59 protein-coding genes and 1 pseudogene (1 of these 60 running past the window's edge) are annotated in these 57,671 nt (G+C 35.7%); 36 read left to right on the forward strand and 24 right to left on the reverse strand.

All coding sequences use genetic code 11. The features are described 5' to 3' along the window. The first annotated feature begins 144 nt into the window (after positions 1-144). The 6 genes from AB9L17_RS06760 to AB9L17_RS06785 all read left to right on the forward strand — a co-directional run bounded on the left by AB9L17_RS06760 (position 145) and on the right by AB9L17_RS06785 (position 10,742). Positions 145-1,560 carry an amino acid permease gene (locus tag AB9L17_RS06760; protein WP_068982965.1) on the forward strand — a complete coding sequence of 472 codons (1,416 nt, stop codon included), beginning with the start codon at positions 145-147 and terminating at the stop codon, positions 1,558-1,560. Between the two features lie 137 nt (positions 1,561-1,697). Then, the gene (locus AB9L17_RS06765; protein WP_375200242.1) at positions 1,698-3,344 is read left to right on the forward strand and encodes a sigma-54 interaction domain-containing protein; all 1,647 of its coding nucleotides are present in this window, start codon (positions 1,698-1,700) and stop codon (positions 3,342-3,344) included. A gap of 413 nt (positions 3,345-3,757) precedes the next feature. Continuing rightward, entirely contained in the window at positions 3,758-5,089 is a 1,332-nt protein-coding gene (locus AB9L17_RS06770; RefSeq protein ID WP_375200243.1) for an aspartate aminotransferase family protein, read from the forward strand. A gap of 41 nt (positions 5,090-5,130) precedes the next feature. Then, positions 5,131-6,528: an aldehyde dehydrogenase family protein gene (locus AB9L17_RS06775; protein WP_375200244.1), complete on the forward strand. Its 1,398-nt coding sequence runs from the start codon at positions 5,131-5,133 to the stop codon at positions 6,526-6,528. Between the two features lie 168 nt (positions 6,529-6,696). Then, entirely contained in the window at positions 6,697-8,739 is a 2,043-nt protein-coding gene (locus AB9L17_RS06780; RefSeq protein WP_375200245.1) for a hydantoinase/oxoprolinase family protein, read from the forward strand. Between the two features lie 23 nt (positions 8,740-8,762). After that, on the forward strand, positions 8,763-10,742 hold the full coding sequence (locus AB9L17_RS06785; protein WP_375200246.1) for a hydantoinase B/oxoprolinase family protein: 1,980 nt from the start codon (positions 8,763-8,765) through the stop codon (positions 10,740-10,742). A 95-nt stretch (positions 10,743-10,837) separates the two neighbouring features. Here the strand turns inward: AB9L17_RS06785 and AB9L17_RS06790 are convergent, their stop codons facing one another. The 4 genes from AB9L17_RS06790 to guaD form a co-directional block, all read right to left on the reverse strand. Further along, positions 10,838-11,197 (reverse strand): hypothetical protein, encoded by a 360-nt coding sequence (locus AB9L17_RS06790; RefSeq protein ID WP_375200247.1) that lies wholly within the window; start codon positions 11,195-11,197, stop codon positions 10,838-10,840. Between the two features lie 409 nt (positions 11,198-11,606). After that, on the reverse strand, positions 11,607-12,248 hold the full coding sequence (locus AB9L17_RS06795; RefSeq protein ID WP_375200248.1) for a response regulator transcription factor: 642 nt from the start codon (positions 12,246-12,248) through the stop codon (positions 11,607-11,609). Between the two features lie 166 nt (positions 12,249-12,414). Next, positions 12,415-13,767, reverse strand: coding sequence for a uracil-xanthine permease family protein (locus tag AB9L17_RS06800; protein WP_375200249.1), 1,353 nt, complete (start codon positions 13,765-13,767; stop codon positions 12,415-12,417). Positions 13,768-13,807: 40 nt separating this feature from the next. After that, positions 13,808-15,175 carry a guanine deaminase gene (gene guaD / locus AB9L17_RS06805; RefSeq protein ID WP_375200250.1) on the reverse strand — a complete coding sequence of 456 codons (1,368 nt, stop codon included), beginning with the start codon at positions 15,173-15,175 and terminating at the stop codon, positions 13,808-13,810. A gap of 420 nt (positions 15,176-15,595) precedes the next feature. Here guaD and AB9L17_RS06810 point away from each other — a divergent pair, with 420 nt between their 5' ends. Beyond that, the gene (locus tag AB9L17_RS06810; RefSeq protein ID WP_375200251.1) at positions 15,596-15,820 is read left to right on the forward strand and encodes a hypothetical protein; all 225 of its coding nucleotides are present in this window, start codon (positions 15,596-15,598) and stop codon (positions 15,818-15,820) included. 103 nt (positions 15,821-15,923) lie between these two features. On the opposite strand, the gene AB9L17_RS06815 is transcribed toward AB9L17_RS06810, so the two are convergent. Beyond that, positions 15,924-16,814: a LysR family transcriptional regulator gene (locus tag AB9L17_RS06815; RefSeq protein WP_375200252.1), complete on the reverse strand. Its 891-nt coding sequence runs from the start codon at positions 16,812-16,814 to the stop codon at positions 15,924-15,926. Positions 16,815-16,931: 117 nt separating this feature from the next. Here AB9L17_RS06815 and AB9L17_RS06820 point away from each other — a divergent pair, with 117 nt between their 5' ends. The 3 genes and pseudogenes from AB9L17_RS06820 to AB9L17_RS06830 all read left to right on the forward strand — a co-directional run bounded on the left by AB9L17_RS06820 (position 16,932) and on the right by AB9L17_RS06830 (position 19,286). After that, complete coding sequence (locus AB9L17_RS06820) at positions 16,932-18,134, forward strand: YbfB/YjiJ family MFS transporter (protein WP_375200253.1); 1,203 nt, start codon at positions 16,932-16,934, stop codon at positions 18,132-18,134. Between the two features lie 206 nt (positions 18,135-18,340). Next, a pseudogene (locus AB9L17_RS06825) lies at positions 18,341-18,751 on the forward strand (class I SAM-dependent methyltransferase); the annotation flags it as partial. Between the two features lie 13 nt (positions 18,752-18,764). Then, entirely contained in the window at positions 18,765-19,286 is a 522-nt protein-coding gene (locus AB9L17_RS06830; protein WP_375200254.1) for a DUF6886 family protein, read from the forward strand. A 49-nt stretch (positions 19,287-19,335) separates the two neighbouring features. Here AB9L17_RS06830 and AB9L17_RS06835 read toward each other — a convergent pair whose 3' ends face one another. Next, positions 19,336-19,962, reverse strand: coding sequence for an NUDIX hydrolase (locus AB9L17_RS06835; protein WP_223553031.1), 627 nt, complete (start codon positions 19,960-19,962; stop codon positions 19,336-19,338). A gap of 228 nt (positions 19,963-20,190) precedes the next feature. Between AB9L17_RS06835 and AB9L17_RS06840 the strand changes: the two genes are divergently transcribed. Beyond that, on the forward strand, positions 20,191-20,649 hold the full coding sequence (locus AB9L17_RS06840) for a DUF523 domain-containing protein (protein WP_068982952.1): 459 nt from the start codon (positions 20,191-20,193) through the stop codon (positions 20,647-20,649). A 233-nt stretch (positions 20,650-20,882) separates the two neighbouring features. Here AB9L17_RS06840 and AB9L17_RS06845 read toward each other — a convergent pair whose 3' ends face one another. The 7 genes from AB9L17_RS06845 to AB9L17_RS06875 all read right to left on the reverse strand — a co-directional run bounded on the left by AB9L17_RS06845 (position 20,883) and on the right by AB9L17_RS06875 (position 26,449). After that, positions 20,883-21,284, reverse strand: a complete 402-nt coding sequence (locus AB9L17_RS06845; RefSeq protein WP_223553032.1) for a hypothetical protein — start codon at positions 21,282-21,284, stop codon at positions 20,883-20,885. Continuing rightward, positions 21,277-22,083 carry a hypothetical protein gene (locus tag AB9L17_RS06850; protein ID WP_068982950.1) on the reverse strand — a complete coding sequence of 269 codons (807 nt, stop codon included), beginning with the start codon at positions 22,081-22,083 and terminating at the stop codon, positions 21,277-21,279. Before AB9L17_RS06850 ends, AB9L17_RS06845 begins: the two co-directional genes overlap by 8 nt. 209 nt (positions 22,084-22,292) lie before the next feature. Next, positions 22,293-23,000, reverse strand: coding sequence for an ABC transporter permease (locus AB9L17_RS06855; protein WP_375200255.1), 708 nt, complete (start codon positions 22,998-23,000; stop codon positions 22,293-22,295). Positions 23,001-23,021: 21 nt separating this feature from the next. Next, positions 23,022-23,903: an ABC transporter ATP-binding protein gene (locus AB9L17_RS06860; RefSeq protein WP_375200256.1), complete on the reverse strand. Its 882-nt coding sequence runs from the start codon at positions 23,901-23,903 to the stop codon at positions 23,022-23,024. 204 nt (positions 23,904-24,107) lie between these two features. Next, positions 24,108-25,124, reverse strand: coding sequence for an ABC transporter permease (locus AB9L17_RS06865; protein ID WP_068982947.1), 1,017 nt, complete (start codon positions 25,122-25,124; stop codon positions 24,108-24,110). Continuing rightward, on the reverse strand, positions 25,121-25,849 hold the full coding sequence (locus AB9L17_RS06870) for an ABC transporter ATP-binding protein (RefSeq protein WP_375200257.1): 729 nt from the start codon (positions 25,847-25,849) through the stop codon (positions 25,121-25,123). Before AB9L17_RS06870 ends, AB9L17_RS06865 begins: the two co-directional genes overlap by 4 nt. A gap of 111 nt (positions 25,850-25,960) precedes the next feature. Then, the gene (locus AB9L17_RS06875) at positions 25,961-26,449 is read right to left on the reverse strand and encodes an HXXEE domain-containing protein (protein ID WP_068982945.1); all 489 of its coding nucleotides are present in this window, start codon (positions 26,447-26,449) and stop codon (positions 25,961-25,963) included. Positions 26,450-26,564: 115 nt separating this feature from the next. On the opposite strand from AB9L17_RS06875, the gene AB9L17_RS06880 reads away from it, so the two are divergent. Continuing rightward, positions 26,565-27,164, forward strand: coding sequence for a TetR/AcrR family transcriptional regulator (locus AB9L17_RS06880; protein ID WP_068982944.1), 600 nt, complete (start codon positions 26,565-26,567; stop codon positions 27,162-27,164). Positions 27,165-27,236: 72 nt separating this feature from the next. On the opposite strand, the gene AB9L17_RS06885 is transcribed toward AB9L17_RS06880, so the two are convergent. The 4 genes from AB9L17_RS06885 to AB9L17_RS06900 all read right to left on the reverse strand — a co-directional run bounded on the left by AB9L17_RS06885 (position 27,237) and on the right by AB9L17_RS06900 (position 30,954). Further along, positions 27,237-28,034 carry an ABC transporter permease gene (locus tag AB9L17_RS06885; RefSeq protein WP_223553036.1) on the reverse strand — a complete coding sequence of 266 codons (798 nt, stop codon included), beginning with the start codon at positions 28,032-28,034 and terminating at the stop codon, positions 27,237-27,239. Beyond that, the gene (locus AB9L17_RS06890) at positions 28,031-28,918 is read right to left on the reverse strand and encodes an ABC transporter ATP-binding protein (RefSeq protein WP_217492391.1); all 888 of its coding nucleotides are present in this window, start codon (positions 28,916-28,918) and stop codon (positions 28,031-28,033) included. The genes AB9L17_RS06885 and AB9L17_RS06890 overlap by 4 nt, the downstream gene beginning before the upstream one ends. An 11-nt stretch (positions 28,919-28,929) precedes the next feature. Next, positions 28,930-29,577 carry a TetR/AcrR family transcriptional regulator gene (locus tag AB9L17_RS06895; RefSeq protein ID WP_068982941.1) on the reverse strand — a complete coding sequence of 216 codons (648 nt, stop codon included), beginning with the start codon at positions 29,575-29,577 and terminating at the stop codon, positions 28,930-28,932. 474 nt (positions 29,578-30,051) lie between these two features. Beyond that, positions 30,052-30,954, reverse strand: a complete 903-nt coding sequence (locus AB9L17_RS06900) for a hypothetical protein (protein ID WP_375200258.1) — start codon at positions 30,952-30,954, stop codon at positions 30,052-30,054. 220 nt (positions 30,955-31,174) lie between these two features. Here AB9L17_RS06900 and AB9L17_RS06905 point away from each other — a divergent pair, with 220 nt between their 5' ends. From AB9L17_RS06905 to AB9L17_RS06920, 4 genes are all read left to right on the forward strand, one after another. Beyond that, on the forward strand, positions 31,175-31,747 hold the full coding sequence (locus tag AB9L17_RS06905; RefSeq protein WP_375200259.1) for a class I SAM-dependent methyltransferase: 573 nt from the start codon (positions 31,175-31,177) through the stop codon (positions 31,745-31,747). Continuing rightward, positions 31,747-32,334 (forward strand): DedA family protein, encoded by a 588-nt coding sequence (locus tag AB9L17_RS06910; RefSeq protein WP_068982938.1) that lies wholly within the window; start codon positions 31,747-31,749, stop codon positions 32,332-32,334. Before AB9L17_RS06905 ends, AB9L17_RS06910 begins: the two co-directional genes overlap by 1 nt. A gap of 147 nt (positions 32,335-32,481) precedes the next feature. Further along, entirely contained in the window at positions 32,482-33,183 is a 702-nt protein-coding gene (locus tag AB9L17_RS06915) for a response regulator transcription factor (protein WP_375200260.1), read from the forward strand. Next, positions 33,167-34,687, forward strand: coding sequence for a sensor histidine kinase (locus tag AB9L17_RS06920; RefSeq protein ID WP_375200261.1), 1,521 nt, complete (start codon positions 33,167-33,169; stop codon positions 34,685-34,687). The genes AB9L17_RS06915 and AB9L17_RS06920 overlap by 17 nt, the downstream gene beginning before the upstream one ends. Here the strand turns inward: AB9L17_RS06920 and AB9L17_RS06925 are convergent. The 4 genes from AB9L17_RS06925 to AB9L17_RS06940 all read right to left on the reverse strand — a co-directional run bounded on the left by AB9L17_RS06925 (position 34,671) and on the right by AB9L17_RS06940 (position 37,749). Beyond that, positions 34,671-34,976 (reverse strand): hypothetical protein, encoded by a 306-nt coding sequence (locus AB9L17_RS06925; RefSeq protein ID WP_375200262.1) that lies wholly within the window; start codon positions 34,974-34,976, stop codon positions 34,671-34,673. The genes AB9L17_RS06920 and AB9L17_RS06925 overlap by 17 nt on opposite strands. Positions 34,977-35,334: 358 nt before the next feature. After that, the gene (locus AB9L17_RS06930; protein WP_068982934.1) at positions 35,335-36,069 is read right to left on the reverse strand and encodes an ABC transporter permease; all 735 of its coding nucleotides are present in this window, start codon (positions 36,067-36,069) and stop codon (positions 35,335-35,337) included. Between the two features lie 13 nt (positions 36,070-36,082). Further along, the gene (locus AB9L17_RS06935) at positions 36,083-36,841 is read right to left on the reverse strand and encodes an ABC transporter permease (RefSeq protein ID WP_375200263.1); all 759 of its coding nucleotides are present in this window, start codon (positions 36,839-36,841) and stop codon (positions 36,083-36,085) included. Continuing rightward, complete coding sequence (locus tag AB9L17_RS06940) at positions 36,838-37,749, reverse strand: ABC transporter ATP-binding protein (RefSeq protein ID WP_375200264.1); 912 nt, start codon at positions 37,747-37,749, stop codon at positions 36,838-36,840. Before AB9L17_RS06940 ends, AB9L17_RS06935 begins: the two co-directional genes overlap by 4 nt. 276 nt (positions 37,750-38,025) lie before the next feature. On the opposite strand from AB9L17_RS06940, the gene AB9L17_RS06945 reads away from it, so the two are divergent. Together AB9L17_RS06945 and AB9L17_RS06950 are read left to right on the forward strand one after the other, a co-directional pair. Beyond that, a complete protein-coding gene (locus tag AB9L17_RS06945; protein ID WP_263297390.1) occupies positions 38,026-38,718 on the forward strand; it encodes a response regulator transcription factor in 693 nt (230 codons plus the stop codon). Next, a complete protein-coding gene (locus tag AB9L17_RS06950) occupies positions 38,715-40,160 on the forward strand; it encodes a sensor histidine kinase (RefSeq protein WP_375200265.1) in 1,446 nt (481 codons plus the stop codon). Before AB9L17_RS06945 ends, AB9L17_RS06950 begins: the two co-directional genes overlap by 4 nt. Before the next feature lie 121 nt (positions 40,161-40,281). On the opposite strand, the gene AB9L17_RS06955 is transcribed toward AB9L17_RS06950, so the two are convergent. Both AB9L17_RS06955 and AB9L17_RS06960 read right to left on the reverse strand, forming a co-directional pair. Next, positions 40,282-41,142, reverse strand: coding sequence for a YitT family protein (locus AB9L17_RS06955; RefSeq protein WP_068982931.1), 861 nt, complete (start codon positions 41,140-41,142; stop codon positions 40,282-40,284). A 33-nt stretch (positions 41,143-41,175) separates the two neighbouring features. Continuing rightward, positions 41,176-41,709 (reverse strand): transcriptional regulator, encoded by a 534-nt coding sequence (locus AB9L17_RS06960; protein ID WP_068982930.1) that lies wholly within the window; start codon positions 41,707-41,709, stop codon positions 41,176-41,178. 182 nt (positions 41,710-41,891) lie between these two features. Here AB9L17_RS06960 and AB9L17_RS06965 point away from each other — a divergent pair, with 182 nt between their 5' ends. From AB9L17_RS06965 to AB9L17_RS06975, 3 genes are read left to right on the forward strand one after another with little or no spacing between them, the layout of a single operon-like run. Then, positions 41,892-42,143: a PLD nuclease N-terminal domain-containing protein gene (locus AB9L17_RS06965; RefSeq protein ID WP_375200266.1), complete on the forward strand. Its 252-nt coding sequence runs from the start codon at positions 41,892-41,894 to the stop codon at positions 42,141-42,143. Continuing rightward, positions 42,127-43,029, forward strand: a complete 903-nt coding sequence (locus AB9L17_RS06970) for an ABC transporter ATP-binding protein (RefSeq protein WP_223553053.1) — start codon at positions 42,127-42,129, stop codon at positions 43,027-43,029. The genes AB9L17_RS06965 and AB9L17_RS06970 overlap by 17 nt, the downstream gene beginning before the upstream one ends. A gap of 4 nt (positions 43,030-43,033) precedes the next feature. After that, a complete protein-coding gene (locus tag AB9L17_RS06975) occupies positions 43,034-43,813 on the forward strand; it encodes an ABC transporter permease (RefSeq protein ID WP_375200267.1) in 780 nt (259 codons plus the stop codon). Between the two features lie 226 nt (positions 43,814-44,039). Here AB9L17_RS06975 and AB9L17_RS06980 read toward each other — a convergent pair whose 3' ends face one another. Further along, positions 44,040-45,437, reverse strand: a complete 1,398-nt coding sequence (locus AB9L17_RS06980) for a hypothetical protein (protein ID WP_375200268.1) — start codon at positions 45,435-45,437, stop codon at positions 44,040-44,042. Between the two features lie 391 nt (positions 45,438-45,828). Here AB9L17_RS06980 and AB9L17_RS06985 point away from each other — a divergent pair, with 391 nt between their 5' ends. The 15 genes from AB9L17_RS06985 to AB9L17_RS07055 form a co-directional block, all read left to right on the forward strand. After that, entirely contained in the window at positions 45,829-46,269 is a 441-nt protein-coding gene (locus tag AB9L17_RS06985) for a GNAT family N-acetyltransferase (protein WP_375200269.1), read from the forward strand. A gap of 358 nt (positions 46,270-46,627) precedes the next feature. After that, positions 46,628-46,942, forward strand: a complete 315-nt coding sequence (locus AB9L17_RS06990) for a DUF7010 family protein (RefSeq protein ID WP_375200270.1) — start codon at positions 46,628-46,630, stop codon at positions 46,940-46,942. A 445-nt stretch (positions 46,943-47,387) separates the two neighbouring features. Then, positions 47,388-47,609, forward strand: a complete 222-nt coding sequence (locus AB9L17_RS06995; RefSeq protein ID WP_068982923.1) for a hypothetical protein — start codon at positions 47,388-47,390, stop codon at positions 47,607-47,609. Between the two features lie 96 nt (positions 47,610-47,705). Next, entirely contained in the window at positions 47,706-48,206 is a 501-nt protein-coding gene (locus AB9L17_RS07000) for a hypothetical protein (protein ID WP_375200271.1), read from the forward strand. A 147-nt stretch (positions 48,207-48,353) separates the two neighbouring features. Beyond that, on the forward strand, positions 48,354-48,833 hold the full coding sequence (locus AB9L17_RS07005; RefSeq protein ID WP_375200272.1) for a DUF6843 domain-containing protein: 480 nt from the start codon (positions 48,354-48,356) through the stop codon (positions 48,831-48,833). Positions 48,834-49,310: 477 nt separating this feature from the next. Further along, positions 49,311-50,921: a spore germination protein gene (locus tag AB9L17_RS07010; RefSeq protein ID WP_223553063.1), complete on the forward strand. Its 1,611-nt coding sequence runs from the start codon at positions 49,311-49,313 to the stop codon at positions 50,919-50,921. Positions 50,922-50,924: 3 nt separating this feature from the next. Further along, positions 50,925-52,115 (forward strand): Ger(x)C family spore germination protein, encoded by a 1,191-nt coding sequence (locus tag AB9L17_RS07015; protein ID WP_223553064.1) that lies wholly within the window; start codon positions 50,925-50,927, stop codon positions 52,113-52,115. A 2-nt stretch (positions 52,116-52,117) separates the two neighbouring features. Beyond that, complete coding sequence (locus tag AB9L17_RS07020; protein ID WP_223553066.1) at positions 52,118-52,354, forward strand: hypothetical protein; 237 nt, start codon at positions 52,118-52,120, stop codon at positions 52,352-52,354. Positions 52,355-52,387: 33 nt separating this feature from the next. Continuing rightward, positions 52,388-53,500 (forward strand): GerAB/ArcD/ProY family transporter, encoded by a 1,113-nt coding sequence (locus tag AB9L17_RS07025; protein WP_223553068.1) that lies wholly within the window; start codon positions 52,388-52,390, stop codon positions 53,498-53,500. Positions 53,501-53,710: 210 nt separating this feature from the next. After that, positions 53,711-54,088: an enoyl-CoA hydratase gene (locus AB9L17_RS07030; RefSeq protein ID WP_068982915.1), complete on the forward strand. Its 378-nt coding sequence runs from the start codon at positions 53,711-53,713 to the stop codon at positions 54,086-54,088. Positions 54,089-54,108: 20 nt separating this feature from the next. Then, positions 54,109-55,077: an MBL fold metallo-hydrolase gene (locus AB9L17_RS07035; RefSeq protein WP_375200273.1), complete on the forward strand. Its 969-nt coding sequence runs from the start codon at positions 54,109-54,111 to the stop codon at positions 55,075-55,077. A 317-nt stretch (positions 55,078-55,394) separates the two neighbouring features. Further along, positions 55,395-55,856, forward strand: a complete 462-nt coding sequence (locus AB9L17_RS07040) for a hypothetical protein (protein WP_375200274.1) — start codon at positions 55,395-55,397, stop codon at positions 55,854-55,856. A gap of 16 nt (positions 55,857-55,872) precedes the next feature. Beyond that, entirely contained in the window at positions 55,873-56,181 is a 309-nt protein-coding gene (locus tag AB9L17_RS07045) for a hypothetical protein (RefSeq protein WP_068982912.1), read from the forward strand. A 2-nt stretch (positions 56,182-56,183) separates the two neighbouring features. Then, a complete protein-coding gene (locus tag AB9L17_RS07050; protein WP_223553077.1) occupies positions 56,184-57,449 on the forward strand; it encodes a glutathionylspermidine synthase family protein in 1,266 nt (421 codons plus the stop codon). A 60-nt stretch (positions 57,450-57,509) separates the two neighbouring features. Next, on the forward strand, positions 57,510-57,671 hold the beginning of the coding sequence (locus AB9L17_RS07055; protein ID WP_068982910.1) for a DUF350 domain-containing protein. Its footprint extends 252 nt past the window's final position; only the first 162 of its 414 coding nucleotides appear in the window; its start codon is at positions 57,510-57,512; the stop codon falls past the right edge of the window.

The following is a 57,671-nucleotide window of genomic DNA, read 5'->3' on the forward strand; positions in this document are numbered from 1 at the left end:
ACAACAGATATACAGATTGATAATTTTTTGAAATTTTTAATAGTTGAATAGGTTTGGCATCGGAATTGCTCATTAAACGGTAGACATTGAATTAGAGGAAAGGGGCTAGTAAATGTCTACATAAAACACAAAAGGGGTGGTTTAATGGGAGCTTTGCAAAAATCACTGAAAACAAGGCATATTACGATGATTTCCATTGGAGGGGTTATTGGCACAGGGCTATTTGTCGGGACAGGGAAAAATATTTTAAGTACCGGTCCTGCAGCGGTGGTTTCATATACGATTGCATGCTTACTCATAGTTTTAATCATGCAAATGGTTGGGGAAATGGCATCAGGAGAAATAGTTTTAGGGAAGAAATCTGGTGGTTCAGCAGAGTTAGGTTCATTTGCTTCATATGCAGGAAAGTATATTGGTCCATGGGCAGGTTTTACAGTAGGCTGGCTTTATTGGGCAAGCTGGGTGTTTATTGTGGGGTTAGAAGCCGCACTCATAGGTGGGATGCTGCATAATTGGTTTCCAATGATCCCAACTTGGGCCGGAAGTGTAGGCATAACATTATTGATGACAGTTATTAATATTTATTCAGTAAAATCATTTGGTGAATTCGAATATTGGCTTTCCTTTGTTAAAGTTACAGCTATTGTCGTATTTTTAGTAGTAGGTCTAGCGATGATTTTAGGAATTTGGCCAAATTATGAGCCGAAGGGGTTAAGTATTTTAACAGAATTCGGTGGATTTGCACCAAATGGTATTGTGCCCATTTTAACAGGAATTGTCTTTGTTATTTTCTCCATTTGTGGTGCTGAGGTTGCAGCCATAGCGGCAGCAGAGTCTGAAAATCCGGCGAAAAATATTGTTCGCGCCATTCGCAACGTTGTATTTCGGTTAGGTTTATTTTTTGTAGGTTCAGTAGCCATTATGATTTTAATCATACCTTGGAATGATTCGAAAATATTGGCAGCACCTTACGCAAATATCTTAACGATGGCTGGGCTTCCTATTGCTGCTCAACTAATTCAAATCGTAATTTTTATTTCGTTAATCTCGGTTTTAAATTCTGCTCTTTATACAAGCTCACGTATGTTACTTGAAATGTCGCGTCAAGGAGATGCACCGAAAATATTCTCACAAATTAAAAATCGTCGAGGTGCACCTGTACCAGCTATTCTTGGCAGTACAGTGGTGGCATATATTTGTGCGATGCTATACTTCATTTCACCTGAAGTCATTTTCTATTTTTTAGGTAATTGTGTTGGAGGATTAATGATAGCTGTTTATATTTTCATTGCCATTTCACAAATTCGTTTCCGGCGGTATTATGACAAAGTTTCAGATGAGCCATTAGCGATAAAAATGTGGTTATTCCCATACTTGTCGTATGTCACAATTGGAATTTTAACAGTCGTTTATTTATGTCAAGCACTCATTGAATCTTTACGCGCCCAATTTTATTTAAGTACATTAGTATTGATCGGCTCTGTTGTGTTGTTTATGATTATGCGAAAACTGTCGACAAGATCAGCAGAGCAAATAGAGGAAAAGCTAGCCTCAGAGTAGAATACTGTAAAATATAAAAAATTCGCAATGTTTCTCCGAGATTTCAAGCCATTAAAGGACGATTTAACACCTTTTAGGCTTGCAAATGCTCCGTAGAAAGTGAGCGAATTTTTTTAGTTCGAGAGGAAGTGGTCTATATGTCGATAACTGAACTTCATAAAGAGGAACATTTTTTTATTGTAAAAAATGAGGGAGTAATGATTAAAAGTGATATCCAACGAGAGCTTCTTGAAAAAATAATAAAACAATATCAAAAAGGAACAAAAACGTTCGAGGTAGAAGGTTATTTTATTCACGTATTAGAAACTTCGCAAGGTAGCTTATTTCATGTCAAACCATTCATGCAGTATAGCCATATTGATTTTATGAACCCACTGTCAATTAAAGTATTAAACTCTATATCAGATGGCGTTACAGTATGTGATAGTTACGGTAAAATTTTATTTCAAAATGATATTGATATTGAAATAGTTGGCATCGATTTAATGGGAAGATATGCAAAAGACGTAATCGCTGAAGGTTTAATGAGTGATTCCATTTCGATGAAAGTCATTGAATCAAAAGAAAAAGTAACTATTTTGCAGACGTTCATTAATGGAAAATGTTTTTTAGTTTCTGGTAAGCCAATATTTGATGAACACGGTGAATTACAATACGTAGTAGCAATTACTCGTGATATGACACAATTAAAACTGTTAGAGAAGGAAGTAAAAAAATTAGAAGTTCAAAACGAGAATTTTAAAAATAAGCTACATGCCTTACATACTAAAGAATCAACCAAAAGTAGTTTAATAGCTGTGTCTGCCGCAATGATGCAGGTAGTAAAGCGTGTTATGAGGATTGCAGAGGTAGACTCTACTGTATTAATTGGTGGTGAATCAGGCGTAGGTAAAGAGGAAATTACAAAGCTTATTCATGTAAACAGCCGACGTCACAATAAGCAAATATTAACGATTAACTGTAGTGCAATTCCTGAAAATTTATTAGAATCCGAACTGTTTGGCTATGAGGCAGGAGCATTTACGGGAGCGGCGAGAGGTGGAAAGGCAGGGTTATTTGAGATTGCATCAGGCGGTACAGTGTTTTTAGATGAAATTGGAGAGATGCCCTTACTACTACAGGCAAAATTATTACGTGTGCTCCAAGAATCGGAGGTTCAGCGTATTGGTAGTGGTAAGCCTATTCCTATTGATGTACGCATAATCGCTGCAACAAATCGCAATTTAGCGGAGATGGTGAGGCAAGGTGAATTCCGTGAGGATCTATATTATCGTTTAAATATTATCCCGATTGAAATTCCACCATTAAGGCAACGTCGTCAAGATATTATTCCGCTGGTCAACCATTTTTTGGCTGTAATCGGAGAAAAATACGGCATCCACCGGACGATTGATTCATCTGCTATGAAAATATTAGAGTCTCACGATTGGCCGGGAAATGTACGGCAGCTTAAAAATATGGTGGAGCGTATTTGCTTATTAGCAACGCAGCCAGAAATAACAGTATATATTGTGCAACAAGAGTTAGATAGTAGCCCAACGATTGCACGTGATCTGGAAAATCCTGTACAAATACAAAATATCCAGGAAACGGTTATCAATCCAAAGTTCAGTGGCACATTAAAGGAACAAGTAGCTGCGTTTGAAAAACAAATTATTAAGGAAGCTTTATCTAAATATCCAAGTATAAGACAAGCGGCCAAATCACTTGGCTGTGATCAGTCAACATTGGTACGTAAAATTCAAAAGTTCCAATTAACGCGACAAATTTCATATAAGGACTAACGATGTACTTTTGCATCAAAATTTCATTTATGCAAAATAAGCTGTAATATCGCAATCCTCACTAAATAATACAAGGAAAATGATGAAATGCATCATTAATATGTTAATTGTTTAGAAGAAAGGGACATTTTCAAACAAGAAAGCGTCTCTTTTTCATTTTGTTGCAGTTTTGTGAAGCGAGAATTATGTAAAACGAATGCCATAAATATTAGTTGATTGGAGTGGAGATTGGGCGACTCCTTGGGGATTAGCGATAAGCGTCAGCGACAAAGCGCCCAGCCGGAACGGAAATCAACCACAAGTTATAAAAATGTAGCAATATTTTTTTCGTTAAAAGAATTTTTTCATTAGATGGCATGAGAATTGCTATTAAAAAAGTGAATGAAATTATAAACGAAAAGAGGTTGGTATTTATGACAATTCAACTAAAAGAAGAATTAAAAACGTTAGATCAAAAGCATTTTCTACACCCAACAACGTCGATTGAGCAACAGCAAACACAAGGTCCAGCAGCCATTTTTACAGAAGGGAATGGCATTTATTTAAAAGATATAGAAGGGAATATCTACATTGATGGGATGTCTTCTTTATGGAATGTAAATGTTGGGCATGGTCGTAAAGAAATTGCCGAAGTTGCGAAAGAGCAAATGTCTACATTAGCATTTAGTTCCTGCTTCGCAACATTTAGCAATGAACCAGCTATCCGTTTAGCGACGAAAATCGCATCTTTAACTCCGGGAGACTTAAATACTGTATTTTTCACTTCAGGTGGCTCAGAGTCGAACGATACAGCGATTAAATTAGCACGTCATTACTGGTTACTGAAAGGGCAGCCAGAGCGTCAAAAAATTATTTCTCGTACACATTCATACCATGGTGTAGCTATGGGGGCTACAAGTGCGACAGGCTTACAAGCATTCCGTGACTTTACCAATTCACACGCCCCTGATTTCCACTATGTATTCAGCGATTCCGTACGAAATTTACGTGAAACGATTGAAACATTAGGCCCTGAGACTGTTGCGGCATTTATTTCTGAGCCTGTGCAAGGTGCAGGTGGGGTTAATATTCCACAAAAAGATTATTTTAAAGAAGTGCGAAAAATTTGTGATGAGTACGGTATTTTATTCATAGCGGATGAAGTTATTACGGGGTTTGGTCGTACAGGGAAATTCTTCGGTATGGAGCATTACGGGGTAGTGCCGGATATGATGACTTTCGCTAAAGGAGTATCAAGTGGTTATGTTCAACTTGGTGGTGTGGCGATATCCGAAAAGCTTCATCAAGATTATTGCGAACTTTCTAAAGGAACATTAATGCACGGATATACTTACAGCGGTCATGCACTTGCTTGCCAAGTTGGGTTGAAAAATATAGACATCATTGAGAATGAAAATCTTGTTGAAAATGCGGCAAACATGGGGGTGGCCATGTTAAAAGGATTCCAAGCGCTGCAAGAAAAATATAGCTTTATCGGCAGAGTGCGTACCCTTGGCTTACTTGGAGCCATTGAATTAGTGAAGAGCCGTGGGACGGGTGAATTGTTTGAAACGGCTCTTAGCCCGATTTTTGTACAAGAAACGATGAAACGAGGATTGATTCTACGTACAGTTACGTATGATCAAGATACAGTTGTTTTTTCTCCCCCTCTCATTCTATCAAAAGTAGAGCTAGATGAAATGTTACGTATTTTAGACGAGACATTTGAGCATATACGTAAAACAATTGTTGAAAAAGAAGTTTGAGTACTAATGTATTGACGATCATTATTTGAAGGAGGAGTTCTATGACAACCATCGTTAGAGAAATACGAGAACAATTTAATCCAGCGAAGCCGTCTCAATGTATAGGCCAAGTTGAGCTTTTAACTATAGATGAAACGAAAGACGTTATCGTTGCAGCTCAGGAAGCGTTTGAAGGTTGGAAAAATACATCTTCTGTAGCACGTGGAGAGATTTTACGTGTGACAGCTGATTTACTTGAGAAAAATATAGATAAAGTAGCTGAAATAGCTTCGAGTGAAATGGGAAAAACGAAAAATGAAATGCTTGGTGAAGTTAAACGTGGCGCTTCCATTTTGCGGTATTTTGCCCAAGAAGGGATGCGCGCTACAGGTGAAGTGCTACCTTCTGCCAATGAAGCGAAATTATTGTACACAATGCGGGTACCACTTGGTGTTGTCGCAGCTATAACACCTTGGAATTTCCCTGTTGCTATTGCGTTATGGAAAATAGCGCCAGCATTAGTGTACGGCAATACAGTTGTTTGGAAGCCTTCTATTGAAACAGCCTTAACTGGAGCATTAATAGGAGAATTATTTCTCCAAGCAGGTTTACCAGAAAATGTATTAAGTGTTGTGCAAGGCCGTGGTTCAAAAGTGGGGCAGGTATTATTGGAGGCACCTGAAGTAAAGGCGATTACATTTACCGGTTCAAATAGTGTTGGGCAAAGTATTCTAGATACTGTTGGATCGACTAATAAAAAAATTCAGCTCGAGCTTGGAGGCAAAAATGCAGCAATCATTTTAGCTGATGCCAATATCAATCAAGCTGCAAAATTAACGATTGAAGGTGCGATGAAGCAGACTGGACAGCGTTGTACAGCAACTAGTCGAGTGTACATCGAGGAAGCGGTTTATGAACAGGTGTTGGAGCAGTTAATTGAAGAAGCTAAAAAAATCGAAGTTGGTGTCACAATGGGACCTGTGTCATCCAAGGGGCAGTATGAATCTATATTAACGGCCATCGAAAAAGCTAAATCAGATGGAGCAGAGCTTGTATTTGGTGGAGGTCCTACAAAAGGTATGGTGGAAGGATACTATATAGATCCGACCATTTTTACGAATGTAACACATGAGATGTCAATTGCTCATGAAGAGATTTTTGGACCAGTATTAGCTGTCATAAAGGTAAAAGATTATGAAGAAGCGATTCGATTATCGAATGATTCCGATTTTGGATTGAGCGCTTCTATTTATACAAATAACATTCCAAAAGCCTTTGATTTTATTAACCGCAGTGAAGTTGGACTTGTACAGGTTAACGATGAAACGGGTGGTGCTGAGCCACAAGCGCCGTTTGGAGGAATGAAAAATTCAAGTACCGGTGCCCGTGAACAAGGGCAAGCAGCAAAAGAGTTCTTCACAATATTCAAAACGATTACCATTGGCACAAAAAGCGAGTAGAAAAACTTAATATCTAAGCAAGTGATTGAACAAATCACAATATATACCTTGTATGCCTCGGTGTAATGATTACAGATTTCTCGAAACTTACGCAATAATTTTAAAAAATCTGTGACATTCGCTTGAGGCATTTATTTCATACAAAAATACGTTTAGGAAATCTATTAAATGAAAGAAGGTAGAGCTATGACACAAAGTCGTTTAGCAATTGATGTTGGTGGAACGTTTACAGATGTATTTGTTTTTAATGAAGAAACAGGAGAAGTATTTGTAACAAAGACCTCATCCACACCTTCAAACCCAGAGCAGGGAATTTTAAATGGAGTAGAAAAAGCGGGATTGAATGGAAAAGATATTAAAATTTTTTCTCATGGTACAACGGTTGGAACGAATGCGTTAATTGAGCGAAAGCTACCGAAAACAGCTCTTATTACGACAAAGGGCTTTAGAGATGTCATCGAAATTCGCCGGGGGACAAAAGAAGATATATGGGACACTTATAAGGATACTGCGAGGCCCTATATTCAACGACGTGATCGATTTGAAGTGACAGAACGCATAGATTATGAAGGAAATATTCTTCAAGCTATTGATGAAGAAGAAGTTCGTTTATTAGCAAAAAAATTAAAACGTCGAGGAACAGAATCTATTGCAGTGTGTTTCCTCAATGCCTATGTGAACGGGGAAAATGAGGCAAGCGTTAAAAAAATTCTAAAAGAGGAACTACCTGATGTTTATGTTTGTATTTCAAGCGAGGTGCTTCCAGAAATTTTCGAGCATGAACGTATGAGTACAACGATTATCAATGCTGTTCTTGGACCAATTATGAGTAACTACATTAGTAAGTTAAGCTATGAAATGCAGAACAAAGGTTATGAAGAAGAAATTTTAGTTTTACATTCCGGTGGTGGGGTGATGACTTCGAGTACAGTTCCACGCTATGCTGCTAGATTAGCAAGTTCCGGGATAGCTGCTGGAGCAATTGCAAGTAAGCATATCGCAAAGTTGTGCGGGTTTGACAATGCAATCGGCTTAGATATGGGTGGTACAAGTACTGATATTTCGCTGATGTATAAGGGTGATATACGGATCACAAAGGACTGGTCGATAGAATATGGCTATCCAATTGGTTTCCCGAGCATTGAAATCTTAACAATAGGAGCCGGTGGCGGTAGTCTTGCATGGAAAGATGAAGGCGGTTCTTTACGCAATGGACCACAAAGCGCAGGGGCTGTACCAGGTCCAGCTTGCTATGGACGAGGAGGCACTGAACCAACTAACTCAGATGCAAATTTAGTGTTAGGACGTCTGGGTGTGGATTTGTTGGATGGTACGATGCAGTTAAACAAAGATGCTGCAAATGATGCTGTGAAAAAAATCGCAGATGCATTCGATCAATCAGTCGAGGAAGCGGCAAGTGCCATTATAGAAGTTGCAAATGCCAATATGAGTGATGCAGTTCGATTAATATCCGTACGGAGAGGCTATGATCCACGAGATTTCGCACTCGTAGCTTTTGGTGGTGCAGGGCCGTTACATGGTGCCTATTTGGCGAAAGATTTGAACATTCCAAAAGTCATTATTCCTACTCATCCAGGTGTGGCAGCAGCAATGGGATGCCTACTTGTAGATGTACGCCACGATATTTCTAAAACGTATGTGAAAAAACTTGATGAAGTAAATATAGAGGAACTGACAAATCAATTTAGTGAATTGCGGGAAGAGGCAAGAGCGTTATTAGTAGAGGAAGGAATAGCAGAAAATTCATCGTCATTAACGAATTTTATAGATCTTCGTTATAAAGGACAATGGCGATCTCTGGCCGTTCTCGTATCCGATCAAATAACTTCCTTAGATGCTATTTTGGAAGCATTCCATCAAGAACATGAAAGAGAATTTGCATTTTCCGATAAGGGCCAAGCTGTAGAGATTTTTGGTCTACGTGTCACAGCTATAGGAACAGTTCCTAAGCCTAATTTCCCGCAGTATGCTCCTGAAGGTTCGCTTGAAGATGCTTTCAAAGAAACACGTCCTGTTTATTTTGAGGGTAAATATATTGAAACCAACGTATATAATCGCGATAAAATACCTGTTAACACACAATTTGCTGGTCCAGCTATTATCGACCAGCTTGATACGACGACTGTTATTCCACCAGGATTTACTGCAGAAGTAGATGCCTATAAAAATATCATTATTACGGTGAACTAATACGCGATAAGGAGGAATTGGCTATGAGTACAACGAAATTGGAGACGAATCAAAAGGTCCAAAATCTAGACCCTGTAACATTTGAAGTATTAAAAAACGGCTTTGTGAACTTAGTCGATCAAATGGCTGAACAAATGCTGCGTACGTGTTACTCGTTTGTTATTTATAATCGAGACTTCAGCTGTGCATTATGCGATGCACAGGGCAATACGGTGATGCAAGGAACACAAGATATTTCCGTACACGTAGGGACATTGCATTTAACTGCAAAGGCTGTATTAGAAGATTTCGCTGATGATATTCATCCAGGAGACGTATTTTTAGTAAATGATCCTTATCGTGGAGGAACGCATTTCAGTGATGTACGTGTAATTTTACCAGTGTTCCATGATGACAAACTGATTGCACTGATGCAAACAAATGGGCACTGGGCGGATGTCGGCGGTTCTAACCCAGGTTCTTTTGATATCACAGCAAAGGAACATTACGGGGAAGGTCTACGTATCCCACCTGTTCGTATTTATAGTAAAGGTCAATATTTAACAGATGTAGTGAAAATTATTGTCATGAACATGCGTATTCCGGAAGAACGTATAGGAGATTTACGTTCTCAAGTAGAAGCGGCGAAAGTGGGAGAGAAGCAACTCAAGGAAATGATTGAGAAGTACGGTATTCACGTGGTGCTAACAGCTTTTGAAGAAGTTCAAAATTACGTTGAACGATTAATGAGAGCGAAGATTAAAGCTTTACCTAAAGGACAATGGGAAACAGTGGACTATATCGATATGGACCCACAATTAGGAGATGGCTTAATCCCAATTCGTGTAAAAATGACCATTACAGACGATGAGATAGCTTATGATTTAAGTGATTCTCATCCTTATATCAGTTGTTTTTTAAATGCGGGCTTTGGCTCAGCACTTTCTGGTACCTATGCAGGAACCAAAACATTTTTCCCAGATATTCCGCTGAACTCGGGGTTTTATCGTGTTGTGAAAATATTTCTTCCTGAAAACTCTGTCGTCAACGCACCTAGCCCAGTAGCTGTCTCTGGCTATTGTTCAGGCGCTTTTGAAAAAATTATGAATGCCTGCTTCGAATTATGGTCAAATATTATGCCAGAACGCGCTATCGCATGTTCATTTAATTTAGAGTATTTACTAATAGGCGGTTATGATCAACGACGAGATAGTAGTGAATATTTTATGTGGTATGACTGGATGGCTGGTGGTCATGGTGGGCGTATTGACCGCGATGGTGCGAATACAACGTCACCAGTATTCGGAGTAGGATTGAGTGTTCAGCCATGTGAGGGGCAAGAGCGTTTGTCACCAGTTGTTACGACGAAGCATGAAATTATTATAGATTCTGCAGGTCCTGGGAAATATCGTGGTGGTTGTGGTGTAGAAAAGGGCGGTATTTTAACAGAAGTTAACCAAACAGTGATGTCCTATTGCTGTGATCGTTCTCGCTCCATTACATGGGGGATTATGGGTGGCTTACCTTCTATCGCACAAGGAGCTATTTTAAATCCAAACAAAGAGGGTGAGAGATTTTTAGGCACGATTTTCTCCAATATTGAATTAAAGAAAGGCGATACCTTTACACGTCCTTCAGCTGGAGGAGGCGGTTTAGGCGACCCAATTGCACGAGATGTCAAAGCTGTTTTAGAGGACGTTATTGATGAATATGTTTCGATTGAACGTGCGAAGCTAGATTATGGTGTAATCATCCATGAAATTGACCGCGATTTGGATGCTTTCGAAATTGATATGGCTGCTACATTAAAAGAACGTGATTATATTCGCAAAAATCGTCATAGATGGCTGGGGATAGATCCGATAGAAGTTGAACAAATGTACAACAAAGGTGAAATTAATCAAATGGATGTTGTTCGAAGATACGGTGTCATTATGGATTATCAAACAAATAAGGCATTGCCAATCTCAACCAGGCAATACCGAGAAGCGATGAAGAAACGTTCTTTGGCATATTGGGGATAGATATAACGTTCTACTGTATTAAGTATCAACTAACTTTATTCAGAAATAAGAGAGTAGTTCACACTACTCTCTCTGCAAAATAAGGATCTATCTTCTTAAATTTTTTTGGTTATTAAAGTCCCTATTCCTAACAACAAATATATACAGCATAAGTATATTAGAAGTAGATTAGTTTCAATAGACTTTATTCCCATAGCATATATACAAATTAAAAATATACCACTCAAGATTAAGATCATGTAAAGAGCTACAATTAAATATTTTTGAATTAAGACTATATTACGCTCATCATATTCAGGGACATTATCTTCCCTTTTATGTTTGACCCTAGATAAAACCATAAATATGATGAATGCAAAAAATGCACCTAGAACTATCGGTAACACTACTTCATATCTAAAATGCCCTGTTTCTTTACCAATTACATAGCTCCCTAAAAACCCACCAATCAACATAGCCCCTATCACTACAAACCAAGTTGTGAATTGTAACTTATGATCTTTGATTTAGCCCCACCTCCGTTTTTCAAATAAAATTATATGTGCTGCTTATAAGACGGGATTTCTATTAACCTTCTATACTATATTTAACATTACTAGTGTTGTGTAAAAAAACGTAATTTTCTGTCTTTTTAAGGAAGATTTCTAATCTCTATTTAACTCGTTGTCACTAGTGAAATTAGATATTAATGCAAACATAAATTTAAAATATTTACCAATATCTTATGTTTTATTCTATCATGCTATCATATCTTCATGACCACAAATAAACCACAATACGATCACAATATTGTTATCGGTTAGCCCTGTGTTTTTTGCGGCTTTATGAATAGAAAAGACACCTAATCATTAGATAGTTTACCTTTTATAGCAATCCTATTTTTATAATTTTTTCAACAGCTTCTTTTCTTGAATGTACTTGTAGTTTTTTGCAAATCTTTGTTAAACGATATTCTACTGTGCGTAAACTGACAAATAAATTTTCTGCTATTTCTTTATTGGTTTTTCCAACTGCTACTAATTGAAGCACAGCTAGTTCATTTTTTTTGAGGTCATATTGAATTAACGGATTCATTATTTCCATTTTATTCTTTTGGCTTTCTACTATTTTTAATTGTTGTAATAACTGCACGGGGATCATGGCATTCCCATCTAGAGCGGAGCGTATTGCCGCAATAAGATTTTCCGTAGAAACTGTTTTACTAACAAAGCTAGAAACACCTGATTCTACTAATACATTGAAAAAAGGTTCAATGTTATAGCCCGTGTAGATAATTTTGATTACTTCAGGATTTAATTGTTGCACTTTTTTTAGTAATTCTAAATCATTTAAAAAATGCATATTTACGTCAAATAAAAATATATCGAATGTTTGCTGTAAGAGGATATTCAACGTTTCTTCACCAGAGTTTACAACAGTAACATGGAGATCGCCTTCTTGTTCTAATAATAATTTTATACCTTCACCAATGGCCTCGTGATCATCTAGTACCAAAATGTTTATCAACTTTCTACCTCCTTGATTATAATGGACTATTATCTTAAAACATCAATCATAATAAATTATACCTAATTTTAAGTTTCTAAGGGGATGTTGGTTTGCAAAACATCATAAATAAGAAAATGCACAACTCTTCTTATAAAAATAGGAGAGTTGTGCATCGAGTTTAAAGCTATTTCACACTAGGTAATATTTTATTTAAAACGATGGCTACAATAGCAGCCGTTGCGATTGGAGAGCCGAATAAATATTGAACTGTTGTTGGTAATGAATATAAGAAATCTTTAGGAAGTAATGTTAGGGCTAATGTTAAAATCACTGGTATTGCGATTACATACATTTCCTTTTCACCAATATGTTCATTTTTCATTACTTGTAAACCACTGATCGCAATAATGCCACAAACAATAACGAATACACCACCGATAACTGCTGAAGGAATTGCAGAAATAAGAGCAGCTAATTTACCAGAGAAGCCGAATAACACAAACCAAAAACCTGCAGCAATAAAAACACGGCGACTTGCGATACCTGTGATCGATATCACACCAGCATTTGTTGAATAGCCAGTGACAGGAGTTGAGCCAAGTAAGGAAGCAACGAAACAGCCAATTCCTTCTCCGATAACGCCTCGATTAATTTGTTTATCTGCTAATGGTTTGTCGATGACATTACTCACTGCAAACCATGTACCTGTTGTTTCTGCCATTAAGACGATATAAATAATAACCATTGTAATGATGGCTGAAAAATTGAACGTAAAGCCGAAATCTACAAATGGAATTTGAGGCATACTAAACCATTTTGCTTGTGATACCGCTGATAAATCTAAGACACCCATCATATTCGCGGCAATACTACCTGCGATTAAAGCAATGATTACTGAAGTGATACGAAATACGCGACCTTTTTTATGAAAGACTGCACCTAGCATAACGCAAACGATAAGAACGGTAGCTGAAATGAGAGCCAAATAGATGTTTTGGTTAATAGATGCACCCGCTGCGTTAAAAATGTTATTACTTAAACCTACAGGCATTAATGAAAGACCGACAACAAAGATAATTGTCCCTCCGACAAGTGGAGGAATGAAAGTATTGACGATTTTATTGAATATACCTGTATAACCTAAAATAATGACTAAAATAGCGCCGATTAAGCTTGCTCCTAGCACAGTGCTCCAGCCAAGATCTCCACCACCACTTGTAGCATAAATACCTACAATGGCGCCAAGAGGAACATATGAAGGACCTTGTGCTATCGGTAGCTTCATACAAAAATGAGTTTGGATAATCGTTGCGATCCCTGCGGCAATAAATGTCGATTGAATCAATGCGCTTGATTGACCTGATTGTAAACCGATTAACATGGCAATTAAGAAAGGCACTACATAGACGTCCATTGCCATAACGTGCTGTAAACCAAGTAAAGCTGATTGACCGAATGACACCTTTTCATCTGGTAAAACTGTTAATTGCTGAGTTTTCATTTTATCGTTAGCTAATTTGTTATGTTGCGTTTCCACTAAGATGTACACCTCAAAATTGTAAATTTAGAATTTTTATTTATGCTCTAGCGTGAACCTTATTACCTTGTACCCAAACTTCACGGATATTTTCTGGGCGCACAAGATACATAATTTTTTGGAAGATATCCTGTAAATCTTCCTTGCTATCAAATATAGGAAGTTTTGCAGATGGTATGTTAGTATCGATAATTTGTACATCCCATGTGTAGTTTTCCTGTAAACGGCCAATAGGTAGGCTTAAGCTTTCTCCGCCACCTGCTGTTGCTAAATAAAATGCCTCATTAATCGTAATACGTGAATGTGGAACACCTCGTTTTTCAGTAGGAAGAGATGGATCAACACCGTCTTCTAGCATTCTAGATGACATAACAGCTTGTCTAGCATTATCGAATAGGCTAGGGGAGAAACCACCTGAAATATCTGACCCTAATCCGATATCTACGCCTTTTGCATGGAAGCGGGCAATTGGAATGACACTATTTGCAAAATAAGCATTGGATATTGGACAATGACCGATTGCTGTGCCTGTTTCAGCAAATAACTGTGCATCGTCATCATTTAAAAAATTACAATGTGCCATCACAGATTTATCGCCCAGTAGGCCAAAATCATGTAAAGCAAAGGCATCATTTTTCTTAAATCGTTCCTTTACGTAGCCGTGCGCCCAATCACTTTCACTACAATGAGATTGGATATGTGTATCATATTTAGCAGCTAACTCTCCCAAACCTTTTAAAGCATCGTCTGTACAGCTTGGGATAAAGCGTGGTGTTACAACTGGATAAACACCCTGTTTCGTTGATTTTGCTAATTCTTTTACAGCTACAATAAATTCTTCTGTATCGTTTAATGCAGTTTGCGTAGTTGCATCGCGATAATAGTCTGGATTTTGTTCAGGATCATCCATCACAACTTTCCCAACTAGACCTCGTTGTCCTTTTTCAGCACAAATTTTCGCTAATAGCAGGCTCGATTCTTTATGGACTGTTGCAAAATAGAGTGATGTAGTCGTTCCATTTGCAAGAAGAGTGCTTACTAAATCTCCATAGACCTCTTGTGCAAACTCTAAATCAGAGAATTTGGATTCGATAGGGAATGTGTATGTATTTAGCCAGTCATAAAGTGGAATATCTAATGCAGTTCCAGCTTGTGCCCATTGTGGTGCATGTACATGCAAATCGACAAAGCCTGGTAAGAAATATTGACCGGCAGCTAATTGATGGAAATTTTCTTGATGTTGATATGTAGTTAGTAGATTTTGATAATCTGCTTGTTCAGGAGCTACAGTTTTTTCAATCATCCCGTCAGCATTAATGAAGAATAGATGATCCTTTAAAATTTGTACTTCAGTAGGAGACTTACTTGAAAAAGCCGTTCCCTTGAAAATTAACGTATAATTAGTCATAAAAACCACCTTAATGTTCGTGTATTTATGTATGCATGGATTATTATAGGTTATTTAAACTTTCAAGTCTATAAAAAGACGAATATTAACAAGGGTGGTTTTAGGTTTTTTAAAAAGTTTTGTCTATTCCTACCTCTTTTTGGAATTATCGAGATGCTTCTACACCAAAAGTTTGGGATTATTTTTGTTAAAACGTATGCATTGTATATTAGTTGATTGGAGTGGAGGCTGGGCGCTTCCTTGGGGATAGCGATAGAGGAACGAAGGCTAAAACCATCACGTCCTGTGATAACGCCTTCATGACCAACATCGTGTAGGCCCAAGCGGCTCATCGGACGCCCTCGGGAGCTCTGCTCTGCGCGAAAGCGAAGCGTCAGCAACAAATGTTATATCTGCGCGAAAGCGAAGCGTCAGCAACAAATGTTATATCTGTGCGAAAGCAAAGGTCAGCAACAAATGTTATATCTGCGCGAAAGCGAAGCGTCAGCAACAAATGTTTTAACTGTGCGAAAGCGAAGCGTCAGCAACAAATGTTTTATCTGTGCGAAAGCGAAGCGTCAGCAACAAATGTTTTATCTGTGCGAAAGCGAAGCGTCAGCAACAAAGCGCCCAGTCGGAACGGAAATCAACCCCACGTTTTGGTAATGAGCAATTGAGTTATAGTTAGTTACAAATTTTTGCAAAAAAGACTACACATCAATTTGTTGTTGTACAAATTTGTGTAGTTCAAATTTTAAAAAAGAGGTTGCTATGAAATTGAGTCATTCACGATACTAATAAAAGTATTAAAGGTCGAGGAGGTACTTTGTTCATTTTTCCGTGTACATAGATAAATAGGACGCTGAATGTCGATGTCTTTTATATAAACTCGGGCTACTTGCTGCCGTTGAAGAAAGCTTGAAGCTGCTATAGATGGGGCTAGCATCGTACCATATCCAGCAGCAATGGCGTGAATTGATTCATTGATACCATCCAGTTGCAGCCCTACTCTGGGTGGTGGGATTTTATGCACCTTACATAAAGCGTTTAAATATTCTTTTGTGGAGCTACCATCTTCTCGTGAAACAAATGGCTCTTGCATTAATTCCGCTAAAGTCACTGTTTGTTCTGCCAACGGATGTCCGTATGGGACGATAAACCAATAATCGAGATTCATAAGAAATTGGTAATTAATATCTGGATGATGACCGTCCTCTTTTACGATAAAAGCAATATCAGCCTTATAGTGAAGTAATTCTTCAATAACTTGTTGGGAATTAGCCGATTTTATGTGGATATTTGTTGTCGGATAGGCATGCTTATATTTTGCGAGCCATTTCGGTAATAAAAAATGGGATGGAACATGGGTAGAAGCAATTTGTAATTCTTCATTACCGGTGTTTTTTAATTGCTCTAATTTGTGTTCAATATCCAATTCTAAATCAAATAATCGCTGAGCCTGTTTAAATAAAAATTCGCCATTTTGTGTTAAGGTAATTCCTCTACCTTTCGATTCTAAAAGAGTTAAGTCTAGTTCTTTTTCTAAATTTTTAATTTGAATGGTAACGGCAGGCTGACTAATCATTAGAGCTTGTGCTGCCTTTGAAACACTTTTGAGTTCAGCTACTTTTGTGAATAATCTAAGAGCATGTAAATTCATTAAGTATCCACCTTTTATAAAAAATTTTTATCCTTTTATATAAATTATATATTAGATTTATTAATTTTCCCTCTGTATCCTTTTAATTACAAAAAGTTTTTAGGGGGTGGGGACGAGATGAATCGACAGCATGTTGGAATTTTATTTGGAGGGGTGCTATTACTTGTAGTGGCAATGGGAATTAGCCGATTTGCATTCACACCAATTTTGCCATTTATGCGTAATGATGTCGGGTTTTCGTTTGAAGTTGCAGGGTTTTTGGCATCAAGTAATTATATTGGCTATTTTATTGGCGCGTTGTGGGCAGGATTTATCAATCGCCAAAAAAAGAACTTTTTATTGTTAAGTGTTATTTTGAATGTCCTTTCTATTGTTCTTATGGGAATCATTGAAATATATAGTGTTTGGCTTGTACTTCGTCTGTTTGCAGGCATCACAGGGGGACTTATTTTTGTCTTAACATCGAGCATTATTATGGATTATTTAGCAAAGCATTCCCTTACACGATGGTCAGGCTATTTATTTGGTGGTATTGGATTAGGAATTGCTATTTCAGGTTTATTCGTACCTGCTTTTGAAGCGCGTTTTGCTTGGCAAGGGACGTGGATCGGCTTAGGGGTTTTATCTGCTCTGTTTTTAGTAATGACATTTATACTTTGGAGAGATTTGGATGTACAGGATAGTGTGAGGACCGCAAAATCCTCCGATGCAAAAATGACAACGGGCTTTATGCCATGGCTGATTGTCGCATATGGCTTAGAGGGGTTAGGCTATATTATCACAGGTACTTTTTTAGTGGATATCATTCATAATATTCCTTCACTGCAAGAGTACTCTTCGTATAGCTGGGTCATTGTTGGGGTAGCGGCCATACCGTCAGCACCTGTTTGGACTATATTATTAGAGAAATTCTCAGCAATTAAAATTTTGTTTGTGGCATACATATTGCAAGTTTTAGGTATCTTGTTACCAGTATTTTCACAAACAGCATGGAGCGTATTATTATCGTCGTTTTTATTCGGCTTAACATTTGTAGGAATTGTGACGTTAACGACATCTTATGCACGTCAGCTATTCCCAACGCAAAGCGGTCCAGTAGTATCATTGTTAACAACGTTTTATGCATTTGGACAAATTATTGGTCCAATCATCGCTGGTCAGCTTGTGGCCGTTTATAATAGCTATAAGGCAGCGCTTATCTTTGCAGGAGTCATTGTATTTTTTGCATTGATTGTGATGGTATGTGGAAGATGGATCACTGTTAAACGACAGGCGACTTTAGATCATGCATTGCCTATCAAAACTCAATCTAGTCCTTAAATTAGAAAAGCAGAAATCCAATCAGGATTTCTGGCTTGAATATTTATCTAAAGATGGCGTGCCTCTATCTACATGATAGAAAAAATATTGATGTGCACAAAAGACGTAACGTTACGATTCTATAAAGAAATGAGGAAATAGAATGAAAAGAACAGTAACAACGGAAGAGGCGATTAGACGCTGGAATCAACATGCAGAAAGGTTGTATTGTTTCCAATATGGTTCTGCAAGATTTAGAGAATTATCAGGCAGCTTTGAATGAGATGTATCGCCTGTTAAAGCCAAATAGCACATTCATCTTTTCGATTCTTCATCCTTGCTTTATTACGCCTAATAGCGGATGGATCAGAAATGAAAAACTTGACCAACAGTATTGGAAAGTTCAGCGATATTTTTATGAAGGTGTATATGATCAAAAGCTTCCGCTAGATTCTGATGAAAAAATTGTCTTTTATCACCGAACATTAACGAACTATATGAAAGCAATTATTCAAGCAGGATTTACGATAGAAGACGTTATCGAACCGATGCCTTCAAAAGAGATGCTTACCAAGTATCCACAATTCGAGGAAGATTTACATTGTGCAGATTTTATCGTATTTAAATTAAGAAAATAAAGGAGGGAAACATGTGCGAATATTTCATGTCAGTGAGGAAAATGATATGACAGTGTTTCATCCCCGATTACCGGATCGACCAGATTTAGATCCGAAAAAAGGGCTAGTATGGGCAATCAACGATACATGTTTGCCTAACTTTTTAACACCTAGAAATTGCCCGCGTGTTTGTTATCATATTGGTGCTACTACTACGGAACAGGATAAACGAGTTTTTATAGCATCGACACAATGTTCACACGTTATTGTTATTGAAAGCAAGTGGTTTGAGACGATGAAAAATACGAAACTCTACTTATATGAGTTTGATATCCAAGGGTTTACACTACAGGATCAAAATGCTGGTTATTATACAAGTGAAACAACGCAATATCCTATTGCTAAATTTGAAGTGGAAAATTTATTTGAGGAATTGTTTAAACGTAATGTTGAAGTACGAATAGTTGATAATTTGTGGGATATTCATGATGAAATTCAAAAAACATCATTTAACTGGTCGATGTGTAGAATGCGATTTGCACAGCCAAGAAAATAACAGCCAAGCCTCGTAAACGTTACAGTCGCGTTTACGAGACTTGTTGTATTTAGACAATAATTGTTTGTGCTAATGGAGTAGTAGTCACGTCAATCAATTTACTTTCTTTATATGTAAATATGTATTCATAGTTGTTTGTTTCTTCTAGCATTTTTGGTAAGTAATATTTTAAATCTGCTATTCCGACGTTTTTAGGATGGAAAATCCATGATAGATCTTTCCAATCGAGAATGCCTTCTGCGACTTTAATTGGTGTCACATATGGATAGGACTCTGGCAATTCAGTAATAAAAGCATACATACAGCCAAAGTTGGTTGTACCATCAGTCCACGTTATTTTTCCTTTGTATGTAATATCCTGAAGTGCAATGCCTGTTTCTTCTTTAATTTCTCGTAATGCACCGGCCAGTGGGGTTTCATTTTTCTCAATCTTTCCTCCTACACCATTCCAAGCTCCCATCCACTCTGGATAATCTCTATTAAGTAATAATATTTTGTCACCCTTTTTAAGAAAACAGATTGTAAATTCAACCAATTCTTTTTCCTCCTTTTGAAATGGCAAAGCGAAAATTTCAAGCATCTGAATTTGGCAGATTCCAGTCAGTACGCTTCCACCATTGATCTGCTTTTTAATTAAATCATATTTGCATTTTTGATAACTTTTCTTTTTTGTCATGCATAGTATTACTAGTTCAAAAAATCTAGATAAAGAAATAGTAGCATAAATCAGTGAAATGAATGTGCTACTTAAATAATTAAAGTCAGTTAAAAGAATCAATATCGCTCATTAAAAAAGAATTGAGGGGCAAGGAAGCAATTTAAGTCATTGTAAGAGCTGTTGACGGACTTTTCTAATAAGTTATAGTGATACTTATACGAAATTGCTAAAAAATGAGGTGCGCATATGATTTTAATAAGCTCCTGCTTAGCAGGATTAAAGGTACGTTATAACGGAACAGATAGTTTAGATGAAAGAATTCAACAGCTTGTGTTAGAAAATAAGGCGGTAACTGTGTGCCCTGAACTTATGGGCGGTTTTTCGACGCCTCGTGTGCCAGCAGAAATAGTTGGCGGAGATGGTGAAGACGTTCTTGTTGGAAAAGCGAGAGTGATTGGAAAATCTGGCAGTGATGTAACGGAGCTTTATTTAAAAGGTGCATATGCAACATTACAGAAAGCACTTGAACTAGGTGCAACTAAGGTTATATTAAAAGAGTATAGTCCATCCTGTGGCAGTGCAATGATTTACAATGGAGATTTCAATGGGACAAAATTAGTTGGCGTAGGCGTAACTACCGCTTTGCTCAGAAGAAATAATATTGAGGTCTTTTCTGAAGAAGATTTTTTCTCAGATATCAAATAATTTTATCATTGTAAAGTTATGAAAAGTTGAATTCCTTTCGATACAAAAAGGAATTCATTTTTCTTGTTTTATACTCTTATCTGTTCTTTGCTAAAAATTTTCGCTCTGTTTGATGCTAATTTTCTTAAAGAGCGCCCAGATGAATCGAGTTGGGGAATCATCCGTCAACTCGATTTAGAATACGTCTGAGAGCTAGTTTAACTTCTTTCAGCATAAGTCTTCCATCAGTTAACTTATTGAAAATCTAGAAAATTTGGTTCCTCAGGATAATATAAATCCTTGCGTAAGCAGACATCCCGATGTGTGAGGGTTTCGCCTTTAAATCGAATCCAAATCTCATCATCTGCCATGACACCGTGTGTTTTTCGCACGATGCCCCAGCGATTATAGGCTTGCATATCTAGTGAAGCCAGTAATTCTTTTGCGTTGACCCGAGTAGGGGGGAAGGTTCGCCATTTTAGCCAACGCTCCAGTTCTTCTAAGGTTATATGCCCCTCCATCGTCGGTGAAAATTGCTTGTTAAAATCTTCAATATAGTTAATGACATACGGTGTGCCACCATCAGTCGGTTTTAACTCAACATTTGCAATAATGTCATCCATCCACATCACGTCAAAAGTCATGTAATCAATCAATAGATTCACTTCCTTCTATGAATAAATGTTTCAAAACTGGATCACGCAACTGTGAAAGTAATACGTCCTTAGCACGTCCAAAATCGTACGGTGATTGATCGATTGCCGCTACTAATTTCTCCTTATCAATAAAGGGTGGTCCTTCGTAAAGAGCAAGTTGTTTTGTAAAAGATGAATTCAGTGGTTTTGCCTTTACTTTTCGCTTTAAAATCGTTAAAGGTTTGCCGGATGGATAGTCTTTTTCATCGGATAATAGGCTAAGCCCGTTATCGAAAATAGGCGCCAGCTCCCATGTTTTTTCTTTTGGATCGTATAAAAATAAAATGTTATTTGTATGCAGATCTTCATTTAGAATAAGGGCATCAAAAGCGAATAGCTGTGCAATCTGTTGATGTACAACGAGTCCTGTATACTGCTCAACCTGCGCCATTAATTGCTCGAATTTTTCTTTAGTAGAAAGTGTTTTGTTATTTGTAATAGGGTCAGTAGAGCTGAAATTTGCTTCAAACAAGCGCTCAAGTGTCACTTCCTGTTTTGTACCACGAAAGTCGAGTGAAGAGCAGCCTTCAAATTGTTCACCGTCAGCCAACTGAATGATACATGGCTGATAGACGACATATTTAGAACGATCAAGAGTTGAGCATTCAAGAATGAGGGAAGCTAATACTTCTGCTTGCCCTTCATAACCTCGTGCATTTTGTTTGACCCACTTGTTGCCGATACGCCATTTCGATTGATCGCCTTTACTAGAGGTGCTAACAATATGTTCAGCGTCGATAGGAATAGGAACTGTTTCCATGTCATCACAACCAATCTAGTTTGAATTTCTTTTATTATATATTGCCCTCATCATTTAACGCACGAAAAATTGCCCAGCCAGTATTGTTTGAAACGTCGATCCAATTTACTGTTTGCAAATTCTGACATACCGTATTTAAATAACCTTCGTCTTCTATAATCAGCACTTTAGCTTTTTTAACATAAAATGTCTCTCTTTCTTTAGAAATCTTATTTCCTTTTTCGATTTGACAGGAGGAAGAACAACGCTATAACTAGGCTTGCATAGATAAATATCCAAGCAAACTGCGAATAAAAGTTGTTCGGTATTGTTTTTATAGAATCCTCTGAACTCATCATTTCCAATGACAGGTGGACGGGTGGAAGTAGCCAAATCAGTCCCTTTATCTGAAGAATCGACTCTTTTAAGGTAGCGATCACAACAGAAACAATTAAGATGCTAAGAACACCCCACCAAGTATTTTGATTGTTTTTGACGAGTTCTCTTGTAAAGATAGCTGAAAGTGCAATGGCTAGTACAGATAAACTAAAATGTGATAGGAATCCTAGTAATTGATGTATAAATCTTGGCTCTTCTTCAAAGGCACCGATTAGAGTAGGGTAGATTACGGATACACAGCTTAGGCCTAAACCAATGAGGCCACAGATTATAAAAACTCCTAAATTGTACTGTTTTCGACTTTTTGCATGAAGCGTGGTAATTACTTTTTGCTCTTCATCTTCTGCGTGAAATAGTGTGATTGTAAACCATCCCATTAGAAAGAAGAGAATGATAGCTGTAAACGAATAGCTATCTAAAATTGGATTGGGGACAAAGGTATAGTTTACAACAAGACATAAAATGAAAATTGAAAAGGGTGGAACATATTTATAGGTTCTTAAATAATTGATAAATTGATAGCGTAATAAACTAGTCATGTCGGCGTCTATTCTTCCTCATTAAAAATGGGTATAGAATTGTTCCTCCTTTTCATTTATCGGAATTAATTGTTTAATTGCGGCTTTTTTATGTAGTAGCTCTAATAATACTGGGTCTGTATCCTGTGCTTTAATAAAGGTGATTACCTCAAAACAACCGTTGTTTAATAGATTTTGTTGTTGAATTTCAAGAATAGGTAATAGGTTATCAACTAATTCCTCACTTGAAATTTCAAAAATTAATTTATTTTTCGATGTCTTCCTCTTATGTGTCGAATCACTTTGAATAACTTTGTTATTTTGAATAACAAGGACGGTATCAACAAGATGTTGAAGTAATTTTGTTTCATGACATGTTAAAACGATACTTAACCTTCTGTCCTTTAAAATAGAGAGGGTTTCTTCTAAATCGCTCTGTGCTTTAGGATCGAGTCCTGACAATGGTTCATCTAAGATTAGCAGATCTGTATCTTCAAGCATTGCCTGCATGATCATAACCTTTTGCTTCATACCCTTGGAAAAATGATCAATCCGGATATTCCGTGCATCCTGTAAATGAAATAATTCAAGTAAGTCATTTATTCTTTGCTGTAGTTGTTTTTTGGTCATACCTCGAATGCTGCCCATATGATAAAGATATTCTTCAGGTGTAAACAAAATATGTGAAGGCGTCACTTCTGGCACATATCCAATTTTTAATGATTGTCGATGTTTCACAATGGAACCACTGTCAGCATCGACCAATTCTGCAATGATCTTTAGAAGGGTACTCTTACCTGAGCCATTCTTTCCTACAAGAGCTATTATTTGATTGGCACAAATAGAAAATGTAGCATTCTCTAAAATTTGCTTACCTCTATACTGTTTAGAGATGTTCTGGATTTCCATAATCGTATTCATCATTACACACCTTTATTTTTTTGCTTTCTTATTCTAAATCACTGTTATTTCTATTTATGTATACTTACGATGTACAAAGTCCAAGACCAGTAACTGTAAATTTAGTATAGATGAATATTAGTTCTATTGCTAATGAAAATTGGTGTAATTTTCTAATTTTGGTTAGTTTACAAAAAGGGTCTGCCCAATTTGAGCAGACCCTTTTGATTATAATGATCGATATTTTTTAAGACTTACAATATTTAATGTAATAAACACAAGAGCGAAGGAAGTGAGAATGGCTAAGTCTGAGAAAATGTCACTAAAGGAATAACCTTTATACATAACCCCATTCAACGCGTCAGCGGCATAGTAAAGTGGCATGATTCGACCTATATTTTGTAGCCACTCAACCATATTATCGAGTGGGAAAATACCTGAAAAGAAAATTTGCGGTACAATGACAAGCGGAATAAATTGCATCATTTGAAACTCTGAAGCAGCAAAGCTTGATAAGAGAGCTCCTAATGATAATGAAACAAGTGCGACGATAATATTGATTAGTAGAACGAGCCAAATTGAACCAACGTGTACGATATCCAGGACATAAATCCCGAATAATACAATAATAGTCGTTTGAAGTAAGGCAAATAAACCATAACCAATCATATAGCCAGCAACTATTTCAGAACGTTTAATCGGCGTAGCTAGTAAACGTTCCAGTGTCCCTGAAGTTCGTTCTTTTAACAAAGCTATACCTGTGATTAAAAAGACGAAGAAGAAAACAAAGAAACCTATAAGCATCGGGCTAAAAATATCAAAAATAGCGGTATTTTCATCGCCATATACATAGTCAGTCGTCAACTTCATCTTAGAAGATTGCTCTGGCTGTAAAACCTGAGAAAGCTTCATTTTTAAAGCCTTGGCGGTAGACGGATCATCATTTAATAATGTGAGCTTTAATTGAGATTGATTGAAAGCTAACCAGCCATCATATTTTTCTTCTTTTAGACTGGCAATAGTAAAATCATTGTTTTCGATGACATGGAAATCCGCAGCTTCAAGTTTTTCAATTAGCTGTACAGGTCCATTTGAAACAACTAGTGTTACTTCAGGTTCATCACTGTTAAACACAAAATACATTAGCGAAAGTACAAGAAGTGGTGCGAAAAATAATAGGGCAAGTGTACGTTTATCACGAACCATTTGCTGAATAATTCTTGTAACAATTGCGCCGATTCTCATAGTGCTTCACCTCCAGCTTTTAAAAATACTTCATCAAAATCTTTTGCTTGATAATGAGCTTTCAAATCATGAGGTGTTCCATGTGCGATGATCCGCCCATTGCGTAGCATAGCCAACTGGTCGCAGCGCTCTGCTTCATCCATTGCATGTGTCGTTACTAAAATGGTTTTATGCTCATCGTTTTTTAATCGAATTAATTCCTGCCATATTTCTTTTTTTAATACTGGATCAATACCAACAGTTGGCTCATCTAAAATCAGCAGCTTTGGATTTTGGATAAGAGCAATTGCAAGGGACAATCTCCGTTTCATCCCTCCAGAATAATTCAATACCTTACTATTTAAATCATCCGTTAAATGAACAAGGCTTGCAGCATAATTGACACGCTCAGCACGCTCTTTTTTTGATAATCGATAAAGCTTAGCAAAAAAATGAAGGTTTTCTTCACCGGTTAAATCCAAATACAGTGCATCCGATTGTGCCATATAGCCGATATCCGTCAGTAATTGCTTATGAAGGACGATAAAATCTAATACTTGAATATTGCCGTTATCGGGTTTGATCATTCCCATGATCATTTTAATTAACGTCGTTTTCCCACAGCCTGAAGGACCAAGTAAGCCAATAAGCTGTCCCTTTGGAATTTCTAAGGAAAGCGGGGCAATTACTTGTTTTTGATGAAACTTTTTTTCAATGGAGTTTAGTGAAATTGCGTTGTTTCCCATTTATTTATCGCTCCTTTTACTGAACATAGTGTTGATACCTGAAATTTTAAGGCAGTGTATTGGGAATTACAATAAACAAACAAATAAAAAGTGTTAAGTGATTTTGGATTACTACGTTTTCGAGCCAGGTGAAATTAATCCTCCTAACCTAAACAAAAATGGGATAAGCGCTAACAAACTAATACTTACTAGAATCGTTGAAAATAGTAGCTCTGTCCATCCAATTAAATGAGTCTCGAACATCCTATGAATGATTAGGGAGTTGATTGGAATATTAAGTAGTAATGCTGTTACAAGTCCAGGTGCATATTTTTTCATGACTATTGTTACTAGAAGATGCGGAAAAATAGCATTGATCATCATCGCGCCTAAAAACCCAACGAAAAACCATTTCGCAAAATTAGATTGGGGCAAAAAGATAAAGAAAAATGCCGATAAATAAGCTAAAGCTGTAATCACAAACACTGCGAAATGAAATTCATTTGGCGTCACAGCTTTTTGAAACTTTGAATCGTGCTGTGACCATTGAGGTAACCATATAGCTTCTTCAATATTGTGTAGGGTAATGGCTAAACAAAAGAAAATTGCTAAAGCTTCCATAAATTTCTCTCTCCTTTACTGAACACAGTGTTGATACTAATAAAATTTTACGTTAGCATATTGGCTATTACAATGAACAAGTTGGTATAAAGTGTCAATAGAACGGAGGGTATACATGTCTATCCATAAAATGATGAATTTTGAAACAAAGTCAGCTATAAAAAATGCATTAATTATACAAATAGAAGAGGTAGGCTTTGAACGAGTAACCGTTAAAAATCTGGCTTCTACTGCAAACATTAATCGAGGAACGTTTTATTTACATTATAAGGATAAGTTTGAAGTAATGGAGGATTTGCAGCAGGAGCTATTAAATGAACTAGAAAGTTATGTTAAACATGTGCAACCATTAGAAGCCTTTCACATATTAAAAACGGGGCAGCTATATCAACCATTTGTTGAAGTCATTACATGCATTAAAGAGCATGCTACAGCTTTTCGAGTTATCTTAGGGGAGCAGGGAAGCCCAGCATTTAGCAAAAGGATGAAGGAAGTATTTAGTAATCAAATATTAGACAGACTATCCGTTATTGGAGAGGAATTACAAGATTCAGGTTTCCAGCAATATTTAAAGGCTTTTCTAGCTTCTGCAATTTTGGGAGTTATTCAGGAGTGGTTAGACAGAGGAAATGAGGATGTAAGTGTGGAGGAATTGGCAACAATTCATTCCCGTTTAGTGCTGTTTATTTGTAATTTAACGTCTACGCAGTATTGAATGTTAACACAGGTTTCACGTGTATTAGCAATAAAAATCTGCTTGTTCAGAGAAAGCAAGCAGATTTTTACATTATAAATACAAATCCCTTTTAACAAAAACACGAATAGCCAACATATAACATAGCATCCCGATTAAAAATAATGCTCCTAGCATCCATATGGACGAGCTATCTTGAGCCATTAATTTTTCTGGGTCAAACAACGAATAAATAGTGAAGTACTGAAGCTTTTCTAAAGAGCCCCCCATATTGCCAAGCGCCTCAATTAAGTAAAACAGTATGGGCACTCCGGTACTATACGCGTAAGAAGTTCTTAAATCCTTGCTACTGCACGAAACAAGAAAACAGTAGCCACTAATGGCAAAGTGTAAGAAAAAAAGACCGATATTTAATGTCAGGAAAGCAGTGATATCCAATTCATTTGGAAATAAAATCTCGGAAAATATGATTGTAGCCAAAGTTGTCGTCGAGAGAAGTATAAAGATGCTAGCAACTAAAAAGAAAGCTTGTGTAAAGACGATTTTAAAACGTGTATTCGGTGTTGCAATTAAGTATGCCATGGAACCATTATCGATATAGCCCATTATGAGCTTATTTGCTAACATGATCATGAAAACTAACGGAAGAATTAGTAATAAAAATCCATACAGATAGGTAGATAAAAACTCAATTAATGAATCACCTATATTACTCATACCAAAAGCCGCCATCATTTCGGGCATCGTTGCAGTAAGTTGTTTAAGGGTATTGCTCATTTCAGGGTTATACATATAGACAATACTAATGATATATAGCATTAATACAGCGAGTATAATACAAAATAGTTTTACAGTAGCTAGCATTTCATGTTTTAGCAAAGTAAAGTTCATGATTCTGTACCTCCTTTTTCGTAGTAATGCATGAATATATCTTCAAGAGATTGAGAAATCACATCAAGGTCAAGAATTTGATAGTTTGCTAATGTTGGAAGCAATGTTTGGACATTACCTTGAACTTTTACAATGGCTTTTGTTGGCCCGATTTTTTCAATTTTAAATGGTTCTTCTAGGAAACGAGATAGCTCCTGCTCGTTGTGAAATTCGATTAAAAACTTTTTTGATTTGCGTTTTTTTAAGTCAGCAATTGTTTCGGTTGCAACAATCTTCCCAGCATTAATTATGCCTACACGGTCACAAGTTTTTTCGATCTCTTCAATCATATGAGAGGACATGAAGATCGTCGTTCCTTTTTCTTTTTCAGCTAAAATAAATTCAATAAATTTTGTTTGCATTAGAGGGTCTAATCCACTTGTTGGTTCATCTAGAATGACGATTTCAGGGTTATGCATAAACGCACAAACTAAGCCAACTTTTTGTTTCATCCCTTTTGACATTTTTTTTATAAGCCCTGTAGCATTTAATTCAAAGTATTGCATGAGTTCGTGTGCTCTTGTTAAATCGTGTAATCCTCGCATTTGCGCAATAAATTTAATAAATTGTTGACCCGTCATTTTATCAATAAAAGCTATTTCACCTGGTAAATAGCCAATAAATTTTTGTATTTCAGCCGTAGATTGACGACAATCTAATCCTTTAATGAAACAACGTCCTTCTGTCGGTTGTAAAAAGCCCATTAAATGCCGGATTGTTGTAGATTTACCCGCACCGTTTGGACCTAAAAATCCGAATACTTCACCTTTATTAATTTGTAAGTCCACCTTTTGTATGCTATAAAATTCTCCAAATTTTTTAGTCAAATTATTGACCTCAATCATTGTCATACAATTCACCTCTTTGTGTTTTTGTATACTAATTGCTTTAAAAATTGAAAATAATCGTTTGCTTCCTCCATGCATTGTTCTAAAAGTTGGTTAAAGGCCTCACTGTTATCTATATTACTTTTTAATTGTTCTTCATATCGATGACTTATTCCATCCGTAACCCACCGAATGGTATCTATTGCTTTTTTACTATCTATATTTTTATGAAACAAATCGTAATCAATTCCTGCAAACACACTTTCATAGGAACTATTTTGTAAAGTTAAATTAGATTGATCGAGCTCACTTCTTACTTCTAAACTTGTTTCGATATACGTTTTTTTAAGGAAATCAAATAAAGTATGGTACTGCTTAATTAATTCCAATTTTATTTTCATGATTTGTTCATAGCGTTTAAATATGTCAGGTTCTTCAAAATCTAAGCGGCTATTGATTGCATCAATGAAAATCGTTGTAACGTATTCATATAAGTAAAGATATAAATTTTTTTTACTACCAAAATAGTGATACAAAATACCTTTTGAAATTTTGGCATCTTTAATGATCTTATTTGTTGAAGCAGTATCGTAATTATTGATGGAAAATTCTTTGAGTGCTGAGTTAATAATTTTATGTTGTTTTTCAACCTCTAAATTAAGGAATGTTTGATACAAGTTTTTTCTCCCTTCAGTTTATTTTTAACATGATTATATATGAGTTGACCAATGTGGTCAATTTAAGATATGGATATTTTTTCAAAGGGATTAGGGAATGATCAAGTGAATTTTAGGATGAGGTGCCTTGTGTGTAACAGATAAGGGAGAGTGGGAAGGAAAAAATTGTGTTATTCTTCTAAAATAAGGAGAAATGCAGAAGGGGTGATGAGTCCTGTAGTTGAAGTAAACAATTTTCGATACAATGTTTTTCGGGTACAAATGGGTAATCGAGACCCCTCAGGGAGGGTTAAAAGTAATCGTCACTTCCATTGACAACACCTTCGTGACCTACAGCATGTTACCCTGAGGAGGCTCGTTATTTTCCCACGAAAAACTTCTGACTGGAACCAAATGTCCACTAGGTCAAAGGTTTTTAAGTATTTAAAGAATGATAATTTGGAAAAAATTATGTGATTTATAAAGAACAGGTATTTAATTCCCATAATAATTATGCAGTGCTACTTCTAAACGTTCTTCCAGGTGCTTCGAAATATAGCTCAACACAAATTGCTCTTTTTCCATCTCAATTTGTGAGGAGCGGAAAATTTTTGTAAAGAAACTTACCTTGTTTTGCGTAGAAAATTGCTGTAATGCTTCTGTCCGCAATGTCGATACAATTTCATTTTCAATATGACGTTCACGAATTTTTTGGACAATATCCTTCACGCTATCCTCTTGCAGCTCTGAAATTTGCCTTTGTAAATTTTCGTTTTCTTCTTTAAGTTCAGCTGTTTCCTTTTGAATTTCTTCAACTTGAAGACTAGATTCGGAGGATAGTAATTGAAATTTTTGCGCAAGAAAATCTTGATTAATCGTTACTTGTAATGCCCCATGCTCTTCAGTTGGAAAGATATTGAAGAGTCCTGTTTGTATCATTTGCTGTAGCACGTTTCCAAGAACATCGACTTTGTTGGTTAAATCATCAGTACCTAAAGTTGTCGCAGTTATTTGATGGTTAATGAGTTGAGCATGATCATCAAGGCCAAGTAAAAGCTTCAAACCTTTAACGCGGTGTTCATCCTTTAATAGTAATATCATACGAAGTCTTAAAATGGCAGGAAGATTCAAACGAATATTGGTGTTTGGGCTATTCACAGCACTATCAAAAATATACTGTTCAAATGGTTTAATGTAATAACGAAGCTTCGCATCAGTTATTTCAAACCAGCCAGCGACATCTGAAGTAGAATAATAATTTGATTCCTCAATATGCGCTAAATAGTCGTCATTATAAAGTGTTTCTTCTAGAGGCGGCGTATTTTGTATAACGACAAATAATGGGTCATGTTGCACAATTCTGAGTACCATTTCTTTTGCATCATTTACTTTAAGCATCCTTTCACACCCCACTTTATTTTTCCGTAAATGTATCTATATAGGTTTCTATTCCATTGGAAGCAATTGTATGCCTATTTTCTTGAGGAAAATATTATTAGAACTAGTGACCTTTTATGACTCTTAAGAAAAAGTTAAGAAATTCCCTCGCAATTCTTTAAGAAATGCTCGGTATATTTAAAACATTCAAATATTACTCATGAGCGGGGAGAAAAATGGAATGCAATTTATAACGTTTCTTACTGAATTTATAAAAAATCCAAAAAATATAGGCGCGATTTCACCTAGTTCTAAAAAGTTAGCAAAAAAAATGGTTGAAACGATTTGCTTTGAAAAAGCCCAATGTATTGTTGAACTAGGCCCAGGCACTGGCTCCTTTACAAAAGAACTAATGAAAAGAAAAGAGAAGACTACGAAGCTAATTCTTATTGAATATAATGAGATTTTTTGTGAAAGGCTCCGTCAACAATTTGAGCATGAGCCAAGTGTAATTGTTATACATGGATCAGCTGAGGATTTATGCATGTATATGGCAGCATTAAATATCGAAAAAATTGACTATGTCGTATCTGGGTTACCTTTTACATCGTTGAATCCAGCCGTTTCATCACGAATTTTACATAATGTAAAGGATTGCTTAGAGGATGGAGAATTTATTACATTCCAATATTCGCTTGTAAGAAAATCCTTTATTCAACAATTTTTTGAGAACATTTCACATGAAAAAATGTGGGTTAATTTTCCGCCAGCTTATGTGTTGAGCTGTAAACTAGGAAATAAGAGGGCTAGTTAATGGGGTTACAGGATCTTTTATCATTTATTGAGCAGTATGGTTATTTTGCTTTATTTTTTAGCTTATGGCTAGGAATCGTGGGTATGCCGCTTCCTGATGAGATGATCGTTATGAGTGGTGGATTTCTATCTTCATTAGAAAAAATGAGTGTGATTAAAGCATTTATATTAACGTATTTAGGTGTAGTGTCAGGACTTTCTTTAGGATATATCCTAGGTAAAGTATTTGGTCATAAAATACTTGATAAATTGGTGAAGAAGAAAAATGCTAAACATTTATTGAAATCAAAAGAACTAATAGAAAGGTTCGGGCATTTTGCTTTAGTCGTAAGCTATTTTATACCATTTGTAAGACATATCATTCCATACTTAGTGGGTATGAATAACATGTCATTTAAAAAATATGCGATGTATTCCTACACAACAGGTTTTGTTTGGACATTGATCTACTTTACACTTGGTTTGTTCTTTGGAAAACATATGGAATATATTTCTGCGCTAGCTACGAGATATGGAATATATTTTGGGGTTTTCGTCGCTATTGTAGGGTGTTTTTATTATTTTTATATACGAAAATTAAAAAAATAGTTAAAATTAGGAACGGAAATTATTGTAAAGGAAATAGTTTGACAGGTAAAAAGCGCCCAGTCGGAACGGAAATCAACCCCACGTTATGGTGATGAGCCTGGTTAACACATTGGATAGTTTAATATATTTTATAATTGGTGGGATTAGATGAATAAAGAAACAATTCTTATTGTGGATGATGAAAAAGAGATTAGAAATCTTATTGCTATTTATTTAAAAAACGAAGGCTTTGATGTACTAGAAGCTAGTGATGGAGAAGAAGGCCTTAATCTTTTAACGAAACATAAAGTACATTTAATTGTTCTAGATATTATGATGCCGAATGTAGATGGTATTGAGATGTGTATGAAAGTAAGGGAAAAAGCCGAGATGCCAATTATTATGTTGTCCGCAAAATCACAGGATATGGATAAGATTACTGGATTAACTTTAGGGGCAGACGACTATGTAACAAAGCCATTTAACCCATTAGAGCTAATTGCGCGCATTAAATCTCAGCTTCGTAGATACATCAAAATGAATCGACTAGATACGATGAACGAAAATGAAATAGAAATCGGTGATATGCGAATTAATACTGCCACACATGAAGTAGTCGTTAATAATGAAAAAGTAAAGCTGACGCCAAGGGAGTTTTCAGTACTTGAATTACTCGCAAGAAATCAAGGAATGGTCATGAGTGCTGAGCAAATTTATGAAAGGGTTTGGAAGGAAGAAGCTATACAGTCTGAAAATACGGTCATGGTACATATCCGTAAAATTCGAGAAAGAATTGAGACAAATCCAAGAAATCCTCAGTATATTAAAACCGTATGGGGAGTAGGTTATAAAATTGAGAAAGATCATTAAGCCATTTAAATACTTACTTAACAAACTTAAAGTGCTTATTGTCACTGCTATTACAAAAGTTCGGCAAAGCATTAGAATTCAATTATTGACGACTTTAGTTCTTTGCGCATTTTTGGGCTTACTTGGAGCAAGAGCCGCACTTTCGTTTGCTTTGAATATCGACCAAACAGTAACGATTGATTATAGTCAAGGAATGCAGGAAATAAATGATCAAGCGAAGCGTGCCGCAGATCTAGCTAGCAATGATAATAATTTAGAAGCTATACAGCAAATGATTGAAACCGAAAATTTTAAATTTGAAATGAAACAGAGTACATTAAAAGTAATAGTTACTGATGAGAACGGAAAGGTTTTATACAAAACAACGCAAGTGGAAGAGGAACAAATCAATTTGCATTATAAGATTCGGACTGTAATGGATTTTGCGATTAATCATCCACTCTATAATTATGAGATACCAGCAATCGAGCAATTGAGGCAAGAATTCGTTGCATTTTATCCTTTAACTATAGAAGATAAAAACCTATATTTATTTGTCAGTGGTATTCCCGAGGGTATGGTTATCGCAAGTTCGAATGACGGCCTTATCCCATTATTTAGTGCAATTATTGTATTTACCTTTTCATTCTTCTATATAACAAAACGAAAAATGAAACAAATTGAGTCGTTGGCAGAGGGGGTTAAGGAAATCGCAAAAGGAGATTTAACTTATCGAATTGAAAAAAAAGGGATAGATGAAATAGCTTTATTAACAGAGAACGTCAATCATATGGCCGAAGCAATTATGACGAATATAGAGATGGAACGAAGGATTGAAAAACAAAAAAATGAATTAATTACTAATGTTTCGCATGACCTACGAACACCACTTACTTCGATTATGGGCTATTTACGATTGTTAAGAGATGAGAGGTATGACACGAAGGAGCAGTATGATGAGTATTTAAAGATTGCTTTTTCAAAATCTGAACAATTAAAAAACCTAATTGATGATTTATTTGAGTATACGAAGCTAACGAATGAAAGCATTGTCCTTGTGCAACAAGAGGTATGTATCAATGAGCTTCTCGATCAATTAATTGAGGAGTTAATCCCGCAGGCAGAGGAAAACCATCGTTCATTTACAAAAATTTTCTCTGAGGAGCGGATCTTTACTACGGTTGATTCCGAAAAAATTGTCAGAGTTTTTGATAATTTATTAATGAATGCCATTAAATATAGTACAGGTGACGGTAAGATTTTTGTTTCTCTTGAAAGACAAGAGGGCAATGTTCAAATCTGTGTTGCAAATGAAAGTGATGAATTTACATCCGAAGAGCTAATGAACTTATTTGAGCGATTTTATAAAAAAGATCAGTCTAGAACAAGCGTAGCGGAAGGTTCAGGACTTGGACTTGCTATTGCAAAGAGTATAGTAGAACTACATGGTGGTAAAATTGATGCAAAATATGCAGATCACTTGCTGAAGTTTTTCATTGAATTACCTGTTACACCTGCTGAATAGTGATCGTGTGATTGGTCAACGTATTGTTAGTAAGCATGTCTTGGATATTAGTTAAAATATATGTGTCTTTTATTAGTATTTGAATTTCTGTTTGTTTGTACTGTCGTTGGAATTCAAAAATATATTCGATTATTATTTGTAAGTTTACACGGTTTTTAATTTCCACCTCGACAAAAAACGGTAATGTTAGTTCGGGAAGTTTTGTACTGCCACCGCGACGAATCCAAATTGCTTCATTGACGTAATAACGTATAGGTAGTTGACGATTACTGGCGATAAATATATCCATTTAATACTCCTTTGTATAAACCGATTTAATAAAAGCCTATAGGAAATTAGATTAATCGTCAAAGGATATACTGCATGGAAAATATGTGGAAGTCTTGTCAGCTGAACTACTAAGTGATGGTAGAATTTAAAAAAATGGCAATTAAGCAAGCCTAGGAAACTTGTAGAAACAATAATTACTCAAAAAGAGAGCTGTTCAATGTTGAATAGCTCTTTTTTGAGTGTTGGGTAGCCCTCAAACTGATGAAAAGTCGTATTCATCGATCGTCTCTAAAAAATATGTAAGTGCAGGTGATTGCACTTCGTCATTTCGGTAAATAAACCAAGTAGGTATTTGAGCCTAGTATTGGTCAAAACAGTTAAATTATGTCCCGTTTACGAAAACTTCTCAAACCATAAACTAGTAAAGTGATAAAAGTTCCACCTAATAGTGTATAAAATAAGAAATAAGATTGAATAGGTGATTCGTCCTTAGGTGACATTGCTAACATTGGCAGTGTCCATGGATAAATCTGGCCTAATGGTGTGCTGGCAACAATAATCGCTGGAAGTGTAAAAACAATACTGATGGCCAATGGTATGCCAAATGTTTTAGCTCTTATGGAAATAATTAAATGCAAAAGAATTAAAGGTAGACACGCTATAATACCGTTAATTATATACCCCAATATTGTAAAGATCGGAAGGGTGTCTTTGATTCCTTTAATATAACCAAATCCAATAAAAAAGATTAATAAAATTAACATTGTAATGATTACCATATGGACCACTGTAATAAATTTACCTAGGAAGACGACCGAGTGTTTAACTGGTAATACTAGTAGTTGTTTCCATCCACCTCCCGCATGTTCACTTCTACAAATTAGTGCTGAATATATTCCTACTAAGATTGGTAATACAAAAGGTCCCATAAATAATGCGGCTTGTGTCCACACTTCTATCCAAGCATTATCTCCAGGTTGCATTAGGAGATCATAGTTTTTAAAGAAATTAATATAAGCTAATGCCACACCTAATATAGGACCAATAAAGTAAAGTAACCATAAATTGGAGCGTTTTAACTTTAATCGTTCAACAAATAAGATATTTTTCAAAATTAGCCCTCCCTTATTGGACATTCCGTTTGGCAAAATGCATGGATCCGATAAAAAACAGGATGATACCTAATATTAGATTTACAACAAGAAATGCCGATAAATCTGGGTTATATCCTATTCCCTCATACTGCAATATAACCGTTGATGATTGAATTGGATAGGCAATTGGTAACCATCTAGTCGTTTGAGCAGCTGCTAAAAACAGACCCATAATAGAGGAAACGGATCCGATAAGAATAGAGAAGGCCTGATTTTTAATGCTCATAGATAGCCAAAATTGAAAAGCCATAATTGGTAATACTGTAATTAACATACCGTAACAATCGCCTATCAATAAACTCCAAGGAATATCCCCTTCAAATGATAGTACCTTTCCTAAAAAAACTATGCCAATCAGAAAAATAGTAGTGGATAGGAATAGACTAATTGTTAGCCAAGTAAATTTACTCAAATAAATTTTCCCTCTTGCTATAGGCATTGTAAGGGTTTGTTTCCATCCATTAGCTTGATGTTCAATATTTGCAATCACTGATGCAGCTAGTGTAACGGCTAATGGAAAACCTAGACCAAATAACAAACTATTGTCATATATTAAATACATCCACATTGAGCCTGCGCCGAACATCTCAGCTTGTTTTTCCACAAACTCAGCGCGATAGGTGACATTCACCAACTCATATGCAATGATAAGTAACGGAACCAATGAAACAATAATTAATAACGAAGAACGTTTTAATTTGATTTTATCTGCCCATAAGATATTTTTCATAAGCTTTCCTCACTACCAATTAGTTCTAAGAAAATATCTTCAAGTGTTCTTTTTACTTCCTCAAGTCGATACACAGATAGTCCTGAGTGAACTAGAATGGAATTGATTTCTGAAACAAACTCTGGCTCTGTTTGGTGAAGCCACAAAAAATCTTTTTGCAAATCAGTCTTTAATCCTTTTCCTTTTAATAGTGTATTTGCTTCAACTAAATCACTAACTCCTACTTTTAATAACGGTTTTCTTTTTCGTCTTAATTGCTCAATTGAATCTTGAAAAATCATTTTTCCGCAATTAATAATCCCAACTTGCGTAGCCATCTGGTCTATTTCACTTAATAAGTGACTAGATACAAGGACACTCATACCAGACTCAGGCAATTTTTTTATCAACTCTCTTATTTCTTGAATACCCGACGGATCCAAACCATTTGTCGGCTCATCTAAAATTAATAACTCCGGCTTGCTTAATAGTGCCGTAGCAATCCCAAGTCGCTGCTTCATTCCAAGTGAATATTCTTTTGTTAGTCGGTTCGCAGATTTAGTCAATCTTACTACATCCAATACTTCGTCAACGCTATTTTCTGGAAGATTTCTTAACCTACGAACAGCCTCTAAATTTTCACGTCCGGTTAAGTTCCCATAGAATGTTGGAGACTCCACTAATGATCCAATTCGTTGTAAAATTTGTAGCCGATCTTTTTTTAGACTTTGACCAAAAATTTCAATATTTCCCTTTGTCGGTTTTATTAAACCTAGTAACATTCGAATTGTTGTAGTTTTTCCAGCTCCATTAGGGCCAAGGAATCCATAAATTTGTCCACGTTCGATTTGTAAGTTTAATCCTTCGACAGATGTATGCCCTTTATACTTTTTGGTAAGCTCATTTGTCACCACTATTTGATTCTTCATCTATTTCCTCACCTCATTTCAATCGTATATGAAACTTAATGAACACGAATGAAACTCTTCTTAAACATTTGCTAAACGGCTAGTTCTATAATAATTATCTATTTTAATCAACCTACATGGAATGCTAAGGAATTCGTACTCTGATTTTTCGGAAAATTAAATGGAGTATTAATTCTTTTATTAACGACTTTTTATATTTATGTTTAAGGTAAAATAATAGTTGAGATAGAGAGGATGATATAGGTGACTTTTAAAATCGAGAATCATAAAATTCTGATGGTTGATGATGATCAGTACATTTTAGATTTATTAGTAACAGTCTTTGAAAAGGAAGGTTTTCAAAATATCTTAATCGCCACTAATGGAGCAGAAGCACTTTCTATAACAACTCAAAAAAAACCAGACATTATATTGTTAGATGTAATGTTACCTGATACAGACGGCTTTACTTTGTGCAATAAAATTCGTTTCGAGACAGATGTACCAGTACTGTTTCTTACAGCTAAAACTACCGATTTAGATAAATTACAGGGGTTTAGTTTTGGAGGAGACGACTATATTACAAAGCCTTTTAATCCATTAGAAGTCGTTGCTCGTGTAAAAGCACAATTAAAACGTTTTACTAAAATTCCGTCACAGTATGTAAGAAAACAGATTTACGATTTTGCCTATTTTTCTCTAGATCCCAATATGGGCAAACTTATTGTTAATGGCGAAAGAATAGAGTGTCCTACTCAGGAAATGAAACTTTTGCTCTATTTTTGCGAGCATCCCAACCGAATTTTAAGTAAACATCAAATCTATAAGGATGTATGGGGTGAAATATATGGTGGAGATAGTACAGTGATGGTACATGTGCGACGTTTACGTGAAAAAATAGAAAAAGATCCTAGTAGACCTAAATGGATAAAAACAATTCGAGGATTAGGCTATATTTTTGAAGTAGACACAAAAGAGGGCTTATTGTGAAATTAAAAAATCGTGTTGCCTATTTTTTCATTTCACGCCTTTTCTGGTTAATGTTTACTTGGAGCTTACTTATTGTAATAACCATTGTTTTTTTCAGTTTCTTTCTTGGACAAAATAAAACAGAAAGTGCACGATTAACGATTAGCAATGCTGTTGAACATACCAGTGTCGTAGATCAAAAACTTACAATAAGTTCTAAGATTAAAGATGCTTTATTAAAAAATAAAATGTGGATCCAAATATTAGATGAAAATGGCGATGAAATATTTTCCTTTAATAAACCCCAAAATATAAAAGAACATTATACTCCAGGAGAACTAGTTTCTGATTACCTGTATCCCGCAAAAAAAGGATATCAGCTGTCAACATGGTATAAAACTATTGATAGCCAAAATCTCACATGGGTTTTAGGTAAGCCGATGTCAAATAATAATCCGTTTTTCTATTGGGTAAATAATCTATGGATGCTCTCAATCATGATAATTGGAATACTACTTGCTTTATTTTTTGGAAGACAACTAGGTGCTCCTTTACTACATACTGTATCGTGGATTGAAAATCTATCTAATGAAAAATATGAAGAACCTTTTTCTAAATGGAAATTTAATCGAAAAAAACGGTGGAGAAATAAAACTAAATATAGTACGTATGAAGAATTGACGCAGGCTCTTTCCAATCTTACATCAACTCTTCAAAGAAATTCAGAAGAACGGGAGTTATTAGAAAAGACTAGGGAAGAATGGCTAACAGGAGTCTCACATGATCTTAAAACCCCCTTGTCTGTTATTAAAGGTTATATTGTTTTGTTATCTTCACGTGAATACGAATGGGAACAAGATAAGATACGTCAATTTTCCAGAATCATGGAGAATCGTGTAGAGTATATGGAACAATTAATTGAAGACTTCAACTTAACATTTCAATTAAAAAATGATTCTATTCCAATACAATTTGAACAAAATAATCTTGTAAATATTCTTAAAGATGTTCTAGAACAACTATATAGATTGCCTGAATCGAAAAATAAGATGTTTTCATTTGAATCAAGTAAGGAACAAATTATCCTTAATATGGATACAAGATACTTGAAGCGGGCATTTGAAAATTTAATTGCTAATTGTATTAAGCATAATCCCCCTGAAACCAACATTAAAATTTTCCTACATGAAGACTTGTCTTACCCAAGACAAATTCGTGTTGTAATTAAAGATGATGGAGTCGGTATGGATCAAGAAACGATTGAGCACTTATTTGATCGATATTACCGAGGAACTAGTGCATCATCTAATAATCAGGGAACAGGGTTAGGAATGGCAATTGCAAGACAAATTATTATAGCTCATGGGGGAGAGATTAACATAAAGAGTACACCGCAATTAGGAACTCAGTATAATATTACGTTCCCAATCGTGTGTACTAACCTTGAAAAAATTCCTGAATAATTTTGTCCATAAAACAAAACTATGAATCCTATTTATTAAAAATTAATTTTCCACGCTATAAAAAATATCCTCATTGGACGTAATCCAATGAGAATATTTTTTATCAAACATTACTTTTGATTTAGTGAATATCACGTTTTTTGAAGTTACCACCGCGTACCTCTGAAACATCAGAAATGACGACAAAAGCACTTTCATCGATACCTTTAATAATTGAAACAATCTTATTTTCTTCCATACGGTTAATAACACAGTTTAAAATTTCAGTTGGTTCATTTGAAAAACCACCACGACCCTGTGTATAGGTAACACCACGACCTAAACGAGCTTGAATCGCATCTCCAATTTCCTCTGACTTCGAACTAACAACACGAACGTCTTTTGATTTTTCTAAACCATCTTGAATAATATCGATAACGTTTTTCGCAATATAGTACGTTAAAGCTGAATATAATGCGCTCTCCAATCCAAAAATAAAGCTTGCCCCTAAGAAAATAAAGGCATTAATAAATAATATAATATCCCCGACTGAAAATGGAATCTTTCGAGATAGTAGCACGGCTAAAACCTCAGAGCCATCTAAGGCACCACCGTTACGTAAGACAATCCCAATCCCAACACCAAGTAACATACCACCAGCTAAAACAATTAATAAAGGATCTTCTGGACCTAAAATTGTTTTAACATCGTGTAAAAGGACTGTGGAAACAGATAAAGCTGCTATTCCAGCACAACTCATCAATGCAAAAGTTTTACCTACTTGTTTGTAGCCAATAAAAATAAACGGAATATTTAATACAAAGAGCAGCACGCCTAACGGAATACCAAAGAGATGTGCGCCCATAATACTAATCCCCGTCACACCACCATCAATGACATCGTTCGGTATCAATACCGCCTCTAGTCCATATGCTGCAATGACAGCGCCAATGACAATCAGAATAAATTTTCGTGTGTTTTCAATTAACTTTCTTTTTTTCATTCATCTTCTCCATTTCTGTATGTAAAATAATACTTAAGGTTTTGGAATAATATTTACAGCAATTGTTTTTGTCTCAGTTTCTTCAGTTGAGTCGGCCATATTATAGTATTTAGTTACTAAATTGTTTAATTCATTTTCAAAGTTCATAAATTGATCATTCGTTAATGACAAGTCAAGAAATGAAAAAGTTGCAAGATCTGCCGTGCTTTCTTTTTCATCAAGTGAATTTAAATAATTTTGATATTGAGATAGTAAAGCTAATTGATAATAGGAAACATAATTTAATTTTTGTTTGATTGTTAGTTGTGACCAATCCTCCTTACTCAGTTTTGCTGCTCCTTCATTTAATGCATAAAATTTCTCTGTAACAGAACGTACTTTTCGCTCTTTTACAATTTTTATAATGTTTTCATCCACCAAAATTTGGATATGTCGATATAAAGTAGCTTGAGGTACATCCTTAATGACAGTTATCATCTCCAAAGTGCTTAAGCCTTCTTCTTTATTCAGAGCTTGTAAAATTTTCATTCTCACAGGGTGCATTAAGACCTCTGCTTTATTACGCATAAAACGATCCTCCTATAGAAAAAATGAGATGGTATCAAGGGTAGTAATAAAATGTTATCAACGTGAGAACATTCTCAAAAATATAATATATATTTTTTAAAAGGATGTACAGTAAAAAGGATGAAATTTTTAAAGTATTTTGTTATCATTATTGATAATGATAATGAATGGAGGTTTTAGTAATGAAATTACACTATGGTTTTGATGATTTAAATCAATTGGATTGGGCAAGCATACTACCAATCATTTTGCCATTTTTATTCGTAGGATTTGTTCTAATCATTGTTGCTTTATTCGATTTATATCGGCACCGAGATACGAGAGAAAACATACTTATGTGGACAATTATTATTTTGTTCTTTAATACGATTGGTTCTGTTCTATACTTCATTATTGGTAGAAAGGATGTAAATAAACATGCGCTTAGAAATTAAAAATATTACGAAAAAATTTAAACATAAAACGGCTGTGAATGGTTTTTCAATGGTCATTGATGCTAATGAGTGTGTTGGGTTAATTGGTCCAAATGGAGCAGGGAAATCTACGTTAATTCAAATCATTGCCGACATTTTGTATGCGGATGAAGGGGAAGTTCTTCTTGATGGTCAAAAGAATTCATCTATGAAACATCAAATTGGTTATTTACCTCAGTATCCTAATTTTTTCTCGTGGATGACAGCATTTGAAACATTGTCCTTTATGGGGACACTTTCTGGCATAGCAAAAACAGAATTGCAGAAAGAAATTCCATTGCTATTAGAAAAGGTGGGCTTAGGGAAAGAAGCACATATCCATGTCGGAACATTTTCAGGTGGTATGAAACAACGCCTTGGCATCGCACAAGCATTATTGCACAAACCAGCTTTAATGATTATGGATGAACCGGTATCTGCACTAGATCCAATAGGTAGGAGAGAAGTGTTGAATCTATTAAAAGAGATAAAAAAAGAAACGACCATTTTATTATCAACACATATATTGAGCGATGCAGAAGAAATTTGTGAGCGCTTTGTGGTGATTAAAAATGGTCACAAAATAGAGGATGCTACAAAATTAGAATTGATTAAGCATCATCAAGAATCAGCTATCTTTTTAATGATTCGAAAGGAAGATTTGAAGTGGTTAACAATGATTGAACATTTGCCATATGTGAAGAAAATCGAAAGCTATGGAGATGGCTTTAAAGTATTTGTGGATCATTTGGAAGGTGATGCCAACCGATTATTACAGCATGGACTCGACTCAAAAGTGTTGTTTACTAAATTTGAAGTGGGTATTCAAGATAATCTAGAAGAAATATTTTTAGAATTGGTGGTGTAAGTGAATGCATGCTTTTATCGCGTTAAGCAAAAAAGAAATAAATCAAATGACAAAAGAATATAAAATAGTTTGGCTCCCAATTGTCTTTATCTTACTAGGGCTAACTCAGCCGATTATGACGTATTATTTACCAGTTATTTTACAATCAGCTGGTGGGGTTAAAGGTATAATGATTGATCCTAACATGGCAAAACCAGAGGGAGGTGAGGTACTTGCCTCAACATTAAATTCACAATTTGATCAACTAGGCATTATTATTCTGGCAGTTGCCACGATGAGTATTATCCAAGGGGAAAAAGCGAATGGCATGATGGCATTTATCCTAACAAGGCCAGTATCGATATCATCTTATTTAAATAGTAAAATCATTATCCATTATATAATGGCAGTGATCTGTATAGCTCTTGGCTATGTAGTGTCCTATGGCTACTCAGCGTATTTATTTACTACTGTTCCTATGACACAAGCTGTGTGGGCTTTCGTATTCTATTGTGTTTGGCTGTTATTTGTCATAACGTTTGTGGCGATGATGAGTACATTTTTTACTAGTCCTGCATTTATTGCATTAATAAGTATCGTTGTCCTATTAATATGTCGTTTCACTGCGGGGTTACATCCAATCTTAGACGTTATTAACCCTGCTAGTAATAGTTTGTCTGCAACAAATATTTTAATGACAGGTGAGGTGGGTACTTGGTATGGCATTAATGTTGTCGTAACATTGCTGTTGGTTTTATTGATGATCATGACTATGCAAAGTTTTATTGCGAAAAAGAAATTTTAACTTCTTTCAGCAATTATTTTTGTAGGAAAATAGTGTATGCAATAGCTACGCTCAAAGAAATGCTTTTATAAAATAGTCAAAATTATTATTGTTTGTTCGAGGTAAGGGCGATTGAATCATCATCTAAATCATCTGCCTTACTAGTTAATACAGGTAAATTATACTTGTGAAGTAATATAAAAAAGAAAGTAAGTAACCTACTAAAAGGTTCCTTACTTTCGCAATGTTAAATCAAAAACACTGCCACAATGGTTGTAACGACAAGTCCAATTATCACGGGCAATAAATTACGCCTTGCAAGTTCGAAGGGGCTAACGTTACAAATTGCCGCGGCTGGAATCAATGCCCAGGGGATGATCGTTCCGCCTCCAACCCAAATTGCTGTAATTTGCCCAAGTGCTGTTAAAGTTGCTGTACCTCCATCAATAGCATTACCAAACAAACTACCAACGGAGCCTGCTAAGGAAATACCTGAGAAGCCTGAGCCATCTAATCCTGTAATGGCGCCAACGACTGTTAAAGTAATGACCGCAACTTCCTTTGTTAATGGTACGACAGCAGCTAGACCCACGCCGAGATCGTTGACGATACCATGTGAAGCGGTTGGTAAGTAGTCGCCGATAATTTGTGTGAAGCCAGAGTCCCCTAGATAGAAGAAGGCCGCAATGGGAATAACTGGCCCAAACACTTTAAATCCGAACTGAAATCCTTGAATTAAATAGCTTGTTGTCTTTTCGAGGCCTTGGTTTTTATGAGCTACCACACAAAGCAACAGAAGTATAAAGACGGATGTTCCACCAATTAAAGCTGTAGCATCTCCACCTTGTAATTTTAAGATGGACATGGCAATGACATCGAGGACAAAGGCAATTGGAATGAGAACTGCGAAAAAGCGTTTTTGTCCAAGTGTCAGCAAGTGTTCAGCGGTTACTTGTTCAGCGTCTTCACTTGTGTTGTTTGTAGCGTTCAAATATAGTGCTCCACGTTTCATATCGCGTCGTAATAAAATATAGGCGACTAATGTTGTGACAACGCCCATCGTAATGACAAGAGGGATACTAGCAGCTACTACCTCACCAACTGGAATACCAGCAGCATCAGCAGTCAGTTTCGGAGCCCCCTGTATAACAAAATCACTCGAAAGTGCAATTCCATGACCAAATAAATTCATCGCCATTGCCACTCCAAGCGCTGGCAGACCTGCGCGTATTGCAACTGGCAAGAGAACGGCCCCTAAAAGCGCCACAGCTGGTGATGGCCAGAAAAACCAGGAAATAAACATCATTAACAGACCAATCGTCCAATAAGCCAGTGCTGGTGTTTTAATGATTTTCGTAAAAGGAGCAATCATGACTTCGTTAATACCTGAAGTCATCAAAACGCGACTCATGGCAACGATAATAGAAATAATTAGAATGGTTGATAAAAGCTCTGTAATCGCATAAATAAAGCTGTTAAAAACACCACTTATCGATGAAGTTAAATCACCTGTAGCTACGATTGCTAGCATGAAGATGCCAATAATACAAATGAGGGTGGTATCGCGACGTTTAACCATAAAGCCAATGATAAGGATAATAAAAATAACGTAAATCCAATGGAGAGCAGTGAATTCAATCCCCATACGTTTCCCCCTCAAAATTAGGTCTGATTATAGAATATGAAGAGAAAAAAAGATGGTGATGATTTTAGAGAACTAATTCGATGATTAAGATTTAACTTCTCTCAGCAAATGTTTTTTACCGAAAGTGTAGTGGCAGTACAAAAACTTAAATTGGCTGTTTGGAGAAATATAGAAGGGATTTGTCTGCGGGTGTCGAACTAAACGAGAGTACAAATGGAGAGCAAATCGTTTGCTTTATTAAATTGTACTGTTTAACGTTGACAATCCATCTTATGAGGAGTGATGTGCTATGTATATCAAGACAATAAGTTATTTTATCGGCAGGGGAAAACTAATTTTGTAGAGAATTCGTGACAATGGATTTCTCTACTACTAGGGAGGAATCTGAAATTTGATTAGTTTAAAATCGATTGATCAAAGTAATTGGGAAGCTTGTATTCAACTGAAGCCTAAGCAAGAACAGCAAGGGTTTATTGCCTCAAATCTGTATTCAATTGCAGAAAGTAAATTTTTTCCGCACATGAAGATAAAGGCGATTTATTGTGGAGAAAAGCTTATCGGTTTCGCGATGTACGGGATAGATTCGGATGACGGAAACTATTGGATATACAGATTTATGATTGATGAGCAATATCAAGGGCGTGGACACGGCAAGAGCGCGATGAAGTTAATTATTCAAGACATTGAGAGTCAAGAAGATCGCACTGATGTCATATGGCTTGGATATCAGCCGGACAATGAGCAAGCAAGAAAACTATATGCTAGTGTAGGTTTTAAAGAAGCTGGAATGGCTCCCTGGGGAGAAATGTTAGCAAAGTATAGTTTGAAATAAAGTCGTACTGTTTTAAATAGATGCACCGTTTAATTCCTTTTCGCTTAAAGGATTCTAAGTGAATATTAATCAAACTTTTTAACTTATAACAGCAGAAGTCTCCCACCTCTATAGATGGGAGACTTCTTACAGTGGGGGTTAAAAATACCTGCTGAAATAGTGGAACACATAGAGTATTCCGCCCGATGTTGATTTGCAATAAAGTCACGAAATGAGTTTTGATCAACTTAATAAATAACCATCAATTTAAATGGCTAATGATAATAACTTGAAATAGTAAGAAATTATATGGTAATTGAAATTTATTGTAAAAAAAGCTATATTATTATATTGTGAATATATTTTAGGAGATGAGTTTTTGGAAATAAATACATCAAGAGAAGACATAGCGTTAAGAGGGAAGCGAGGTTTGCATTTTATCCTTGCATCAATAATTATTTGGTGTTCAATTTTTATAATATGGTTACTTCCGATAAATGATATAGCAACTAGAAATTTTTTAACATTTTGTTTTACCGCAGTACTTTTACCATTAGCTTTTTTTTTCAAAATGGATTTATCTTATGTATCTAAAAATATGGGATTTGCGGAAGTCAGCAATGTTAGGAAAGTAGAGGCTGAATATAGCTTGATATATAATCCTAAATATAAAAATTGTGCATTGTCGTTTTGATGTCTGAAAGGCCAAATGATCATGGACTACTATTATGTAGCTTCTTTTAGCAGACTAGAATTTGTACAGAAAACATTTGTTGCAGCCGCTTCGCTTTCGTACAAAAAACATCTGTCGCAGCCGCTTCTCTTTCGCACAAAAAACATCTGTTGCCCCGACGACCCCCAGTCGGAACAGAATTCAACCACACGTTATGGTGATGAGCCATAACGTTTTATAAAATTACCTTCAAAGATTTTCTTCAAGGTAATTTTTTTTTTGAGGGATATTTATGTTAAAAATGATATAAAAATTGTGAAGATATGTACTTAAACTAACAACGCAGTTTAGTTGAATAATATTCACACTAGATGGTATTGTAAATATTAGGTATATGGTAGAAAAAACCATCTAAAATGTATTAAATTACGGAAAAATATTGGCGATTTAATAGGAGGTTGAACATATGAATGATAAGAAGAAGGGAAAATTACAAGTCTCGGTAATAGTTATAATGATATTACTATTGGTTGCGGCGTTTGTTTTAGTTTTCAAAGGTCATTACAGTGTGGCGTTTGTTTTATTTGGAATTTTTATAGTGATTATTAATTTTATTAGTAATTGGACCGGATTAAAAAATGCAGATTATGTTTATAGAAAAAATCATAAGAATAATGAGAAGTGGTAATGACGCTTAGGTACGCCTAAGCTTTTTTAGAATTAAGTTTGTGAATAAATGCACTTAAACGAATGGTAGTATTTTTCATAAAGGATTTAAGCTTTTTTGTTGAAATTTATTTACAAAAGGGCAGGTTTGTTGAGAAAGAGTATAATGCGTTTTCTATTTTTGCTAAGTGTTGTTATCTCGGGAATTGTAAGTGTTGTCGGTTTTGCATTCACTAATATGACTACTATTTCATTCGACCCCACAGGTGGCAATTTTGTTGGAGGAAATGGAAACCCAGGCTTAATGTTTGTTATGTTTCCGATGTTAATTATTCTTTATTTTTTCTTTGCAATGATGTTTGTTTTTGAAAAGTTACATGAACGTTTTTTAGTGAAAAGGAAATTATTTCAAGCCTTCTATTCAGGGGTGTTTCTGCTGATTTTGGGAATGACGATTTACCGAATCGTTTCATTTCGAAATGAAATCAATCCATATTTTGAATACGAAATATCCTATTTAAATCCTTTTTCTAATCATTTATTTTTTAACTTCTGGACTTTTATAGCCTGCCTTTGTGTTTCAGGATTTTGCTCATTTTATTTAAAGAAAAGAATGTGAAGAAATGTAATTAAACTCTTATGAAAGTACTTAATCATCTTTCATTATATGTGATGTAGCGCCGATTTTTACTACATAGAGGGCTAACGGGCAGTTTAATTGAAGTAATAGATAATAACGGTTTCCTGCAGTATGGGGGTGAACAGGATGAAAAAAATCATTTCAGGAATGATCATAGGAATTGTTATCGGATTTTGTCTTTATTGGATATTCACTCACAAGGTCTATGACGAAGCATTCTATTTCCAAGATGGTTACGAAGGTTGTGCCTATGTTGTTTACAATATAGAAGGTACTCCTCAACTAGAAATTGAAGATGACACGATCCAATACCATTTTGATGAAGATGGTTTAGTGCTTACTACTTCTCCTGAAGATTTTGGTTGGGAAGGGAGAGAAAATTCAGGATCTCATGATACCAAATACTTCTACGTAAACGAGAATGGCGAGAAAATAAAAGAAATCCCTGAAAGTGAAATCGGGTTTGTCTCTTTAGGTAGTTATAGTCAAGATGGAAGAGTTCAAATTACTAGAATGTCTATCCCAGTGGGTAATAAGGCTAAGGCTTGTGACGAGAAGTACGAAGAATTAGAAGAGAAATTGGATGAAAAACTAAAAAATAGTTGAGTAAAAGCGGGGAATTTAACTATTAAGGGGCGTTTGTAGGATAAAACTCATTGAAATGATTTCACTTTTTTATAAAAATCTTATACTTCAACTCCATTTTGATCTATTTTTCAAAATGGAGTTTTTACATTTTGAAGTTTTATTGTCATGAATTAAATTCCAAAGTTTTCTGTCAATCTGGTATTTCGGTTCATCACCAAAAATTGTGGATGGCATTTGTATTCACAGGTGAAATTTGAGAAATGTGTTTTTCCATTTGCTTTTTTTGTTCATTAATTAGAAGTTTTGTCGAAAAAATCCTGCTATTTAATAAAAGTAGTATGATTTATTTAATTAGAAAATATTTGTTAAAAGGTGATTCCTATGCTAAAGAACATGAGAATCTATATTTCATCAATATGCTTAATAGAAAAGTTAACGGATCCATCGATATTTTTCTAATTAGCCAAAAAATAAAAAGTAAATGTGAGGTAGTCTATGGGCTTTTTCAGAAAGAAAAGTAATTCTAAAATGCATTCCAATTCTATTTCAACTAGCCAAATGATGAAGACAAATTTAGCAAACGAATTAAAAACAAATCTTCAAGAAAATTTACAAAGAATAAGAGATTCCCTTGGGAAAAGCTCGGATATTATCATTCGAGAAATTCGAGTAGGAAAAGAAGAAACTATTAAAGCTGGTATTATCTATACAGATGGATTAACCGATACAATCTCATTACAAAACTTCATTTTAGAAACGCTCATGCTAGATGTCGAAGGTACCGAATTACAGAAAAAGCTATCTCCTGAACAAAATCTGATTAGCATATTAAAAGATTTTGCCATGACAGTGGGGGAAATTAAAGAACTAACTAATTTTGAAGAGCTTCTTACTGGACTATTATCGGGGGATACGATTATTTTAATCGATGGATATGCCCAAGGGTTAATCATTTCCAATAGGCATTGGGTTGAGCGTGGAGTTACGGAAGCATCAGCCCAGGTGGTAGTAAGAGGACCCCGTGAAGGGTTCTCCGAAAATTTGCGTGTCAATACCGCCTTAGTTCGTAGAAGACTGAAAGACCCAGATCTCTGGATGGAATCAAAAATTATTGGAAAACGTACGAAAACGAATGTTGCCATGATGTATATCAAAGGAATTGCAAATGACAAAATAGTGAAAGAAGTCCGTTTGCGTTTGGATAAGATAGATATTGATGGAATTCTTGAAAGTGGAAATATCGAGGAATTGATTCAGGATGCACCTTATTCACCTTTCCCAACCATATTCAATACGGAACGTCCTGATGTAGTAGCTGCAGCATTATTAGAAGGGCGTATAGCCATTTTGGTTGATGGAACACCATTTGCCCTAGTAGTTCCAGCATTATTTGTTCAATTTTTTCAATCTTCGGAAGATTACTATCAACGAGCAGATATTGCGAGTCTTATTCGACTCCTTCGTTTTTTTGCATTTTCAATTGCAATGCTTGCACCTGCATTATTTATTGCGGTCACAACTTTTAATCATGCAATGTTACCCACTGGACTCCTTATAAGTCTGGCAGCCCAACGAGAAGGTGCTCCATTTCCGGCATTTGTTGAAGCAATTATAATGGAAGTCACCTTTGAAATCTTGCGTGAAGCAGGCTTAAGAATGCCAAGAACCATCGGTTCAGCCATTTCTATCGTAGGGGCATTTGTAATTGGAACAGCGGCGGTTGAAGCAGGCATAATCTCTGCTGCGATGGTAATTGTGGTTTCAATAACCGCCATTTCTAGTTTCGTTTCTCCAACTTACAACTTAGCTATCTCGGGAAGGATGCTACGCTTTGGATTTATGGCATTAGCTGCTTCTTTTGGTTTATTAGGAATAACGATTGGTTTAATCGCTCTACTTCTGCATTTATGTAGTTTGCGTTCTTTTGGCGTGCCTTATATGTCTTCACTAGCTCCATTTAATCTTTCCGATCAAAAGGATACGTTTATTCTCTTGCCTATATGGAAAATGTTTACTCGGCCACGTCTAATCAGTCAACAAAATATCGTTAGGCAACAAGATTCAGCCTCTGCAAAACCAGAACCGCCAAAAAATGAAGGGGGTTAAACGATGAAAAAGTGCATGATTGTTCTCTTAATTCTTAGCCCCATTCTTACGGGATGTTGGGACAAGAGGGAATTAAATGAGCTTGGTATTACGTTAGCGATAGGAATCGATAAAGTAGAAGATGAATACCAAGTAACTGCTCAAGTAGTTGTACCTTCGGAAATACCCACGAAAACAAGTACTGGGCGTTCACCAGTCATCCTGTTTCAGGAAAAAGGCGAAACGGTATATGAAGCCTTTCGAAAAATTACAAAGGTATCACCTAGGAAAATATATCCAGGACATCTTCGGATGCTTGTATTAGGTGAGGATTTAGCTGAAGAAGGGATAGCGAAATCCTTAGATTTATTGTCAAGAGATTGGGAACTCCGATCTGATTTCTTTGTTGCTATTGCTAAGGATGGGACCGCAGCGGAAGTACTGAATGTCAGAACAACGATTGAAAATATACCTGCCAATAATATGTTTAACAGCCTGCAAACATCAGAAGCGTCTTGGGCTGCAACAAACGGCATTAAGTTAGATGAGTTGATCGCTTCTTTGACAAGTAATGGAAGGGAAGCCGTATTAACAGGGATACTAGTAACAGGGGATCAAGAAATGGGATCAAGCAAACAGAATGTGGAATCGATTAATCCTCCTGTGCGAATTGTATATGATGAATTAGCGGTGTTTAAAAAAGATAAACTGGTGGGCTGGTTAACTGAACGAGAAAGCAGAGGGTATAATGGCATCGTCAACGAAGTGCAAAAGTCTGTAACTTCTATATCTTGTCCTGAAGAGGGGAAAGCCACTATAGAGATTATTAAAGCAGATTCTACAGTGAAAGGCAAAATAAACAAAGGTATGCCTGAAGTGGATATCAATATTAAAGTAAAAGGAAATATTGGGGAAGTAGAGTGTCAAATTAATCTTAATGACCTAGATACGATTGTTGAGCTAGAGAAGCTTACTGAAAAACAGATGGAAAAGACCATTAACATGTCCATTGAAACGTTACAAAAACAATATAAATCAGACATATTTGGATTTGGTGAAGCCATTCATCGATCTAATCCGAAAGAATGGAAAAAGATGAAAGAGCAGTGGGATGAGGAATTCCCTAAGTTGAAAGCGAATGTTAAAGTAGACGTAAAACTTGTGCATACGGGTACAGAAGGTAATTCCTTCTTAGAAAAGATAGAGGTTAAATAATTATGATAAAAACAATAGGAATAATTCTAATTGCTGCAGTTATTGTGTGGATTGAAGTTCCACCTCTCTTGGAAAAACAATATAAAAAAGAGTTACTTGTATTTTCAATTCTTCTTGCAATTGGGGTAGGTATAAGTATTACACTTTTTGGATTTGAAAAACCTATTCCAAATCCATTTGATTTACTCACTTTTATTTTTAAACCGCTTAATGATTTTATTTCTTATTTCTTGAAATAAAAGATAAGTGTAGAGGGGAAGGGATGATATGAAATGATGCAAGACGTTAAAATAAATTCGTACCAATTTCTGGTTTTAGTTATTTTATTTACGATTGGTACGAGCATCTTAACTGTACCATCAGCATTAGCAACCGGCGCAAAACAAGACGCCTGGATTGCGGCTATAATTGGTACGGGAATCGGTTTATTAGTCATTTGGCTACTCATCACTATAGCACTTTGGTTCCCTCACCTCACCTATGTCCAAATCATAGAAAAACTATTTGGGAGATGGATAGGTAAAGCCTTAGCTGCTTTTTTTGTATTCATAGTTCTACTTTATGCTTCGGAACTTTTGTATTATTTTGGGCTATTCCTAAACATCCATATGATGCCAAATACCCCAATGGTAGTCCTTAATATTCTTATGGCGGGGATTGTGGTAATGGGCGTCCGTCTTGGATTGGAAACCTTCGCTCGTACTGCAGAAATATTAATTGTCGTGTTCTTCGCCTTTTTTTTCATTTTAGTGGTGTGTCTTTCACCGGAAATGAAGTTTGAAAACATACAGCCTGTATATGAGATGGGGACAAAAAAAATCATTCAATCATCCATTTTTTATGTCATAGTATCTTCAGTAAATGCCGTTGTTCTCTTAATGATTTTTCCTTCTTTTGTTAATAAAATGAAGCAAGGGAAAAAAACATTTTTAATTGGAAACTTAATAGGCGGAATCGTCATCATCGTTATTACATTTTTATGTGTTACAGTATTAGGTTCTGAAAAAACTGCAGGAGAGATTTACCCAAGCTATGAATTGACCAAAAGGATAAATATCGGGAATTTTATACAGCGTATTGAGGGATTAATGGCTTCTCTTTGGGTGATCACTCTCTATTTTAAGACGACCCTCTATTTTTACGCTTCCGTTTTAGGAATGGCACAAATTCTAAATTTGAAAGATTACCGCCCTTTAACCTTACCGTTGGGCATGATTGCCGTCGTTCTTTCACTTGTGATTTATCCTAATATCATCTATCAAAAACATTTTGACGATACAACGGGTAATTCTTTAACATTATCAATCGGACTTTTTTTACCTCTTTTGTTGGTAGTTATATATGCAATACGAAAAAGAATGAAAAAGAACGAAATAGAAATTTGATATGCTTCCAAGTAGATAGACAGTTTAATAAAGAGGGAGTGCCGTACTTTGCGGCAATTTGATGACTTTGGTATACTACCAGCGTCATCTTTTTATGTCCGTTGCTTTCGAGTGTTTGTTTCGTAGGTTGATATGTATAGTGGTTGATTTATAGATTGAATAGTTTTATTATTCAGTCTATAACTGTGGTTTTTAACAGGGGGGACATAGATGGCATTACAAGTAGGAGAAAAAATTACATTTGAGCGTAAGTTTACAACAGAGGATGTTGAATTATTTACGAGGGTATCAAAAGATGAAGGGACTCATCATATCACACCAGATGAACAAGGTCGGTTTGTCGTACATGGGCTTTTAACAGCAACGCTTCCAACGAAAGTTGGAGGTGATTATAACGTGTTAGCGCGTAAAATGGATTATGAATTTTTACGTCCAGTTTTTAGCGATGACACGATTCGTTGTGAAGTAATAATTGAACAGTATGAACCGGATGGAAAAAATCGTACGGCAATTACTGCAACATTTACGTGTACAAATCAACTTGAAAAAGAAGTGTTAAAGGGAAGCTTTTCAGGTATTATTCTATAACATTTAAAGGAGTTTACCATATGAAAACTGCAGAAATCCTATTTTTTGAGCGTCCATTTCCAAGTGCCAATAGTATTGTTATTCAAGATAATCAATCATTTTTAATTGATACCGGATTTGGTAGCGATATAGTTCGAACTGAGAAACTTTTAATCGAAGCAGGGATATCACCAAAACAGTTAAATGGCATTATTAACACTCACTATCATAGCGATCACGTTGGAGGAAATCATTATTTTCAGCGGCAATATAACCTACCGATTGCAGCACATCTTTGGGAAGGAGAAATGGTTAATCGTTGTGATTTCGAAACTTGTAGTGCCCACTATTTAGATCAACCAGTGGAACAATATGTTGTGCAACAGTTACTTGTAGATGAAGAAGAGATTAATACGGGGCATAGTGTTTTACAAGTTTTACATACACCAGGACATACATTAGGACACATTTCTTTATACGAGCCAAAACAGCAGATTTTAATTTGTGGCGATTTATTTCATCACAATGATGTTGGATGGATAAATATTTTTCGAGAAGGTGCAAACAGTTTAGGACGCTCTTATGAAAGTCTAGAGCGACTCGCTAAACTTTCGATAAAAAAAGCGTATCCTGGTCATGGGCCTGCTATCGACGACCCATTAGTAATGATTGATAAAGCAAGAGAACGCATTGAAAAATGGATGGAATCACCAGAAAAAATGGCTTGGCATGCATGTAAACGAATTTTTTCCTTTACGTTAATGTTGAAAAATGGATTAACGAAGCAAGATATTACGCCTTATTTACTCAGCTGTGGGTGGTTTTACGATTTTGCTGTTCACGCTTTTCACACTGAGCCAAAGGAATTCGTGCAATCATTGCTTGATGAAATGATTCGCTCAAAAGCTGCGATATGGGCACAAGACAAATTAATGGCGTCAGCACCATATGAAGAGCCAGATCCACAATGGATAGCAAACGATTGGAAACCAAATAATTGGATAAAATGAATTGCGATTTTGTACGCTAATGTTTTAAGAAATAGATGTAATCATTCAAAGAGATAAACTTGAAAGGGAGTTTACTCGTGAATATTGCATCTTTTTTAATTTACTGAATATCGCTCAATTAAACTCTAAATTCATTGGCAAGTAGTTAAAGGTGGGGTTTAGTTGAAAAATATGAAACTATTTATCATTCACAGTCGTATAAAAAATTAATAAAAGCCAATGGATAAGAAAATCTACCATAAATATAAAAATACATGTAGTTATTTTTAGTAATGGCAATTCGAAGAGATAACAATATTTATAAAGGGAAGTGTGTTATGCAATTTGAAGGTGCAATGTTAGAATATCGTTTGCAAAAAGAGAAAGACAAGTTTGAACCAATCTATTACTATACTAATATTGATTTACCACAAATTTTAACAAGAAGAGAATGTGAATTTTTTATTAAAGAAGGGAAGACCTATAAACAGCTGTCTTCTGCGATTGAAGGTGAGCTCTTCGTCATTTATGTACAATTATACGAAGAAACATCAATTGAAATGCCAGAACACTTACATGAAGGGATTAAACTTGAAATTCGTGAATTAAATGCCTACAAAAATTATCCGCTTATTACATTTGAATATATGACCAATCATTTAGATATTTTAAGCATTATTGGCAGTATATATACATATATCGAAGGCAAGGAGTGGGAGCGGGACTCAGCTGAAATTGATGAAGACCAAGGTGTGTATGTTTTATATGTTAAGCCAACAGGATATACGCTTATAACATAGGGAGGGAATTTTTAGCATGAATAAGACAAAGAAAATGATGACAGGAGCATTAGCAGCTGCAGCTTTGTTATCGTTAACTGCTTGTGGGGAAGAAAGGGGATATGCAGAGCCAACTGGAACAGATTGCGATGATTGGGATTGGGATGATGAAACGGGTACGTATTATTGTGATGATCATCATTCCACTCATGCAGGTAGCTACTACTATGGTGGGAAATATTACGGAACAAAAAATTCATTACAAACAAGTACTGACTATAAAACTTATAAAACGAATTACAAATCAGGGATAGGTAGTGGTTCAAAAGGTGGCTTTGGAGGGTAAAGATGAACCGATTTCGTGAGAATCGACAACAATTTTTTAGCCAGATAAAAGATTTTTGGCATGATATATATGGTATGGAATATGCTCTATTTGATATTAAGAGAGAAAATACTGAAACGATTAATAAGATTCGCCAGGCGACCGAACAGATTGGCCATATTTTTTATAAATCGGCTCCTTTGTTGCGGATGCTAGATGATGAGACGTTGTTGCGTCTTGGATTTCCAACTGAAACGCACTCTTTCATCCGTTTGCAAACACTTCCAGTAGAAAGTGTCATTGCTCGTTTAGATTTAGTAGTGACAGATGAACAAGTGAAATTATTGGAAATAAACGCAGATACACCTACATTTATAAAAGAAACCTTTTTTGTGAATGGGAAAGTGTGTGAACAGTTTGAGCTGAAAAATCCAAATGACGGATGCGAAGATCAGTTAAAACAAGCAATGTTGAAAGCTGTAACGTCGTCGCTTCGTTCGATGGGAAGATCGGGAGCTAACAATGTTGTTTTTGCAGCCCATTCGGAACATGAAGAGGATAAACTGACAACCATGTATTTAAAGGAACTCATGGGATTAAAAAGTCAGTATATGGACTTTCATCAATTACAACTTGTAGATGAGCCGATTTTAGAAAGTGAAGAAGTTATCTTAGCACAAGGTCTATATGATATCAACGGAGAAAAAATCGATGTTTTATATCGACAAACGTATCCTATTGAACATTTAATACATGATGTAGATCCAATAACGAAAGACAAAGTAGGTCAATCGTTAATGAAGCTAGTGGAACAACAACAACTAGCCGTTGTGAATCCTCCTTCTGCTTTTTTACTACAATCTAAGGCAATAATGGCGCTTATATGGGGGCTTCATGAGGAGCAACATTCTTTTTTTTCGCCTCAAGAACATGACGCAATACATAAATACTTTTTACCAACCTACCTAGATTCAGATGCTTTTTTACAACAGGGACAAAGTTTTGTGAAAAAGCCTACATTTGGTCGCGAAGGAGACACTGTCGAAATTTTTTCAAATACAGGTAAAAAAATTGCGGAAGATTTTCATAAAACATATAAAGATGAACTTTCTGTTTATCAACAGTTTATCGAGCTACCACAAACGATTATTCAAACAGAACAAGGACCCAAACGAGCGCATTATATGTATGGTTGCTTTTATATTAATGGTCAGGCAAGTGCAATTGGCATTCGCGCAGGGGGACAAATAACCGATAACGGATCTTATTTTTTGCCAATAGGCTATTAGAAATAAGAATTTAAGAGATTGGATCAAACTGAAGTTATCATAAAAGGAGTGTGTAAAGGAATGGGGTTTTTCTCATTAGATAGTTTTTTAAATTTTTTATTATATACAGGAACCGGGTTAATTCTCATTTTGATTGGTATTGTTGCATTTGCTTTTACAACAAAATTTTCAGAGTGGAACTTAATTAAAGAAGGCAATATGGCTGTGGCATTAAAGCTATGG

Source organism: Lysinibacillus sp. RS11, assembly GCF_042019215.1.
GTDB classification, from domain to species: Bacteria; Bacillota; Bacilli; order Bacillales_A; family Planococcaceae; genus Lysinibacillus; species Lysinibacillus xylanilyticus_A.

What these genes read in the sequence shown, in the direction of transcription:
- AB9L17_RS06760 (WP_068982965.1), top strand. Translation starts at nt 145, where the DNA reads ATGGGAGCTTTGCAAAAATCACTGAAAACAAGGCATATTACGATGATT.
- AB9L17_RS06765 (WP_375200242.1), top strand. Translation starts at nt 1,698, where the DNA reads ATGTCGATAACTGAACTTCATAAAGAGGAACATTTTTTTATTGTAAAA.
- AB9L17_RS06770 (WP_375200243.1), top strand. Translation starts at nt 3,758, where the DNA reads ATGACAATTCAACTAAAAGAAGAATTAAAAACGTTAGATCAAAAGCAT.
- AB9L17_RS06775 (WP_375200244.1), top strand. Translation starts at nt 5,131, where the DNA reads ATGACAACCATCGTTAGAGAAATACGAGAACAATTTAATCCAGCGAAG.
- AB9L17_RS06780 (WP_375200245.1), top strand. Translation starts at nt 6,697, where the DNA reads ATGAAAGAAGGTAGAGCTATGACACAAAGTCGTTTAGCAATTGATGTT.
- AB9L17_RS06785 (WP_375200246.1), top strand. Translation starts at nt 8,763, where the DNA reads ATGAGTACAACGAAATTGGAGACGAATCAAAAGGTCCAAAATCTAGAC.
- AB9L17_RS06790 (WP_375200247.1), bottom strand. Translation starts at nt 11,197, where the DNA reads ATGTTGATTGGTGGGTTTTTAGGGAGCTATGTAATTGGTAAAGAAACA.
- guaD (WP_375200250.1), bottom strand. Translation starts at nt 15,175, where the DNA reads ATGACTAATTATACGTTAATTTTCAAGGGAACGGCTTTTTCAAGTAAG.
- AB9L17_RS06810 (WP_375200251.1), top strand. Translation starts at nt 15,596, where the DNA reads ATGTTATATCTGTGCGAAAGCAAAGGTCAGCAACAAATGTTATATCTG.
- AB9L17_RS06815 (WP_375200252.1), bottom strand. Translation starts at nt 16,814, where the DNA reads ATGAATTTACATGCTCTTAGATTATTCACAAAAGTAGCTGAACTCAAA.
- AB9L17_RS06820 (WP_375200253.1), top strand. Translation starts at nt 16,932, where the DNA reads ATGAATCGACAGCATGTTGGAATTTTATTTGGAGGGGTGCTATTACTT.
- AB9L17_RS06835 (WP_223553031.1), bottom strand. Translation starts at nt 19,962, where the DNA reads ATGACAAAAAAGAAAAGTTATCAAAAATGCAAATATGATTTAATTAAA.
- AB9L17_RS06840 (WP_068982952.1), top strand. Translation starts at nt 20,191, where the DNA reads ATGATTTTAATAAGCTCCTGCTTAGCAGGATTAAAGGTACGTTATAAC.
- AB9L17_RS06850 (WP_068982950.1), bottom strand. Translation starts at nt 22,083, where the DNA reads ATGGAAACAGTTCCTATTCCTATCGACGCTGAACATATTGTTAGCACC.
- AB9L17_RS06855 (WP_375200255.1), bottom strand. Translation starts at nt 23,000, where the DNA reads ATGACTAGTTTATTACGCTATCAATTTATCAATTATTTAAGAACCTAT.
- AB9L17_RS06860 (WP_375200256.1), bottom strand. Translation starts at nt 23,903, where the DNA reads ATGATGAATACGATTATGGAAATCCAGAACATCTCTAAACAGTATAGA.
- AB9L17_RS06865 (WP_068982947.1), bottom strand. Translation starts at nt 25,124, where the DNA reads ATGAGAATCGGCGCAATTGTTACAAGAATTATTCAGCAAATGGTTCGT.
- AB9L17_RS06870 (WP_375200257.1), bottom strand. Translation starts at nt 25,849, where the DNA reads ATGGGAAACAACGCAATTTCACTAAACTCCATTGAAAAAAAGTTTCAT.
- AB9L17_RS06875 (WP_068982945.1), bottom strand. Translation starts at nt 26,449, where the DNA reads ATGGAAGCTTTAGCAATTTTCTTTTGTTTAGCCATTACCCTACACAAT.
- AB9L17_RS06880 (WP_068982944.1), top strand. Translation starts at nt 26,565, where the DNA reads ATGTCTATCCATAAAATGATGAATTTTGAAACAAAGTCAGCTATAAAA.
- AB9L17_RS06885 (WP_223553036.1), bottom strand. Translation starts at nt 28,034, where the DNA reads ATGAACTTTACTTTGCTAAAACATGAAATGCTAGCTACTGTAAAACTA.
- AB9L17_RS06890 (WP_217492391.1), bottom strand. Translation starts at nt 28,918, where the DNA reads ATGATTGAGGTCAATAATTTGACTAAAAAATTTGGAGAATTTTATAGC.
- AB9L17_RS06900 (WP_375200258.1), bottom strand. Translation starts at nt 30,954, where the DNA reads ATGCTTAAAGTAAATGATGCAAAAGAAATGGTACTCAGAATTGTGCAA.
- AB9L17_RS06905 (WP_375200259.1), top strand. Translation starts at nt 31,175, where the DNA reads ATGCAATTTATAACGTTTCTTACTGAATTTATAAAAAATCCAAAAAAT.
- AB9L17_RS06910 (WP_068982938.1), top strand. Translation starts at nt 31,747, where the DNA reads ATGGGGTTACAGGATCTTTTATCATTTATTGAGCAGTATGGTTATTTT.
- AB9L17_RS06915 (WP_375200260.1), top strand. Translation starts at nt 32,482, where the DNA reads ATGAATAAAGAAACAATTCTTATTGTGGATGATGAAAAAGAGATTAGA.
- AB9L17_RS06925 (WP_375200262.1), bottom strand. Translation starts at nt 34,976, where the DNA reads ATGGATATATTTATCGCCAGTAATCGTCAACTACCTATACGTTATTAC.
- AB9L17_RS06935 (WP_375200263.1), bottom strand. Translation starts at nt 36,841, where the DNA reads ATGAAAAATATCTTATGGGCAGATAAAATCAAATTAAAACGTTCTTCG.
- AB9L17_RS06940 (WP_375200264.1), bottom strand. Translation starts at nt 37,749, where the DNA reads ATGAAGAATCAAATAGTGGTGACAAATGAGCTTACCAAAAAGTATAAA.
- AB9L17_RS06945 (WP_263297390.1), top strand. Translation starts at nt 38,026, where the DNA reads ATGGTTGATGATGATCAGTACATTTTAGATTTATTAGTAACAGTCTTT.
- AB9L17_RS06955 (WP_068982931.1), bottom strand. Translation starts at nt 41,142, where the DNA reads ATGAAAAAAAGAAAGTTAATTGAAAACACACGAAAATTTATTCTGATT.
- AB9L17_RS06960 (WP_068982930.1), bottom strand. Translation starts at nt 41,709, where the DNA reads ATGCGTAATAAAGCAGAGGTCTTAATGCACCCTGTGAGAATGAAAATT.
- AB9L17_RS06965 (WP_375200266.1), top strand. Translation starts at nt 41,892, where the DNA reads ATGAAATTACACTATGGTTTTGATGATTTAAATCAATTGGATTGGGCA.
- AB9L17_RS06970 (WP_223553053.1), top strand. Translation starts at nt 42,127, where the DNA reads ATGCGCTTAGAAATTAAAAATATTACGAAAAAATTTAAACATAAAACG.
- AB9L17_RS06975 (WP_375200267.1), top strand. Translation starts at nt 43,034, where the DNA reads ATGCATGCTTTTATCGCGTTAAGCAAAAAAGAAATAAATCAAATGACA.
- AB9L17_RS06980 (WP_375200268.1), bottom strand. Translation starts at nt 45,437, where the DNA reads ATGGGGATTGAATTCACTGCTCTCCATTGGATTTACGTTATTTTTATT.
- AB9L17_RS06995 (WP_068982923.1), top strand. Translation starts at nt 47,388, where the DNA reads ATGAATGATAAGAAGAAGGGAAAATTACAAGTCTCGGTAATAGTTATA.
- AB9L17_RS07005 (WP_375200272.1), top strand. Translation starts at nt 48,354, where the DNA reads ATGAAAAAAATCATTTCAGGAATGATCATAGGAATTGTTATCGGATTT.
- AB9L17_RS07010 (WP_223553063.1), top strand. Translation starts at nt 49,311, where the DNA reads ATGGGCTTTTTCAGAAAGAAAAGTAATTCTAAAATGCATTCCAATTCT.
- AB9L17_RS07015 (WP_223553064.1), top strand. Translation starts at nt 50,925, where the DNA reads ATGAAAAAGTGCATGATTGTTCTCTTAATTCTTAGCCCCATTCTTACG.
- AB9L17_RS07020 (WP_223553066.1), top strand. Translation starts at nt 52,118, where the DNA reads ATGATAAAAACAATAGGAATAATTCTAATTGCTGCAGTTATTGTGTGG.
- AB9L17_RS07025 (WP_223553068.1), top strand. Translation starts at nt 52,388, where the DNA reads ATGATGCAAGACGTTAAAATAAATTCGTACCAATTTCTGGTTTTAGTT.
- AB9L17_RS07030 (WP_068982915.1), top strand. Translation starts at nt 53,711, where the DNA reads ATGGCATTACAAGTAGGAGAAAAAATTACATTTGAGCGTAAGTTTACA.
- AB9L17_RS07035 (WP_375200273.1), top strand. Translation starts at nt 54,109, where the DNA reads ATGAAAACTGCAGAAATCCTATTTTTTGAGCGTCCATTTCCAAGTGCC.
- AB9L17_RS07040 (WP_375200274.1), top strand. Translation starts at nt 55,395, where the DNA reads ATGCAATTTGAAGGTGCAATGTTAGAATATCGTTTGCAAAAAGAGAAA.
- AB9L17_RS07045 (WP_068982912.1), top strand. Translation starts at nt 55,873, where the DNA reads ATGAATAAGACAAAGAAAATGATGACAGGAGCATTAGCAGCTGCAGCT.
- AB9L17_RS07050 (WP_223553077.1), top strand. Translation starts at nt 56,184, where the DNA reads ATGAACCGATTTCGTGAGAATCGACAACAATTTTTTAGCCAGATAAAA.